Below are 56,104 nucleotides of genomic sequence, written 5' to 3' on the forward strand. Positions count from 1 at the left end.
ACACCGTCGTGGCGCGCGGCACGCCGTGGCACGACAAGCCCCCGGCGGCGGCCGCAGCCGCGATCCCATCTCTTGCCTGACCCAGTTTCTTTGTTCGACCGGAGCACCGTTTCTTCGTCCCGACCTGCCGTCTCCACGACGGCGCGCGCAGTGGCCGTCAAGGATGGCCGTTGCCTCAATCTCTCCCCTCGCCACGCTGCCGCCAGGCCACGCCTTGACGGCCGCGAGCACGGCGTCATGCTCAACGGCCGTCGGACAATCCAATTGCCCACAACCTATCGATCTAATGGTTGCTACGGCCTGCGAGCGTGGCGCTACGCCGCCCGTGGATCGTAGACGTACATGAAGTCCATGCATCGCGAGGTCACCGGCAGCAGCAGACTCAGCACTCGGTCACGAACCCAGGCGCCCGCTGCGCTGAACTCGCGCTTGCTGTTGCCGTTGCGGCGGGCGATCGCGACGATCTTTTCCGCGCGCGGACGGCGCTCGTGCTCGAAATTCTGGAAGGTGAGGCCGAGTTCCTGCCCGTCCAGCATCAGCTTGCCGAGCCGCATCGCGTCTTCCAGTGCCAGCGAAGCGCCTTGGCCGGCATGCGGGCTGGTGGCATGCGCGGCGTCGCCGATCAGGAGCGCGCGCTTGCGCGACCAGGTCGGCAGGCTCGCGACGTCGAGCGTGTCGGTCACCACGATATTCTCGGCGGCCTCGATGATGCGCGGAATCGGATCGTGCCAGCCATGGTGGAAGTCGCGTAGCTGCTGCTTCAGCGCCGCATGATCCATGGCGCGGAACGTCGCCGCGTCGATACCATGCGACGGCTGCGTGCTCCACCACATCGCGCCGTCCGCGGGGTCGGAGCTGCAGAAGCCGTAACCGAAGAAGCCGCTTTGGCCGAACGTGGTCTCGACGCGCCCGCCGATCGACCGGCCTTCGAGGACGGAGTGGGGCACGAAGCCGCTGAAACCAATCAGCCCGGTGTCGAAGGGTTCTGGCCCGTCGGGCACCACGTGGCGCCGCACCTTCGAATGCACACCGTCGGCGCCGATCAGAAAATCGCCTTCGGCGGTCGTGCCGTCTGCGAAATAAGCGACGATCGGGTGATCGGGCCGGTCGATGATCTTGACGAGGCGTTTCTCGAAATAAAGCTCGGCATTCGAGCACCACGCCTTGTTGAGAAGGATCTCCTGCAGCGTGGCGCGACGAATGTTCACCGCCGGCTGGCCAAAGCGCTTCTCCATGTCGCGGTTGATCGAGCCGAGCTTTCGGCCCGACTGCGAATAGAAATCGAAGGATTCTGCGATCGAGCCCTGACGGATCAGTTCGTCGGCGAGGCCGAGCTCGGCCATCACATGCATGCCGTTCGGCGCGATCTGCAGGCCGCCGCCGATGCCGCTCGAATGCGGCCGGCCCTCGTAGACTTCGACATCGTAGCCGGCACGCTTGAGGAAGATCGCAGCGACAGGACCGGCGATGCCGCCGCCAACGATCAGGGCCTTGCGGGGACGGCGGGGCATGGCTTGCTCCGTTCGGTTCCGTGGGTTACGAAAGGTCGGAAGCTAATTATCTTAATATCTAAGATATATAGCTGATAAGGTATGGTCGGAGCGTTGTCAAGGTTGAAACCGCGCGTGGCGTTGATGCAGGAATTGGAAGAGGCGATGCGGCGATCGTCCGCACAGGGCGTGCTGTACGGGCAAGCCGTTGCCAATGTGGCGGGAATCTCCGGGTCCGACCTCGAATGCCTCGACTTCCTCATCCTCGAAGGCCGCGTGACGGCCGGCCGGCTTGCTGAGGTCACCGGGCTCACCACCGGCGCCATCACTGGCGTGGTCGACCGCCTGGAGACGGCCGGCTTCGTGCGTCGCGAGCGCGACGAAACCGACCGGCGCAAGGTCTTCATCGTCACCGTGCCGGAGAATGTTGCCCGGATCGGCCGCTATTACGTGCCGATGCAGGAGGCGATGCATCGGCTCTGGAGCACCTATTCGGAGGCGGAGTTGCAATTGCTGGCGCGCTTCACCAACGAAGGCTACAAGGCCGTGCTGGAGGCGACCGAGAAGCTCAAGGGGCTGATCGATACGCCCGAGGAGAAGCCGGCTAAGAAGCGCGGACGGCCGCCTCGGCGGTGAGCGCCGGGTCGAAAGCCGCCCGGTAGTGCGCCGCGGCGGCATACATGCCCCACATCGCCCCTAGCATCATCCAGAAGTGGCGCCAATGGTCGGTGTCGATGATGAAGCTTTCCCCGACGGTGCCGAGGAAGGCTGCGAAGATCGCAAGGTAAGTCCGCTGCCAGGGCACGGGCAGGAAGATGTAGCGGAATCCGGTGATCACGGTGACGAAGACCAGCGCCGGGTAGGTGACGCCGGAGATCCAGCCCCCTGACATGAACGCGTTCAGATAGGAGTTGTGGGTGTCCTCGGGGAAGTAGTTGCGGAACTGCAGCGGACCGATACCAAAGGGCAGGTCGAGCGCCATCTGGGCGCCGAGGATGTGGCGGCCGAATCGGCCGAAGCGGCCTTCATCATAACTCTGGTCGAAACTCGCGCGCTGCTTGAACATCTCCGCGATCGTATCGAACGACAACAGGATCGCGACCAGCGCGACGGCGAGGATGGCGGCAACGAGCGCCATCACGATGATGCGCGAGCGTTCCGCCTGCGAGCGGCTGGTCAGCACCATCAGCGCCAGCATGAATGCCGCGGTGATGATCAGGCCGCCCCAGGCCGCCCGCGAGAACGCGAGCAGGATTGCCAGCGACATGATGCCGAAGGCGATGGTGTTGCGGAACGACTTGCCGAATGGATCGGACACGACGCTTTGCAGCGAGAACAGTGCCGGCAGGATCAGGAAGGCGCCGAGCACGTTCGGGTCCTTGAATGTGCCGCGGGCACGGCCATAGAGGGTCAGGAGATCATAGCCGCCGGGCACGAGATGGAAATAGCCGCCGATCGCCGCGAGCGATGCGATCATTCCGCCGACGATGAGGCCGCGCCGGAGCATGTCGAGCCGCGCCTCGGTATCTTCGGAGACGACCATGGCGAAGAACAGCACGGTGACCGCCATGTACCAGGACGTCGCGATCCAGGTTGCGATCTCCGGCCTGTCGAGTAGCTGGATGGCGCCGATGCTGTAGCCGATATTGAGCACGACAAGGGCAAGCAGTAGCGGCATCAAGGCCAGCCGCATCCGCACGCCCGTGGCGAAGAAGATGACGGCGGCCGTCAGGGTGACCAATTCGTAAGGGCTCGGCTCGATGAAGACGATGGCGCTGGAAGCGCCCGCCAGCCACACCATCGCGCGCTGCAGCGCCAGCACGCCGGGCGCGGCTTGCGGAAGGGAGGAGTTGGCTGTTGCGGCATAGGCCATCACGAACACACTCAACTCAACGAATCGTCATTGCGAGGAGCGAAGCGACGAAGCAATCCATCTATCCCTGGGCTGCGACATGGATTGCTTCGCGTCGCTCGCAATGACGGCTCTCAATACGCGTTCTCGCTCTTGGTCAGCAGCGAGAACGGCGTCTTCAGGAGAATGTAGAGGTCGAACAGCACCGACCAGTTCTCGATGTAGTAGAGATCGAATTCGACGCGCTTCTGGATCTTCTCGTCGGTGTCGACCTCGCCGCGCCAGCCGTTGATCTGCGCCCAGCCGGTGATGCCGGGCTTGACGCGGTGGCGGGCGAAATAGCCGTCGACGGCCTCGTCGAACAGGCGGTTCTGCAATTTGCCCTGCAGCGCATGCGGGCGCGGGCCGACGAGGGAGAGGTTGCCCTTCAGCACGACATTGAAGAGCTGCGGCAATTCATCGAGGCTGCTCTTGCGGATGAAGCGGCCGACGCGGGTGACGCGGGGATCGTCCTTGGTGACGACCTTGGAGGCGGTCGGATCGGCCTGATGATGGTAGAGCGAGCGGAACTTGTAGACATCGATCCGCTCATTGTTGAAGCCGAACCGCTTCTGGCGGAAGAGCACCGGGCCCGGACTGTCGAGCTTCACCGCGAGCGCCACCAGCCCCATCAGCGGCAGTGCGGCGATGAGGATCAGACCGCCGACGATGCGGTCGAACAGCCATTTCATCACCAGGTCCCAGTCGGTGATCGGCGCCTCGAACACGTCGAGCGTGGGCACCTTGCCGAGATAGGAATAGGAGCGGGGGCGGAAGCGCAGCCTGTTGGTGTGCGCGGATAAGCGGATATCGACAGGCAGCACCCAGAGCTTTTTCAGCATTTGCAGGATGCGGGTCTCCGCAGAGATCGGCAGCGCGAACAGCACGAGGTCGACGCGGGTGCGGCGGGCAAACTCGACGATGTCGTCGGCCTTGCCAAGCTTCGGGCTGCCGGCGCAAGTGTCCATCGCGCGATCATCGTTGCGGTCATCGAACACGCCGAGCACGCGGATATCGGTGTCGGGCTGTGTCTTGAGGGCTTCGACGAGCTGCTCGCCGTTTTCATCGGCGCCGACGATCACGGTGCGGCGGTCGAGCCGGCCGTCGCGCGCCCAGCGCCGCACCAGGCCGCGCAGGATCAGCCGCTCGACGATCAGGGCCGCGAGACCCAGGAAGAAGAATGCCGTCAGCCATACCCGCGAGATCTCGCTGCCGAGCTTGACCAGGAACGACACGCCGATGAACAGCAGGAACACGATCGCCCAGGACGAGATCATCCGCGTCGTCTGGCGCAACTGCCCGCGGAACATCTGGATTTCGTAGATATCGGCGGCCTGGAAGCAGACCACCGCCGATATCGTCATGGCGAGGATCGCGGCGACATATTCCCAGCGGAAGCTGGAGAGCGGCATCACGTACCAGAGATAAAGCGCGATGCCGACCAGGCTCAGCAGGATGAAATCGACGAGGCGAACGATGCCGGTGATGACGACCGGTGAATAGGCGCCGCGGACCTTTTCATTGGCAACGGCGAGGGCGGCCGGCGATAGCCTGTGGCGCCGTTCGACGGGCGGACGGTCGCCATCGGTCGTCGCCGCCGCATCCAGCATCGAGCGTGCGTTCATCGGTTCCACGTCGTCACGTCCGTTCTTGTGGCCCACATAGGGATGCGGATGCCGCTGCGGAATTGCCCCGCGTCACGGATTAGGGGAGAAATCGGAAGAAACGGTTACGTTGGTAAATGAGGTTAACGATTGGCAAACGCGTCGCGATAGCCGGCGAGGACGCCTTCGACCATCGCCTTTTGCGAAAAATGCGCGGAGATGCGCTCACGCAGCGCCGCTGCACGCGCCAGCGTCGCCGCGGGATCATCGAGCGCGCGGCTGATCGCCTCCGCCATGGCCTCAGCGTTGCTCGGCGCGAACAGCGCATCCGTATGCTCGCCGAAGATCTCGGGGATGCCGCCGACATTGGCTGCCACCAAAGGGATGCCTGCGGCCGCAGCCTCGATCACGACATAGGGCATGGAGTCGCCGCGGGAGGGAACGACCAGCAGCCTGCCTTTCGAGAAGCCATAGCGCGCCTTGACATGGCCGATGAAGCGTGCGGCCTCGCCGAGCGCGAGCTGCTTGACCTGCGTCTTCAGCTTCTCCGATTCCTCGCCGTCGCCGGCAAGCGTCAGCGTCACCGGCTTGCCGTCGGCGCGCAATTTCGCGACTGCCTCGATCAAGAGGTCGGCTCCCTTGATGTGCCTGAACTCGCCGACATAGACGATGTCGGTGACATCCTCGGCGCGCTCCACCGGATCGAACTCTTCCGCGGTCACGCCATTGAATACGCAGCGCACCACGCCGCTGGTCGGCGTGCCCACCGTGCGCTGATAGGTGTCGCGCGCGAAGGCGCTTTCGAACAGGAACAGCTCGGTGCTGTTCATCAGTGCGCGCTCGAGCCGGCTGTAGAAATTGCCCTTCAGCGTGTCGAGCGGGTAGTGCAGCGAGCCGCCATGCGGCGTATAGACGCGAATGGTGTGCTTCGAGTGCGGCCGGAGGCGGACATAGGCGCCGGCCTTGGCGCCATGGCCGTGCAGCACATCCGGCTTCAGCTTCCAGATCAGACCGGCGATCTGCGCCCAGACCATCGCATCGGCAAACCGCGGCTCGCGGCGAATGGCCACACGGCGAACGCCGAGCTTCAGGCGGGGTTCGATTTCCGCCAGCGCCGTGGCCGCGCGCTCGCCGCCGGTGATGCTGTCGGCGACGATGCCGACGTGATGGCCGCGCTCGATCTGTCCATTGGCGACGTCGAGGATATGGCGAAAAATGCCGCCGACAGGGGCCCGCACGACGTGCAGGATGCGGAGCGGCCGATCGGAATCCATGGTCACGTCAGACGCCCGTTGATGTGCGTACGATCGACGGCGCCGGCTGACGTGCCGCGCGCAAGGATCGAAAGCAGGCAAAAAGCGACGGCGCGCTGGCGACGCATCGTTGGGAATCCCGGCAAAATATCGCGGCTGATTAAGGACGTTCATAGTTAACAAAACATGACGCGCGGTGTGGGGCGCGCAGAGCTGCCCGCCAATCGGGTCGATTAACCCGGCGGCAACCTTAATGGAGTGTAATCGCCCCTGTTGAGGTAGATTGCGTGGCGTCCCCGCGGGAGTAAGCAATGCGTTTAGCGTTCTGGCGTGCAGGCAAGGACAGGGCCATGGTCCAGCGCGCGCTCGCAAAGCCTGCGCCCGCTGCGGCCGATCCTGCGCCGCTTGCTGCTTCGCCCGTCGGCGATCTCGACCTGCCTGCGCTCGGCCAGGCGCTGATGCGCAAGCGGAGCTGGATCATCGTGCCGACGGTGCTGGCGTTCACGCTGTCGCTCGCCGCGGTCAATATGGTGACGCCGCGCTACAAGTCGGAAGCGCGAATTCTGATCGACGGCCGCGAGAACGTATTCATGCGGCCGAGCGGCGAGCGCAACGAGGAACGCAACGTCGTCGATCCGGAAGCCGTCACCAGCCAGGTGCAGCTCCTGCTGTCGCGCGATCTTGCACGCGAGATCATCAAGAAGAACAAGCTTGCCGAGCGGCCGGAATTCGATCCGGTGCTGCAGGGTTTTTCGCCGCTGAAATCGCTGCTGGCGCTGTTCGGCATCGGGCGCGACCCGTTCTCGCTTACGCCGGAAGAGCGCGTGCTGGAAGCGTACTATGAGCGCCTGCAGGCCTACGCGGTCGACAAGTCGCGCGTCATCGTCGTCGAATTCCAGTCGCGCGATCCCGAACTTGCTGCGCGCGTCGCCAACTCGATCGCCGAAGGCTACCTGGTGCTGCAGCAGAATGCGCGGCAGGAGCAGGCGAAGACAGCGAGCCAGTGGCTTGCCGGCGAGATCGAGAATCTGCGGAAGAAGGTTGCCGACGCCGAATCCCGCGTCGAGGATTTTCGTTCCAAGTCGAGCCTGTTCATCGGCACCAACAACACCTCACTCTCGAACCAGCAGATGGGCGAGCTCAATACGCAGCTCAACAATGCGCGTGCGCTGAAAGCGGACGCCGAGACCAAGGCGCGGCTGATCCGTGAGATGCTACAGAGCGGCAAGCCGATCGAAGCCTCGGAAGTGCTGAATTCCGAACTGATCCGCCGCCTCAGCGAACAGCGGGTGACGCTGCGCGCGCAACTCGCCGAGCAGTCATCGACGCTGCTCGGCAATCACCCGCGCATCAAGGAATTAAAGGCGCAGCTTGCCGACCTCGATCGGCAGTTGCGCGAGGAGGCAAGCAAGGTCTCCCGGGCGCTCGACAACGACGCCCGCGTCGCCGGCGGCCGGGTGGAGGCGCTGAACGCAAGCCTCGATCAACTGAAGAAGCAGGCGACGTCCTATAACGGCCAGGACGTCCAGCTCCGTGCGCTCGAGCGCGAAGCCAAGGCGCAGCGCGACCTGCTCGAATCCTATCTGGCGAAATATCGGGAAGCCAATACGCGCGAGAACCTCGATACTGGACCGGCTGATGGCCGCATCATCTCGCGCGCCTCGGTCTCCAACACACCGGCCTATCCGAAGAAGCTGCCGATCGTGCTGATCGCGACGCTGGCGACGCTGCTGCTCTCTTCGGGCCTGATCGTCACCGGCGAGCTCCTGCGCATGACTGCGCCGCGCGCCGCTGCAGCACCTGCGGTCGCGCCGCAGATGGCGGCGCGAGCCCCGGTCCGCGCTCCCGCCGTCGCGACCGACGATGAGCCGGAACCAGAGCACGAGGTGGAGGCAGAGCCCGAGGTCGAAGCTGCATCCATCGCGCCGCAGCCGGAAGCCCCGACGGCCATTGGAGAGATCGAGCAGCTTGCCGCGGAACTGTGCCGGGCCGGCGCTGATGCACGCAAAGTCACGGTGTTGGGGACGGCCTCGAGCGAGAGCATCGCGCTGACCACGCTGACGCTGGCACGGCTGATGGCGCGTGAGGCCAAGGTCGCCGTCATCGATCTTGCGGCGGCGTCGCCGACGCTGACGGCGACCTCGACCGATCCCGGCGCGCCCGGGCTTGCCGAAGTGATGCAGGGCGAGGCGACATTCTCGGAGATCATCACGCGCGACCGGCTGTCGCGGGTCAATCTGGTCAGCGCCGGTCGCCCCGGTTTCGATCGCACCCAACTGCAGTCGCCGCGGCTGACGCTTGCGATCGACGCGTTGCTCCGCGTCTACGACCACGTGCTACTCGATGCCGGCATGGCTTCCGACCTGCCGGCCGATCTGTTGACGGTGCACGCCCGTGCCGTCGTGGTGCCGAATCCCTCGATGGCCGACGATGCCCGCCGCCTGATGTGCGAGCAGCTTGCCGCGGTCGGCTTTTCGGAAGTGACGATGCTGACGAAGCCGTGCGAGCCATCGGACGCAGTCGAGCCGGGCCCGCGCGTGGTCGCGGCGTAGACGCCGCTAGAGCTTTGGTTCTGATTGAATCAGAACCAAAGCTCTAGACTCATATTTTGACGCGTTTTCTTCACGCGAACCGGTGTCCACTTCGCTCGAAAACGCTCTAGCTAGCGGAACATGCTGCGCAGGTTTTGTGCGAGATCGAACAGCGCGGGATTGTGCTTGACCAGCCGTTTGGCGCGGTTGATGCCGGACATCGCGGTCGCCGCAGGCCTGCCGCGCCAGGTGAGCGGAATGAAGCTGTCGAAGATCGGCTCGTCGCTCTTGCAGAACAGCCGCTTGTATTCGTCTGAGCCGATGCCGAGATCGAGGGCGCGGTAGTTCAGCGCAGCGTAGTGATCGATGATGTTGCGCATCAGGATCAGGCCGGGGCTGAACTTGGCATTGCCTGACATCGTGTAGGTGTTGAACATCATCGAGAAGCGGTGGCCGTCGGCGACGCCAGCGAAGATCGCGATCACCTCGTCGTCGCATTCGAGCGCGTGGACATCGATGACGCGGCCGCCGTCCGGAAGCTCGGTCAGGCAGGCGGCGCGGACGAAATCCTCCACGCCCGGCTCGGCAAAGACATTCGGCAGCTTCTGTTCGGCCATGCGCTGCGGTTTGACGCGGAAAAACCAGTTCAAGATCCGCGTCACGTCGGCGTCGGTGGCGGCCACGTGATAGCGATAGCCGGGGAGCTGCTGCAGCTTGCGCTCCTTGCCCTTCAGCCGCCGCCGAAACGAATTGCTGATGAGGGTGGTGCGGTCAGCGCCGGGCTCGATGGCGAGCAGGGGACAGTCGTTGACCGAGGATTGGTGCGGAAGCCGGGCCAGCGGGTTCGGCAGATCGCGCCAGTTGAGCGGCTGCTGGTGCAACGCGAACACGTCGGCCTCGCCATGTGCCGCGATGGCCGAGACCATGGTCCTGAGATCGGCGGCCGATGCGCCGACGGCGAAGTCGCGGTCCCACAGCGCCATGTTGAAGGTGGCGTGCTTGCCGCCCATGAATCTAGCACAGCGGACGCCAAGAGCGGTCTCGAGCGTCAGCGGCAGCACGAACAGCGGCCGGCGCTCGCTATCATGACCGATCACGATGAATGGCGTGAGACCCTCGCGCGCGCCGACCTGCCGCTGCCAGGCGGCGAGGAAATCAAAGCGCTGGTAGGGCGTGCAGAACTGCTTTTCGAGACCGCGCCAGATCGGTTCGGCGGCTTCGAGATCGCGGATGATGTCGACGCCGGCAACGCGGCTTGTCTTCGACCACGCTTCCAACTCCGCTGTTCGTGCTTCGATCGCGGCAGCCATGGTCATTGCCGAACCCGTTATTAATCGATTATTTACAATTCGCCTTGGGCGACCTTCGCAGGGAAATGTCAACAAAGAGTAATAACAATCGTTAGACGGCGGTGCTCGAGGCTGGCACCCGCCGCGCGGTCAGGAATTTTGCATCCATTCGGGACCGTTCAGAGCTTTCGCGGTCCGCTATGCGCGGTCGGGGCGCGACATCCAGGCCACGATCGGCATTGCCGGCAACACCCAGCCGAGCCCGGCCACGACATAGAAAATCGCCTGCAGCACGCCTGAATCGGCAAGCCACGGCGTCTGCGCGACCGTCATGCCGAGCAGCGACCACACCACCACCAGCATCAGCAGGAAGATGGTTCCAAGCAGTTTGCGGGTGCGTATATTCATGGCCAACTGATCGACAGCTCGTGAGGCAAAGCGCGCCTTGCGCCTGCGAGTAGGCGGACTATAAGGGGCGCGCCAATCCGATCAAGCAGGACCATGACCGCACGTTCCGCCTCCGAGCCGTCCCAAAATGCCGCCGTCCGCTGGTGGCTGCTCTCGGTCGCAGCCCTGATCGCGATCATGGTGCTGGTCGGCGGGGCCACCCGGCTCACCGAATCCGGGCTTTCGATCGTGGAATGGAAGCCGGTCACCGGCACGTTGCCGCCGCTCACCGAGGCGCAATGGACGGAAGCCTTCGAAGGCTACAAGAAGATCCCGCAATATCGCGAGCTCAACGCCGGGATGACGCTCCATGAATTCAAGACGATTTTCTGGTGGGAATGGAGCCATCGCCTGCTGGGGCGTGTGATCGGCATCGCCTACCTGCTGCCGTTCCTCTATTTTCTGTGGCGCGGCGCCGTTGGCGGTGAGTTGAAAAAGCGGCTGTGGCTGATCTTCGGGCTTGGCGCGCTGCAGGGGGCGGTGGGCTGGTGGATGGTTGCGTCGGGCCTGTCCGAGAAGGTCGAGGTCTCGCAATATCGCCTCGCCGTCCACCTCATACTGGCGCTCCTGATCTACTCGGTGATCGTGTGGACGCTGCGACGGCTTACGGATCGGCCGCCCAATCCGGCGCCGCTGCGGCTGAAGATCACGGCCCTGCTGCTGCTGGCGCTGACTTTCCTGCAGCTCTATTTCGGCGCGCTGGTCGCGGGCCTGCGCGCGGGCAAGGTCTACAACACCTGGCCAGAGATTGATGGCGCATTCATTCCAGCCGCGGGGCGTCTGTTCTTCGAGCAGCCCTGGTGGCGCAACCTGTTCGACAATACGCTCACGGTGCAGTTCGAGCATCGCATGACCGCCTACGCGCTGTTGGCGCTGGCGATCGTGCATGCGATCGACGCCGTCCGTTCGCGCGCCAGCGGCGAGGCTATCGCCGGCGGCGCCTGGTGGCTGGTGGCGGCGATCATGCTGCAGGCGACGCTCGGCATCCTGACACTCTTGAACCAGGTGCCGATCGATCTCGCGCTCAGCCATCAGGCGATGGCGATCGTGGTGCTCACGCTGGTGGTCCTGCAGGTCGAGCGGCTACTGCCACGACGCCGTGAAGTGGGGCAGCCAAAGCTTGCCATGCCGATCGGCCAACCCAGCTGAATTGAACTATTCTAATCTATCGTTGCTGCAAGAAGTGCCTGTTTTATGCGGGTTTCTCGCCCGGTGCGACACTTGACGAAATTGTGCAGACCGACATCGCTTTACTTGAAAACCCCTGGCGATAGAACGAACCCAAAATGGTTTGGCTCATGTCGTCTGCATTCATTCAGGCCGCTGTTATCCTGCTGCGCGAAGGGCTAGAGGCGATGCTGGTAATCGCCGCGCTCGCCGGCTACCTGTCCAAGGTCGGCGCCAGCCATCGCATCCAGGCGCTTTATGGTGGCGCTCTCGTCGCCGTCGGCGCCAGCATCATCGCCGCCTGGCTGTTCGCGGTGTTCAATTCAGGCGAACACAGCGACATCCTTGAAGGCATCATCATCCTGGTTGCGGCGGCGCTCATGCTTTACGTCAGCGGCTGGCTCATGACGAAGCAGGATCCGAAAGGCTGGCAGGATTTTCTCGCCCACAAGGCCGATGCCGCGCTGGCGCACGACACGGAGTGGGCGGTCGGCGCGCTTGCCTTCCTCGCCGTGTTCCGCGAGGGCGCCGAGACCGTGCTGTTCATCAATGCGCTCGCGACCACCGAAGGCGGCTGGAGCGCAGGCCTGTTTGCCGGCCTCGGCGCCGCCACTGTCGGGCTTGCGGTGCTGTTCTATTTCATCAACCTGATCGCCCGGAAGATTCCGCTGCGGCCGTTGTTCATCCTGACCTCGGCCTTCCTGTTTGTGATGGCGATCAAGTTCATCGGGGAGGCCGTGCAGGAATTCCAGGAGCAGGCCCTTCTGCCGTTCACGGAACTGACGAGCCTGTCCTGGCTCGCCGATCTCGGCCTCAACCCGACCCTGGAAGCGCTGTCGCTGCAGTTCCTCGTGATCTTGTTCGCGCTCGCGAGCTATTCGGTGGTCCAGCGCAACAGCCGCCTCACGCGCCTGAGCAAGGCGTCGACCGGGGCTGCGGCCGAGTAAGGCCGCCCCGCTCAGAGATAATCAAGCCCGATATCGAGAGCGGCCGAGGAGTGCGTGACCCAGCCGACGGAAATGAGGTCGACGCCAGTTGCCGCGATGGCCGGTGCGGTGGCGGCGGTGATGCGGCCCGACGCTTCCGTGATCACCTTACTGCGGGCCATCGACACCGCCTGCCTGAGGTCGTCGACCGTCATGTTGTCGAGCAGGACCGCGTCAATCCCGAGCGCCAGCGCCTCTTCGAGCTGCGCCAGCGTGTCGACTTCGACCTCGATCTTGACGAGGTGGCCGACATGCGCCTTGGCGCGCTCGATCGCGGTGCGGATGTTGCCGGCAAGCGCGATGTGGTTGTCCTTGATCAGCACGGCATCGTCGAGACCGAAACGGTGGTTGCTGCCGCCGCCGGCGCGCACCGCGTATTTTTCCAATGCGCGCAGGCCCGGCGTGGTCTTGCGGGTGCACACGATCTGCGCTCGCGTGCCCTTCACGGCCGTAACCAACGACGCCGTTGCCGTCGCGACGCCGCTGAGGTGACAGAGGAAATTGAGCGCGGTGCGCTCGCCCGTCAGCAAGGCCCGCGCCGGGCCGTTGATGGTTGCGATCGTATCGCCGGGGGCGACGACGCTGCCATCGGGCCGTCCGATCTCGATGCGGATCGCCGGCGAAATGGTTTGAAAGGCGCAGCGTGCCACGTCGAGGCCGGCGACGACACCCGGCTGGCGCGCCCGCAACGCGAGCGAGGCACGCTGGTCGGCAGGAACGATCGCATCTGCCGTGATGTCGCCGGCGCGGCCGAGATCCTCGAGCAGCGCGGTTCGCACCAAGGGTTCGTACATCAGGGGTAGGAGAGGGTTGAGTGTCACGATCGGACGCTCCTGATCGGTAGCTCGGATTCAATGATCTCGCCGGCGACGCTGAGCGCTTCCGCGAGAGTGAAAGTGGAGGGTACGGCCGTGGGCAATGTGCCCGGAAAATCGGTGCGGTAATGGCCGCCGCGGCTTTCCCCGCGCCTCGAGGCCGCAACCGCGATCATCAATCCGACCAGCGCCGGATCAGCCGCGGCGCTGTTGCCCGTGGCGATCGGATAGAGATTGCCAATGACGCGCTCGATCGAGATCCGATCGCGCACCACGCCGAGGCCTTGCGAAACGAGGGGCCGCACCGTCGATGGATCGGATGCGGGCGGCAGCGCGGAAGGCGTGCGCAGCGCAGTGGCGCCACCAGTCGCGCCATTGACGCTCTCGGCGACCCATTGCGCGCAGACGATGGCCTCCATCAGCGAGTTGCTGGCAAGCCGGTTGGCGCCGTGCAGGCCGGTGCGGCCGACCTCACCGCAGGCCCACAAGCCCGTCACCGTGCTGCGGCCTTCGCCGTCAACGGCGATGCCGCCCATGTGATAATGCGCCGCCGGACGCACCGGGATCGGATCATCAGCCGGATCGATGCCGGCCATCCTGCAGAATGCGCTGATCACGGGATAGCGCTGCGCGAAATCGTTGCCCGGATGCTGGCGTGCATCGAGGAAGACGCGATGTCCTTCCACACGACGGCGCCAGACTGCGCGCGCCACGATGTCGCGCGGTGCGAGCTCGGCGCCCGGCTCGTTCGCCATAAAGCGCTGCCCGGTCTCGTCGATCAGGATCGCACCATCGCCGCGGATCGCTTCGGTCAAGAGCGGCATCGGCCGCGACGGTCCGTCGAAGGCAGTGGGGTGAAACTGGATGAATTCGAGGTCGGAAAGGACGGCGCCGGCGCGGGCCGCGAGCGCCAGCCCCTGGCCGAAACAGCCCATCGGATTGGTGCTGTCCTGGAACAGGCCGCCGATGCCGCCGGTTGCAAGGACGATGCGGTTGGTGGCGATCACCAGCGGACTTCGGTCGCTCGCAGCGAGCACGCCCCTGATCGCATTGTCTTCGACGATGAGTTGGCGCGCCTCAAAACCCTCGAGCAGTGTGATCGACGGACAGCGGCGCACGGCGGCGATCAATGCGCGCATGATCTCGCGCCCGGTGCCGTCGCCGGTGGCGTGAACGATCCGCTTGCGGCTGTGCGCGGCTTCGAGCCCGAGCTGCCAACTTCCGTCCGGCCTCCGGTCAAAGCCGACGCCGAGCCGCGCGAGACGCTCGATGGCAGCCGGTGCGGCAGCCACAATACGGCCCGCAGCTTCTTCGTCGCAAAGGCCTGCGCCGGCGGCGATGGTGTCCTGCAGATGCAGGGCAGGGGTATCGTCGTCGCCCACTGCCGCTGCGAGTCCGCCCTGTGCCCACATGCTGGAGGCCTCCGCCCCGAGCGGCGATTTCGACAGCAGCACGACCGGTGCGGGCGCGAGCTGCAGCGCCGTCATCAATCCGGCGGCGCCGCCGCCGATGATCACCGGTTGCGCGGCCGGTTCTGATACGTCCGTACTCATAGCGCCAGCATCCTTTCGACGGAACGCCGCGCGCGGTCGGCGATATCAGGATCGATCGTGACCTCGTGCTCGTTGGTCTCGAGCGCGTGTCGGATATTCTTCAGCGTGATCCGCTTCATGTGCGGGCAGAGATTGCAGGGGCGGATGAACTCGACGTCGGGATGGAGCACCGCGACGTTGTCGCTCATCGAGCATTCCGTCAGCAGCACCACGCGTGCCGGATGCTCCTTGCCGACAAAGCCGGACATGGCTGCGGTGGAGCCCGAGAAATCCGCTTCGGCCACCACCTCAGGCGGGCATTCCGGATGCGCCAGGATGGTAACGCCGGGATGATTCTCGCGAAGCTGGCGCACATCCTCGGCATTGAACAGCTCGTGCACTTCGCAATGGCCCTTCCAGGCCGTTATTTTCACCTTGGTCTGCGCGGCGATGTTCTGCGCCAGATATTCGTCCGGCAGCATGATGACATGCTCGGCGCCGAGCGATTGCACGACCGCGAGCGCATTGCCCGAGGTGCAGCAGATATCGGATTCCGCCTTCACGGCGGCCGAGGTGTTGACATAGGTGACGATGGGGACGCCTGGATAGCGCTCGCGCATCAGCCGCACGTCGTCTGCGGTGATGGATTCGGCGAGCGAACAGCCCGCCCCGAGGTCAGGGATCAGCACAGTCTTCTCGGGATTGAGCAGCTTTGCCGTCTCGGCCATGAAGTGCACGCCGGCGAGCACGATGACATCGGCATCGACCTTGGTCGCCTCGCGCGCGAGCATGAGGCTGTCGCCGACGATGTCCGCGACGCCATGGAAGATTTCCGGCGTCTGATAGTTGTGCGCGAGCACCACGGCGTTGCGCTTGCGCTTGAGGTCGAGGATGGCGTCGACGTCGTCGGCGAAGGTCGTCCATTCGAACGGCGGGATCACCCGTTTGACGCGGTCGTACAGCGGCGCAGTGCGCGCCAGCGCACTGGATTGGGTTCCGGCCATTTATGCTCTCCTTGAGTATATTTAACCTTATACTTATCCTGAGCATAATGGAAGTCAAGAGCGTGAGAGCGGGAGCTTGGTGCCGACGACGGCCCGCTCGGCGACAACGCCGTGGCGGAAGCGGAACAGCTTGGCCGGGCGGCCGACCGTGTCGGCGGCCATTGCGCCTGTCTCTTCAACGAGTTCCTGCTGCTCGATCAAGCGCCGAAAATTCTGTTTGTGCACAGTGCGGCCTGCAAGCGCCTCAACACTGCGTTGCAGTTGCAGCAGGGTGAATTCGGCCGGCATCAGCTCGAAGACGACCGGCCGGTATTTGATCTTGGCGCGCAGCCGCGCAATGCCGGTGGCCAGAATGCGACGATGATCCGATATCATGGCGCGGCCGGGTACGACGGCGTCTCCTGTGCGCTCGTCGCGAACCGCTTCGGGGATCAGCGAGGCCTCGTAGAGCAGCTCGTAGCGCTGCAGCACCAGCTCTTCATTCCATGTGCGATCGTCGAGGCCGAAGGTGATGGCGGCGCGCTGCCAGCGCGCCTTCTGCATGGAGGTGCTCTCCGCCGATTTCGCCCAGGCGCGGAGCCTGGGCGTCACGATCTTTGCGATCAGGGGCGGAGTACCGGCGCGATGATCTTCCCACGGGAAATACTCATACCAACCGGACCAGTGGCCCTCCGAGCCTTCTCGAACCTGATCCTCGCGGGTGAGGCCGAGATAGCTGATCGAAATGCGATGGGGTGCCCTGGCATCACCAGTGCGCCCGTGATCGGCGAAGGTATAGAGCTGCTCGACATAGCCGAGCGGGTGTCCGGTCTGTGCCTCGACCCAGGCCCGCAAGCCGGTCTGTAGCGAACGGTGCCCGAACTGGAACGGGCCGCTCGGCAGCGCGGTCGCATTCGCGATCGTCATGATCTTGGGCTCGCCTTCGGTCACCGCGACCAGTACGGCGACGAGGTCAGCGGTGATCGCGTCGATCGATGTCTCGGCCTTTCGCGGTACCTTTGCCACGCGGATGTCCTGTAGTCGCGGCTAGCAATAGCCGTAAACGCCGCAGGCGTACGGCAAGCGATTCCAGTAGGGACCACCGTAGTAGGGGCCCCCATAATACGGTCCGTCGTAGCTGTAGGAGAAGTGATTGCCGTAATAGCCGGGCAGGCTCGACGAGCCCGGCAGGATCGGCTCGCCATTGACGAACGGCACGTAAGGCACCACGGCGGCGGGCGTGAACAGCACGTCCGGATCCTGTTCGGCTACAACAATCTGGCGACCGCGGCGGACGTAGGGGGCGGATGTCACCGTTGTCCGATACTTGTAGTGCGGGTGCGGCAGGCCAGGCGGCAGTTGGCGGGCGGCTCGGTAGGCCGCGCGCTTGGTTGCAAGCGGGCCGTCGGCGGTAACGGCGGTTTCTGTTGCAAACACCGCAGCGAGAAGCGGCAACATCAGGCGCAGCATCATTCCTCTCCCGAATCGACCGGAGCCTTTCGACGCCAGTTTATGCCGGAACGATCGTTAATGAGAGACCCGTGATGCCAAATGCGGCGTCATTCCGGGATGGTCCGAAGGACCAGACCCGGAATCTCGAGATTCCGGGTTCGATGCTTTCGCATCGCCCCCGGAATGACAGGCAGACATCAAGCCCGCAGCGCCTGATCGAGGTCGGTGATCAGATCGTCCTTATCCTCGATGCCGATCGAGAGCCGGACCACGTCTGGCGCGGCGCCGGACTTGATCTTGGCGGCGTCGTCGAGCTGGCTGTGGGTGGTGGAGGCCGGGTGAATCACCAGCGAGCGGGTATCGCCGACATTGGCGAGATGCGAGAACAACTGCAGGTTCGACACCAGGCTGACGCCGGCGTCGTAGCCGCCCTTGAGACTGAAGGTGAACACCGCGCCTGCGCCCTTCGGCGCATATTTGCGCGCGAGATTGTTGTACTTGTCGCCAGGCAGCCCCGCATAGTTCACCGAGGCTACCGCAGGATGGCCTGCCAGGAATTCCGCGACCGCTTTCGCGTTGTCGCAATGCTTCTGCATGCGCAGCGGCAGCGTCTCGATGCCGGTCAGGATCATGAAGGCGTTGAACGGTGACAGCGCCGGGCCAAGATCGCGCAAGCCCAGCACGCGGCAGGCGATCGCGAAGGCGAAATTGCCAAAGGTCTCCTGGATCTTGATGCCGTGATATTCCGGGCGCGGCTCGCTCAGCATCGGATACTTGTTGTCCTTCGACCAGTCGAAGGTGCCGGCATCGACGATGATGCCGCCGAGCGAGTTGCCGTGGCCGCCCAGGAACTTGGTCAGCGAGTGCACGACGATGTCGGCGCCGTGGTCGATCGGCTTAATGAGGTAGGGCGTCGCGAGCGTGTTGTCGACGATCAGCGGCACGCCGGCCTTGCGCGCCACCGCAGCGATCGCCTCGATATCGGTGACGCTGCCGGCGGGATTGGCGATCGATTCGATGAAGATCGCCTTGGTGTGCGGCGTCACTGCGCGCTCGAAGCTTTCGATCTCGTCCGGATCGGCCCAGGCGACGTTCCAGCCAAAGCTCTTGAAGGCGTGGGTGAACTGATTGATCGAGCCGCCATAGAGTTTGCGCGCCGCGATGATCTCGTCGCCGGGCTTCATCAACTGCTGCAGCACGACCACCTGCGCGGCGTGCCCCGAGGCGACCGCGAGCGCCGCGGTGCCGCCTTCGAGGGCGGCGACGCGCTCCTCCAGCACAGCATTGGTCGGGTTGCCGATGCGGGTATAGATGTTACCGAACGACTGCAGGCCGAACAGCGAGGCCGCATGGTCGGCGTCGTTGAACACGAATGACGTCGTCTGATAGATCGGCGTCGCCCGCGCGCCGGTGGTGGGATCAGGCTGCGCACCCGCGTGCACTGCGAGGGTCGAAAATCCCGGAAGGCGATCGGTCATTCTAAGTGTCCTGTCTGCTTGGGTCGGAATGAAATGCGCGGCATGCTGATGGCAGCAATGTCCGCCGTCAAGGCGCATCGCGGGCTGCGTGCGCGTTCGAAACAGCGTGCTTCGTTATGCCGCGATATCGAAAGAATTGTTTCGTTGTTGCGTCACGTCGTCTCGGTCTTGTTCTTTGCGACGCGATCGGAAGCCGCGGTCTGGCCACCGCCGACGCTCATCCGGTTCAGCGACAGCCGCATGCCCTGTGTCGGCATCGGTGCGCGCTTGGCACTCAGCGTGCGCGAATTGACACCCATCCAGGAAATCTCCGACGACAGCCGGCCATATTCGATTTTCGGGCAGCGGTTCATCACGACCTTGATGCCAACAGCTTCGGCCTTTGCCGCGGCTGCGTCGTCGCGCGCGCCGAGCTGCATCCAGATCACCTTCGGCAATGGCGACAGCCTGAGCGCCTCCTCGACAACCGGCATGATGTGACTGGAGTTGCGGAAGATGTCGATCATGTCAATCGGCCGGCCGACGTCGGCGAGCGACGCGACGAAGGGCTTGCCGAGCAGGCTCTTGCCGACATAGCCAGGATTGACCGGGATCATGTCGTAGCCGCGCTCCGCCAGATATTTGAAGGCGAAATAGCTCGGCCGCACATTGACCGGCGAAGCGCCGACCATCGCGATCGACTTCACGCTGTTGAGGATGCCGCGGATGTAATTATCGGGGTAGGTGTCGTGGTTCATCTTCGATTCCTTCGACCCTCATGGTGAGGAGTGCGGCTACGCGCGTCTCGAACCATGAGGCCACAGACGGGCCTACATCCTTCGAGACGCCTGCTTCGCAGGCTCCTCAGGATGAGGATCACTTATCCTGCCATTTCGGTTCGCGCTTCTCGATGAAGGCGCCGATGCCTTCCTCGGCGTCGCGGGCCATCATGTTTTCGGTCATCACCTCGGCGGCGTAGCGGTAGGCATCAGTGAGGCTCATTTCGGCCTGGCGGTAGAACGCCTCCTTGCCGAGCTTAACGGTGCAGGCGGATTTCAGCGAAACCTTCTGGGCGAGCGCGACCGCCGCATCCCGTTCGGTTCCGGCTGCTACGACGTGGTTGATGAGCCCGATGTCGCGCGCGGTCGCGGACGAAATCGGCTCGCCCGTGAGCAGCATCTCCATCGCCTGCTTGCGCGGAACATTGCGCGACAGCGCCACCATCGGTGTCGAGCAGAACAGGCCGATATCGACGCCGGGCGTCGCGAAGGTCGCACTTTCCGAGGCGACCGCGAGATCGCAACTCGCAACCAGTTGGCAGCCCGCTGCGGTCGCAACGCCCTGGACGGCCGCGACCACCGGCTTCGGCAGACGCACGATCGCCTGCATCATGGCGCTGCAGGCGTTCATGATGCCAGCGAAATAGACGCGGCCGCGATCGGCATCGCTGCGGCGCGCGGTGAGTTCCTTCATGTCATGGCCTGCCGAGAAGGCAGTGCCGTTGGCGGCGATGACCACAGCGCGCACGGCGCCATCGTCATGAATCTCCCTGAGCGCGCCATGCAACTCGGCGATCAGTCCTTCGGAGAGGCTGTTGCGCGCGGCGGGGCGGTTGAGCGTCAGCACGGCGATGCTGCCGACCTGCTCGCGCAGGAGGATTGGCGGTTGCGGCGCTGTGGCGCGGGCGGCTTGGGGCATCTCCAAATTTCCACTAAGGCTTTTTTCAATTACGGCTTGGCCGCAACTTAATGTAACACGCGGACTGAATCGAGGGGCGGGGACGGCATGGCATTGGCGAAAATGAGTGTGGCTGAATTGGAAAGGTTCCTGCGCGAGGAATTCCCCCAGGCGTTCAGCGCGGACGACATCGTCATCGAGAACGCCGACGGCGAGACCTGTCTTTTGCGCCAGCGCTACAGCGACAGGATGCTGCGGCCGGGCGGCACGGTGTCGGGCCCGACGCTGATGGGGCTGGCTGATTTCGCGATGTATGTGGTGCTGCTGTCGGCGATCGGCCCGGTGGGCCTGGCGGTCACCACCAACCTCAACATCAATTTCCTCCGCAAGGGCCAGCCGGGGCAGGACGTGCTGGCGGCGGCGAGGCTGCTGAAGCTCGGCAAGCGGCTGGCGGTCGGGGAGGTCAACCTGCTTTCGGGCGATTCCCCGGATCCGATTGCGCATGTGACGGCGACCTATTCCATTCCAAACAAATAGGGTTTCCAGAGGTATTATCGCACCTTATTTATAAGCTATTGTTTCCATTGTACTAAATTGCATCAATCGGCATTGACGAATTTCATTCGATTCTCTAGAAAGCCGCCAATCCGGCGCCGCGGTTTTGCGCCGAAAACTCCTTTCCACGGACAGTTCACATGAAAACCTTTTCGGCCAAGCCCGCCGAGGTGCAGAAGAAGTGGGTCGTGATCGACGCCAAGGGCGTGGTGGTCGGGCGCCTCGCTACCATGGTCGCGATGCGCCTGCGCGGCAAGCATCTGCCCACCTACACGCCGCATGTCGATTGCGGCGACAACGTCATCATCGTCAACGCCGCCCACGTCGTGCTGACCGGTCGCAAGCGCGACCAGAAGGTCTACCACAAGCATACCGGCTATATCGGCGGCATCAAGGAGCGCAGCGCAAAGCAGATCCTGGAAGGGCGCTTCCCCGAGCGTGTGGTTGAGAAGGCCATCGAGCGCATGATCCCGCGCGGCCCGCTCGGCCGCATCCAGATGGGCAATCTGCGCGTCTATCCCGGCGCCGAACATCCGCATGAAGCGCAAAACCCCGAGAAGATCGATTTCGCTTCCGCGAACCGCAAGAACATGAGGGCCGCCTGATGTCCGATACCATGCAGTCCCTCGACCAGCTGGCGCAGCTCAAGCCGGCGGCTCCCGAGGCGCCGAAATATGTGAAGAAGGTCGACAAGTACGGCCGCGCTTACGCCACCGGCAAGCGCAAGGACGCGGTCGCCCGCGTCTGGGTCAAGCCGGGCTCCGGCAAGATCTCCGTCAACACCCGCGACGTCGAAGTCTATTTCGCCCGTCCGGTGCTGCGGATGATGATCCAGCAACCGCTGGTCGCCGCCGCACGCGCCGGTCAGTATGACGTGATCTGCACGGTTACCGGCGGCGGCCTGTCCGGCCAGGCCGGTGCGGTGCGCCACGGTATCTCCAAGGCGCTGACCAATTTCGAGCCGGAGCTGCGCAGCGTCCTGAAAAAGGGCGGCTTCCTCACCCGCGACTCCCGTACGGTCGAGCGCAAGAAGTACGGCCGCGCCAAGGCGCGCAAGTCGTTCCAGTTCTCGAAGCGCTAACCGCTTCATTGCAATTTGCAGCAACTGCGAAGGGCGCCGCGAGGCGCCCTTTTTGCTGGGCCTTTGCGGATCAATTGTCGCAGTTTTTCTCGAAAACTTTTGTATGCACGCAAACGGATTGCCAACGCGCAAGGCATAGCTTGAGCGATATTTATGGGCGCTCTCCTTCTTGGATCGCACCTTTGAGAACGTGGCATCACACGCTCTAGGCAGGGCTTATGTCGTTCGATATTTCGACGCTTTATCTGTTTGCCACGATGGTGGCTGGAATGCTCGGCGCCATGTTGCTGTTCTTCGGCAATCAGGAGAAGATTCCGGCGCTGACGTGGTGGGGCAGCGCGTATCTCCTCGGCGCGGCCGCGGTCGCGGCATCGACGATCGCGGGCTCCAGGCTCGGCGAAATTGCCTCGCTGGCGCTGAATGCAATGGGCTTCATTGCCTGCGGCATGGTGTGGAACGCCGCACGCGTGTTCCATCGCCGCAAGCCGAATGTCCCCGGTCTCGTGCTCGGCGCGATCGTGTGGGTCGGCGCCGCGCTGACCTTGCCTCCCGAGCAGCCCATGCTGAAGCTGACCATCGGTGCTGCGATCATTGCGATCTACGCGTGCCTCACCGCGGCCGAATTGTGGCGCGAGCGGCGGCGCGCAATGCAGCGGCGCTGGCCTGCACTCGCGGTGCCCGTGCTGCATGGCTGCGTGTTGCTGCTGCCGATTCTGCTCGGCAATTTCCTGCGTCCGCACGATGCGGCGTTCGGCGACAGCATCTGGCTGACGGTGTTCTCGGTCGAGCTCATTCTCTATGCGATCGGCACCGTCTTCGTGATCTTCATGCTGGTGTCGGACCGCGAGGTGACCGCGCACAAGACGGCGGCCTCGATGGATCCCCTGACCGGCATGTTCAACCGCCGCGGCTTTGCCGAGGCCTGCGCGCGGGTGATCGAACGCGAGGCCGAGGCCGGCCGTCCGGTGACGGTGATGATCTTCGATATCGACCACTTCAAGTCGATCAACGACCGCTTCGGCCATCCTGCCGGCGACGAGATCCTGAAATTGTTCGCAGCCGTCGTTGTCAACAACCTCCGCCTTACCGATCTCTCCGGCCGCATTGGCGGTGAGGAATTCGCGGCGCTGCTGCCGTGCTCGCTGGAGGAGGGCGTGCTCGCCGCCGAACGCGTGCGCGAGACTTTCCAGGCCTCCGGCATCGTCTGCGACGAAGGCCCGGTCGATACTACCGTCAGCGTCGGCGTTGCCGGCGGGCCGGCCGGCACCGAGCTCGAGGTGCTGCTGGCTGCCGCCGATACCGCGCTCTATCAGGCCAAGCGCGGCGGCCGTAACCGCGTCGAGGCCGCAGAGGAGTTGCCGCTGTCGCTGGAGAACTGGCGACGCAAGACCGCCGGCCTTGCAGCACAGGCGCGCGAGCGGCCGATCGCGGCGTGAGAGCGATTTGAGGGATGCGGGTAAGATTCCATTTACCATTCGATTCCTTATCATCCCGGGTATGGAATCGACCCGCCTTCACAACGCCCAATCCGCCTTTTTGTCGCTCGAAGCTGCTGCCGCCACGGCTCGCGGTGGATTCGGCTGCCTGTTCTCGACTTCGGATGAATACGAGACCGCGCTGATCGCCGAGCGCCGCGCCCAAGGCCGCTACGGCCGCCCGCGCAGCCCTTGGCCGATGCTGATGTTTGTGGGCATTGCGCTGATGGTCCTCGGCACGGTGCTCGTGTTCAACTAGGCTGACGGTACATCCCGCATAGGTGAGGGCGCCGGAAGGCGCCTTTTTCTTTTCCCTAAGCTGAGCTAGAGACGGGCTCTTTCCAGGGAGAAGCCCAAAATGGTCACCGAAATTGCACTCATCGACGTCAAGCCAGGCAGCGAAAAAGATTTCGAAGCCGCGGTGGAGAAAGCGCGGCCGCTGTTTCTGCGCGCCAAGGGCGGCAAGGGCTTCGAGCTGCACAGGTCGATCGAGAAGCCGTCGCGCTACCGGCTGGTCGCGAAGTGGGAGACGCTGGAGAACCACACCGTCGATTTCCGCAGCTCGGAAGATTTCGCCGCCTGGCGCGCGCTGGTCGGGCCGTTCTTTGCCGCGCCGCCGGAGGTCGAGCATACCGAGATCGTGGTGACGGCCTGAGGTCGCTCACGCGGCCACAGCCGGCTCCTTGGCCTTGAAGTGGTCGATCATGACCTTGGCGATCGCCATCAGGGGGAGCGCAAGCGCGAGCCCCCAGACCCCGAACACCACCCCAAGCAGGATCTGGAACGCAAACAGCGTGGCAGGCGGAATATCCAGCGCTTGCCTCTGGATGATCGGGGTGAGTATGTAGCTCTCCATCGCGTGCACGCCGAGGAACAGCAGGAAGGCGGAGAGCGCCGCGATCCAGCCCGAGGCAAGGCTTGCCAGCACCACGATCAATCCGCCCAGGATCGCGCCCACCGTCGGAATGAAGGCGAGCAGGCCGGCCTGGATCCCCAGGATGAACGAGCTCTGGATGCCGATGATCGAAAGCCCGATCCAGGTGACGAAGAACACCGCGCCCATGGTGATGATCTGGGCGATCAGCCAGCGCTCCAGCGTGTCACCGATACGGTCGACGATGATGGTGGCCTGCTCGCGATGCCTGGCCGGCATCACGAATAACAGCCCGGCGCGGTAGACGCTGGGCTGGGCGGCGAAGGCAAGGCCGAGAAACAGCACGATGAAGAAGTTGCCGACCGCGCTCACGGTGCCGAGCAGCACCTTGAGGGTCTGGCTGATGATCGCGCCACCGCTGGAGGCGAGCGCGCCGGCGCTTGGGAGACTGTGGGTTGCCGCTGCGCCCGGCGTCGTTGGCGTCGACGAGTCCGTCGGTACGGAAGACTGGTTGCTGAAATCGAGATAGCTGGTGTCGACACCGTGCTGCTCGAGGAGGGATTTCACGTACACCAGTTGCGACTTGATGGTGTCGCTGAGCGCGGAGGCCTGCTGGGCGATGGTGGCCCCGCCGAGGAAGACGACGCCTGACAACAGCGCCGCCAGCGCGAGGCAGACGATGGTCAGCCGCAGCGCATGCGGCAGCTTGACCATGTGGCCGAGCAGATTGGTGAGGGCGTTGAGCGCCACGCCGAGCAGGACCCCGGCGAAGATCAGGAACAGTGTCGCCGCGTAATGCCAGGCAAGGGCGAGCAGCGCCGCGAACAGCACGATGGCGATGCCGCCGACGCTGATCGCCCACGCCAAGTCGCTGCGGGCCCGAAGATGGTCGCCGCCCGGTAGTCTCACATTGATTCCTTCGCGCATCGATTGTTCTCACTTTGGCGTCAACATTCCACCAGGATCAAGCCGCGGCACATGTGCCGGTTTGCCGCTGTCCTGCGCGGGCGATGGCCGGCCGGACAGCGCCCGGTTCGGGGTCACGAAGGCGCTATCTGCTCCCGGCCTGCGCACCACGCCGATGTGATCCGCGGGCACAGTATGTTGATTACCGGCGAAATCGGGAGCATTATCGCCTCGGAACCGTGACAAACATAGAAAATCATTCCTACGCGAGATACTGAACAATGAGACGGCCCGTGGTCGGCGTGATCGGAAACGCCCATCGCATCGAAGATCGTTTCACGGTTCAGATGGTGGGGGAGCGCAACCTGCGCGCGATCACCGACGTCGCGGGCGCCGTTCCGCTGATGTTCGCAGGTTCGCCTGAAATCACTGATGTCGGCGCTTTGCTCGACGTGGTCGACGGCGTGGTCCTGACCGGGGCACGTGCCAATGTCCACCCGACCCGGTTCAATTGCGAGCCGCATATCAGTCACGAGCCTTACGACATCCACCGTGACGAGGTCGCGTTGGCGCTCGCGGAGGCTTGTGTCGCGCGCGGCATCCCGCTGTTCGGCATCTGCCGTGGACTGCAGGAGATGAACGTCGCTTTCGGCGGCTCGCTGCATCCCGAGATCCGTGAACTGCCCGGACGCATAAACCATCGCATGCCGCGGCTCGAGAACGGCGAAATCCATCCGGACCCGCTGGTGGTGTTCGCCGACCGTCACGACGTCAAGCTCACGCCCGGCGGGGTGTTCGCAACGCTCCTGGGTTGCGAGATCATCCGCGTCAATTCGCTGCATGGGCAGGGCGTCCTGGAGCCCGGCGAACGCGTCATGATCGAAGGCCTCGCCGAGGACGGCACCATCGAGGCGATCCGCATCGCCGACGCGCCGAGCTTTGCGCTCGGGGTGCAGTGGCACGCGGAGTATGACCCGCAACGCAACCCGATCAACAGGAAGCTGTTCGAAGCTTTCGGTGCCGCGCTGCGCGAGCGGCAGCGGGCGGCGGCGTAGTGGCGCCGGGATGAATCTGATTCAATTGTCAAACAGCTTCTCGGCTGTCATCGTCCGCAACCAGGTCGGCGCAACGCGGCGCCCGATGACAGGCTCCGGCGGACGATCCAGTACGCCGCCCCGGTAGGATGGGTAGAGCGAAGCGAAACCCATCGGCTTCGGAGCAAGCCGCGCGAATAATGGGTTTCGCTTCGCTCTACCCCATCCTACGTTTGGTTCAAACAGCGTGTGGATGTGAGTCCGCATTCTCGCGGCGCGTTTCGCCCGAGCTTTGCGTCTCGTTCCGCCCTCTCATCGGATAGAGGGCGCAGGGAAAGCCGGGTGCCGGCTGCACCCGTGGGCCCCGTGCAACAAAAAGCACGGGGGTAGGACCACAGGTCAACCGGAGCAACACCGGCTTTCCCTGCGCAGTGGTTTACGGCTTACTTCGTGCTCTTCCCGGTGACCGGGCTTTCTTGCCACCGTCGCCTCTCGCGCGAATTTCTTCGCGCAAAAAACTTAGCGCCAGCGTCGGGGCGCCAGAACCACACGACTTCGCCGTCCACGGATAGTCACGCTCGTCAGTCGCAACACCCGCGTCCACCGCATCTCACCGCAACGTTCGTGACGATCGCGAGCCGCCCCTCATCCGCCGTGAGACGCGCGGAGTTAAATCACTGATTTGCCCGACGACGGAAGTAGAATATTTTTCGCTGATAGTCTGGACAGACTTTTGGTGATTTGCCCGTCGGGTTGTTTTGTCGCACTCAAATCATCGCGATCAATGAAGGCGGCTTGCGATCGATCGCACCAGATTCGAGCAGTTCTGCAGCTAGCTGGCGCGATCGTTGACTGCCGCGCTACTTCTGCGCTGTCACCATCGGGCAAGCACTGCTCGATAGCGGCGGAAATGCGTCTTTGCCTTCGACGGTCGCGAGTATCCTGAAAACATCCGAAGGGTCGGACACCTCGCTCGGCTTCTTGACCTCGGCGAGATACATGTCATGCACCATCAGGTTGTCAGCGCGAAGCTTGCCGTTTCGTGCGAACGCATCATTGAAGGTGCGGCCCTGCAAATCCTTGACGACTGCGGCAGGATCCTTGGTGTTCGCGGCCTGAACCGATTTGATGTAGTTCAACGCGGACGAATACACGCCCGCCTGCATCATGCTCGGCGGTTTTCCCATCTTGGCGGCATAGCGCTTGGCAAATTCGCGCGTCCGGTCATCCATGTTCCAATAGAATCCGATTGTCGCGAGCAGGCCCTGCGCGCTCTTCAGACCAATGCTTTGGATGTCATTGACGTCAATCAAGAGAGCGATCATCTGTTGACCGCCGCCGGTGAGGGCAAATTCTTCGGCCTGTTTGATGCCGTTCTGAGTATCCGCGCCAGCGTTCGCCAGTGCGATGACTTTCGCGCCCGACGACTTGGCCGTCAAAAGAACCGAGCTGAAATCTGCTGTGTTGATTGGATGCGGCGCATGCCCCAGTGATTTCCCTCCGCCCCTGGTCACGACTTCCGTAACATCGCGTTCGAGCGCATGGCCGAACGCATAGTCGGCAACGACAAAGAACCACGTATCGCTGCCACGTTTGAGCAACGCTTTGCCGGCCACGTTCGCGAGCGCGTAGGTTGTATAGGTCCATTGGATAAAGTTGGGAGAACATAGCTTTCCGCTCAGATCCGCCGACCCTCCGGCGGACGTGATGAACATCTTGTTTCGATCCCTGGCGAAGTTCTGGACCGCCATACATACGGACGACACCGGCACGTCGAGGATGACGTCGACGCCATCCTGATCATACCAATGGCGCGCAATGTTGCCGCCGAGGTCGGGCTTGTTCTGGTGATCGGCTGAAATCAGTTCGATGGGTTTGCCCAGGGCGCTGCCGCCACACTCCTCGATCGCCAATTGCGCGGCCGCCACCGATCCCTTGCCGCTATTGTCCGCGAACAGGCCATTCATGTCGGTCAGGACACCGAATTTTAACGCCGTGTCCCCGGCGGCGCGGACAATCGCCGGCGAGAAGACTGTGGCACCAAGCCCACCAAGAAATGTGCGCCGTTTCATCTTTTCACTCCCTTTTTTGTTTTGTTGCAGTTTGCGTTGTCACCGACGGTTCTGCAAGTCATCCGTCAGAGGGCAGTGGAAACAATCCACATAGGCGCTATGAGCCCTGCTGCTTCAGTGCGCGCGATGGAGCTGAGAACGAGACATGGCAATATCAAGTTCAGTGAGACACCGGAGACAGCGTCACCAAGTCAGCGGCTCAAGAGGTTAGTCCGATCCTGTCTTGATCGTCGAAAGCCGTAGCTCAACCGTCCGCAGCAAATCCAGCAACTGCTCCACCGTGTCTTGCCCGATCACCTGCTTCAGAATGATGCTCTTCTGTGCGAGCGCGGCGGTGACGACCGCGACGTAGGCGGCGCCGCGCGGCGTCAGGATCACGCCCGTCAATCGCCGATTGGTCTGAGAACGAACCAGCCGGATCAGTCCCGCTTGCTTGAGGTCCTTCAGAATGCGCAGCAGGCTCGGCATCAGCAAGGCGGCGTGATTTGTCAGCGTCGTCTTGTCCATCGGTTGCACATCGTTGAGCGCGCGCAGCACACGCCATTGCTGTTCCGTGGTGCCGTGCGCCCGCAGGATTGGGCGCATATGAACCATCACCGCCTCCCGGGCGCGCAGCAGTCCGACGGGCAGGGCGCGTTCGAACGGGATCGTTGTGGCTTCGGCCACCCCGGCGAGCTCGTCCTCGTGTTTTCGCGTGGTTCGTGTGCGGAGGGGCACTCGGGGTCCTTTGCCTTTGGAGAATCGAATTATGCCAAGCTCGCCTTGACGCCTCAAGTTAACATATTAAGTTGAGGAAAATTGCGGATCGGGCCGCCAGGTACCGACACCGGGGAGGAGAGCACGAGTTGCAAGGGTTCAACGATCAGGTGATCGAGGCCGCGCATCGGCGCACCGTACCGGGTAGCCGGTTTGCTGCGCGCGCCGCGAATCTGCTGGCACGATCGACCGTACGCGAGACTGCGGCGACAACTATCGTGGTGCTGCTGCTGATCGCGGCGATGGAGGTCGCGAGCTGGTACGTCCCCGACTACATCATGCCGTCGCCTGAAGCCGTATCTGCGGCGATCTGGCGGCTAGCCAATACGGACTACATCCACGTGTTCGCAACGCTCGGCCGGCTCGCGGCGGCGCTGTCGTTCTCGCTGGTGGCCGGTGTGCTGCTCGGCCTGCTGATGGCGTTGTCGCCGCTGCTGCGGCCGTTCATCCGCTCGCTTGTGGTGATCGACACCGGAATCCCGGCATTATCCTGGATCCTGCTCGCGGTGTTCTGGTTCAAGAATCCGGAGACGCGAATCTTTTTCATCCTGATTATGATCCTGATGCCGTTTTATGCGCTCAGCATCTATGACGGCTTCCGCGCGCTGCCGAAGGATCTCGTCGATATGATCGAGAGCTTTCGCCCCTCGCAACTGCAGACGTTGCGCTATTTGATCGTGCCGCACCTCGTGCCCTACGTGATCCTGACCACCAAATCGGTGATCGGCTATGCCACCCGCATGGTGATCTTCGCGGAGCTGGTGGCGTCCGCGCTCGGCGTCGGCTCGCGCATGGGGCTCGCACAATCGACGTTCCACATCGACGAAGTGCTGGCCTGGACGTTCTTCCTGGTCGTCCTGAACATTGTGCTGCAGCTCTTGGTGACCGCGATCGAGAAGGCGGTGCTCGGCTGGCGCCAGGAGACGGCGGTCCGATGAACATGCGTCCGACAGACCTGGGCTCCGTAGTCGGAGCCCCCGTGATCTCGCTGCGCGGAGTGCGCAAGGACTTCAGCGGCCATCGGGTCGTCGACGATCTGAGCTTCGATGTCGCTCGCGGCGAGATCGTCACTTTGCTTGGGCGCACCGGAGCCGGCAAAACGACTGTGCTCAACATCATCATGGGTACGACCGGCATCGACGCCGGTGCGGTCAGAGTCGCGGGCGCCGATCCGTTCAAGGAATTCAAATCGCTGAAGGGTAGACTGTCGGTCGCGTTTCAGAATGATCGGCTGCTGCCGTGGCGGACCACGGTGGAGAATGCCGAACTCGGCCTGTTGATTCTCGGCGAGGACCGTAAGCGCGCACGCGCGAAAGCGATCGAATGGCTCGCCAACGTCAATCTTGCCGGGGCGGAGGACAAGTATCCACACCAATTGTCCGGCGGCATGCGCCAGCGCGTCTCGCTGGCGCGGGCGCTGGCGGTCGACCCCGAACTGATCCTGCTCGACGAGTCGTTCAGCCAGCTCGACCACGTCACCTCGAGGACGCTGCGCCGGGACTTCTGCAAGGTCGCGCGCGAGTTCGGCAAGACCTGTCTGATCGTCACGCATCGGATCGATGACGCGCTCGAAATGGCCGATCGTGTCATCGTGCTCGGCCCTGGCGCACGCATCATGCTGGAAATGCCGCTCGCGGAGGCGCGCATCGACCAACAGACCCGCGATCAATGTCGGGCGCAGATTGAAACAGCGTTAGGAGGAAAAGATGAAGCCGACGAGAGCTGACGGATACGTGCGACCGTCCCGGCGCGTCGTGCTCAGCGGAATCGCTGCCGGCGCCGGCCTTCTGGCCGCCGCGCCCACGCTGTTGCGAGCGCGAGGCCCGATGGAAATCCGTTGTGGCACCGCGACGCCCGGATTTACCACTGTGTTCTACGACGTGATCCGCGAACGCAAGCTCGACGAGAAGCACGGATTCCGTCTTGGCGAGCCAGTGTTGAATGCGTCGATTGGCACGCTTTTCAACGATTTCGTCGCCAACAGTTCCGATCTGATCATCGCGAGCTGGGATCCGATCCTGACGCGCTATCACGGCGGTGTACCGTGCCGGCTGCTGTGCACGCTGATGACCGCAGATATGATCGGCATCGTCGCCGCCAAAGGCGGTCCGAAGTCGATCGCGGAATTGAAAGGCAAGACTATCGCGGCGCCGCAGCAGTCAGGCGTGTACCGGATGACACGCGCGATGATCAAGGAGACTGCCGGGGCGGACATCGAAGAGATCGCGCAGGTGCAGAACGCCGACAATCCGGCGCAGGGCGTCACTTTGGTGATTGCCGAGCGGGCCGACGCCGCGGTCGCCTGGGAACCGATGATCAGCAACGGCATGCAGAAGCGTCCTGATCTCGGCGTGATCTTCAGCGCCGGCAAGGCCTTTCATGACAAGACGGGTTCGGATCTGCCGTATTTCTGCGTCAACGTCCGACAGGAAATCCTCGACACGAATCCGGGCCTCGGCGTCAAGCTTAATGCGGCGTTCGGCGAATGCGCGGGGCTGATCGAATCTGAATTCGATGCGATCGCTGCCAAATACGCGCCGCGGACCAAGATCGATGTCGAGACGCTGAAGATCGCCCGCGCATCTGGCCGGTTCAAGCTTGCCTACGGCGCTGCGAGCGATCCGAAGGTGCAGGCCACCATCATTACGGCTTCCGAAATCCTGACCCGGCAGAGCGTGCTGTCGCGTAAGGCCGAGCCGGGTTTCTTCGCCGCCTGACAACAGCCGAAACCATCCACCGCAGAAGAAGAGATTCAGATGGCTGTCTCGAGACGGCATTTCATGCAAACGCTGGCGGGGACCGCTGCGACCTCCGTGCTGCCGGGCGCCGCGCGCTCGGACGATCTGCCGAAGTTGACTGATGTGCCGAAGTTGACTTGGGCGACGTTCACCCCGGGCTTTGTGCCGGCGTTCATGGAGTGCACGCTGGCCAAGGGCTTCGACCGCAAGAACGGTGTGGCGCTGGCACCGCCAATTCCGTATTCGTCGCTGACGACCTATTACGGCGACTTCGTCGCCGGCGGGTTCGATATGTGCTTCGGAAGCTGGGACACCTTTGCCGTGCGTGCCTTCGCCGGTGTGCCCGTAAAGTACCTGTGCGGCATCAATCCCGGCAATCTGCTCAACATCGTCACCACCTCGGACAGCATCCGTTCGGTCGAGGATCTGCGCGGCAAGACCCTGGCCGCGCCGACCTCGTCGGGCACCTTCCGCCTCATGAAGTCGCTGGTGCGCAGTTTCTACGGCATCGATCTCGAAAAGGAGACCTCGATCCAGACCGTCGACCATCCGCTCGGCGGCGTCACTCTGGTACTGGCCGACCGTGCCGACGCGGCGATGACCTGGGAGCCGAGCGTCGCTATCGGCATGAGCAAGAACCCGAAGCTGCGCGTCCTGCTCAACATGGGCGAGGCGTATGAAAAGCACGAAGGCACGGTGATGCCATTCCTCGGCCTCGCGATCCGTCAGGACGCGCTCGACAAGCATCCCGGCATCGCAGAGCGGCTGTACAGAACCTTCGCCGATGCTGCTGCCGCAATGGAAGCCGACCCGCAGGGCGCCTATGCGGCCGCCGAGAAGGAGACGCGGCTGCCAGCGAGCACGCTGGTCAAGGCGACGCAATCGGGACGGCTGAGATATCGCTTCGAGTCGATGGCCGATCCGAAGTCGCGCCAAGCGATCATCCGCAGCAGCGAAATCCTGGTGGCGGAGAAGGATCTGCCGAAGCCCGTGGATGCGAGCTTCTTCGTCGGCTGAGTTAATCGCCGCCTCCTCGCGTCGCGCCGCGGCGCCGCAACAAAAGTACCTACATGACCGATCGGAGCCAGATTGCCGTGCCCGCCATCAGCCGCCATTATCGCGTTCCAATCGCCTTTGAGGCCGACGTCGTTGTCGTTGGCGGCGGTCCCGGCGGATTCGCTGCCGCGCTGCAGGCGGCACGGATGGGCGCACGCACGATCATGGTCGAGCGCTTCGACATGCCAGGCGGCGTGCATACCTCGGGTCTGCAGGGCGCCGCCGACGCCGGCATCGGCGGCATCCACACCGAGCTGATGGAGCGGTTCGCCGCAGAAGGCCACATCTACACCGCGACAGAGAGCACTCATTCCGGTTGGGCCGGCAATCCGCTTTCGCACTACGAGCGCAAGAAGCCACCCGGCAGCCCCTTCCGGCGGATGTCGTTCAATCCGGAAGGCGCCGGCTGCGTGATGGCAACAATGCTCAAGCAGGCTGGGGTCAACGCGCTGTACGGCACCACCTTCGTCGATGCGATCGTGGAGCACGATGGCCCCGGCGACGGCACGATCAAGGCCATTCTGGTCGAGAACGCCAGCGGCCTCCAAGCCATCGCTGGCAAGATCTTCATCGAGGGTAGCGGCACCGGCGAACTGGTCGCGCGCTCCGGCGCGCCGTTCGTCCGCGGCGGCGGCCCGCAACCACATGGCAACGGCTGGGACGGCGTCGAACGGCCGATCCCCGGCGGGCTGTTGTGGATCATGAACGGCATCGACCTGAAGCGCCTGACCGCGCATCAGGAGACGGCCAAGGATCCTGTGCTGCAAAAGGTGATGGCGGAAGCCGCTGCCGCCGGCGACCTGCCGGAGGGCGTGTATCGACCGCGGATGGCGGGCGGGGATGTCTATGGCGAAGCCTATATCGGGCATCCAACGCTCGACATGAGCCCCATGACGGCCGACGGCACCTATGTGCTGTGGCAGAACGTGCCCTATGAATGGGCGCTACACATGGACGACAACGTGGTCGATCACGCCAGGGCGAAACGCGAGCTCCGCGGATTCATCAATGCCGAAGCGCAGTTTCTGCGCAAATACGTGCCCGGATTCGAAAATGCGACGATCGCCAATATCGGACGCTTCGTCGGCGTGCGCGACGGCCGCCATCCGATCGGCGAATACGTGGTCAATATCGAGGACGTGCGAGCCGGCCGTCGCTTCCGCGACGCGATCAGCGCACCGATGACCAAGACATTCTTCTGGGAAGGTTTCCAAAAGCACGAATTCGAGGTGCCGTTCCGCAGTTTCCTTCCGAAGAAGATCAACAACATGATCCTGACCGGCGCTTCGTTGTCGTTCGAATACCGCACCTTGTTCATGGTGATGCGCAACTTTCCCTGGTGCACGCAGACCGGGGAGATCTCCGGCTACGCCGCCGCGCGCTGCATCGAGAAAAAGATCAAGCCGAAGGAGCTTGAGTGGACCACGCCGTATTTCTAAGACGGAAGTGGTCGACGACGTGGCGTAAGAAGGCGGTGCGATGCTTTGGCGTCTTGGCAACTACCGCTGCAAGGTCTAAGCATTTGCCGAGCGCACAGAGGTTTCGATGACCTCAGAATTCAACGTCCAGAACGCCGCCGGCTATGAGCAGCTCATGGGCCGTTGGAGCCAGAAACTCGCGCCCATGTTCATTGACTTTGCGGGGGTTGCCGACGGCGAAAAGATTCTCGACGTTGGCTGCGGGACCGGTAGCCTGACCTTCGCGCTCACCAGGTCCGCCGACCTTCGCGAGATTGCCGCGATCGACTATTCGCCAGTCTTTGTCGAGGAAGCCATCCGGCGCAACATCGATCCGCGGATAAAGATCCGGCAGGCGGATGCGTGCGCGTTACCCTTCGAGGATGGCGCATTCGATCGCGCCTTGGCGCTGCTCGTGCTGCACTTCGTTCCAGAAGCCGGCAAAGCCGTCGCCGAGATGCGCCGCGTCGTTCGGTCGGGCGGCGTGGTCGCGGCGACCGTGTGGGATCATCTCGGTGGCATGCCCGGCATGCGTATGATGGTCGACACGGTGGCGGCACTCAGCGAAGCCGGCCGTGAGCTGCGCAATCGCTATTGCTTCCAGCCAATGATGCAGCCGGGCGAAATGAAGAGGACGTTCGTTGAGCAGGGGCTCGCGGACGTAACGGACGTGGAGCTGATGGTCCGCATGGATTACCTCAGCTTCGACGACTACTGGGCGCCGATCGCCGCAGGCGAGGGGCCACTCGGCAAGTATATGGCAACGCTCGACGCCGCCGAGCGAGCGCGCACCACCGCCGCTGTGCGCGATGCCTACGAGGCCGGCCGGCCCGATGGCCCGAGGTCCTTCGCGAACGTCGCGTGGGCTTGCCGAGGTGTCGTTCCCTAGCCGGCCACCGAGATGAGGGGTAACCCGAATAACAAAAGGCGCCCCATGTGGAGCGCCTTTCGCATTGTTGCGGCAGTGAAAGCTTACTGCGAATAATACATGTCGAACTCGACCGGATGCGGGGTCATTTCGAATCGTTCGACTTCGGTCATCTTGAGTTCGATGTAGGCATCGATGAAGTCGTCGTCGAACACGCCGCCGGCCTTCAGGAAGGCGCGGTCCTTGTCGAGGTTTTCGAGGGCCTCGCGCAGGCTGCCGCACACGGTCGGGATCTGCTTCAGCTCTTCCTTCGGCAGGTCGTAGAGGTCCTTGTCCATCGCCGGGCCCGGATCGAGCTTGTTCTTGACGCCGTCGAGGCCCGCCATCAGCATCGCGGCGAAGCCGAGATAGGGGTTGGCCATCGGATCAGGGAAGCGGACTTCGACGCGCTTGGCCTTTGGCGAAGCCGTGTACGGGATGCGGCAGGAGGCCGAGCGGTTGCGCGCGGAGTAAGCGAGCAGCACGGGGGCCTCATAGCCCGGCACCAGGCGCTTGTAGGAGTTGGTGGAAGGATTCGTGAAGGCGTTGATCGCCTTGGCGTGCTTGATGATGCCGGCGATGTAGGAGAGGCAGATCTCCGAGAGGTCGGAATACTTGTTGCCGGCGAACACCGGCTTGCCTTCCTTCCAGATCGACTGGTGGCAGTGCATGCCCGAGCCGTTGTCGCCATAGACCGGCTTCGGCATGAAGGTGGCGGTCTTGCCGTAAATGTGCGCGACCTGGTGGATGCAGTATTTGTAGATCTGCATCTGGTCGGCCATCAGCGTCATCGTGTCGAACTTCATCCCGAGCTCGTGCTGGGCGGAAGCGACCTCGTGGTGATGCTTCTCGACCTTGACGCCCATCTTGGCCATGGCGCCGAGCATTTCCGAGCGCATGTCCTGTACCGAGTCCTGCGGCGGGACCGGGAAATAGCCGCCCTTGGTGCGGATGCGGTGGCCGAGATTGCCGCCTTCATATTCGGTGTCGGAGTTGGTCGGCAATTCCGAGGAGTCGAGCCTGAAGCCGGTGTTGTAGGGGGTGGATGAGAAGCGGACGTCGTCGAACACGAAGAACTCGGCCTCCGGGCCGAAATAGACGGTGTCGCCGATGCCCATCGACTTCACCATGGCTTCCGCCTTCTTCGCCATGCCACGTGGATCGCGGTTATAGGGCTCGCCGGTGGTCGGCTCGAGCACGTCGCAAATGATGACCATCGTGGTCTCGGCGAAGAACGGGTCGATCGTCGCGGTGACGGGATCGGGCATCAGACACATGTCGGACTCGTTGATCGCTTTCCAGCCCGCGATCGAGGAGCCGTCGAACATCTGGCCCTCGGCGAAGGTGTCCTCTTCGATCATGCCGACGTCGAAGGTCACGTGCTGCCACTTGCCGCGCGGATCGGTGAAGCGAAGATCGACGTATTTGACGTCGTTGTCCTTGATCGATTTCAGGACGTCTTTGGCGGTCTTCATGAGTATCCCTTTTGACTTTGCGGGTCGGTTTCCGGGTGAGCGACGTTATTCTCGCGTTTGGCGAATTGGTGCGATGACGCAAACGAAATCAGGCCGCCAAAGGCAGCCTTATTCTATTCTTGGGTCGCAAGATTCCGGATAGCACCCGGCCTAAATAGCGTCCAGCCCGGATTCGCCGGTCCGGATGCGGATCGCTTCCTCGATATTGGAAACGAAGATCTTGCCGTCGCCGATGCGGCCGGTCTGGGCCGCGCGGCGGATCGCATCGATCGCCTTCTCGACCAGGTCATCACCGATCACGATCTCGATCTTCACCTTGGGCAGGAAGTCGACGATGTATTCCGCGCCGCGATAAAGCTCGGCGTGACCCTTCTGTCGTCCAAACCCCTTGGCTTCCGTGACCGTGATGCCCTGAAGTCCGACTTCCTGGAGCGCCTCTTTCACCTCGTCGAGCTTGAACGGCTTGATGATGGCTTCGATTTTCTTCACTGAGGGCCTCCCGGGCAGTTCCAGAATACAAAGTGCAGGTGTGTTCGATGCGCGCGGCGCAGTCGGTTCGATCCTTCAACTTCCAGCGGAGCCGGAAACGCCCGTCGGGCCGCGCGGTGCGGCCGTCCTGAGCGGCTTCCTCAAAAGCAGGGTCTATGCCAACTTGTAAACGTCCCTGATTTCGGAATGTTATCAGCCTTTTAACGCGCAGACAGACAAGGTTGGACTGAGCGCCCATGATACCGAAGCCTGAGAAATAGGCAAACGGATGAATTGGTGTGCAACCGCTAGGGGGAAGATGGACGCGAGCCGCCCGAGTTGCCTGTCGAAAAGGCTGTTAGATTGAGGATTCAGCATGGAAGTCCTGACCACGGCTGAAATGGAACGCGCCGATCGGCTGACCATTGCCGAGGGCACGCCCGGCTTTGCGCTGATGATGAGTGCCGGCCAGGCCGTCGCCGAAGCCGCCATGGACCTGGCCGAGGAGGGACCGATCCTGGTGGTGGCAGGCCGCGGCAACAACGGCGGCGACGGCTTCGTTGCCGCCGCTGAACTCGCGGCACGCGGGCGGGAGGTCTCAGTCATCCTGTTGTGCGAGCGCGACAGCCTCAAGGGCGACGCGGCGCTCGCCGCACGCGGCTGGAAGTATCCGGTGCTGCCGTTCAACCCGCAGGCGATCGGAAAGCCCGCGCTGATCATCGATGCGCTGTTCGGCGCCGGGCTCGACCGTCCCGTGAAGGGCGAGCCCTATGAGATGATCGAGTCCGTCAACGCCCATGGCGCGCCCGTGCTTGCCGTCGACCTGCCGAGCGGTATCAACGGCACCACCGGCGCCCCGATGGGGATTGCGATCCGCGCCACCGAGACCGTGACTTTCTTCCGCCGCAAGCCGGCGCATCTCTTGCTGCCGGGGAGGGTGCATTGCGGCCGCGTGCGCGTCGCCGACATCGGCATCGATCCGAAGGTGCTCGAGGAAATCCGCCCCGCAACCTTCGAGAATGTTCCGTCGACTTGGCAGCACGCGTTCCCGGTGCCGAAGATCGACGGTCACAAATATTCCCGCGGACACGTGCTTGCCGTCTCCGGCGATATCGCCGCTACCGGCGCCTCGCGGCTTGCCGCGCGCGGCGCGCTGCGGGCAGGAGCGGGCCTGGTGACGCTGGCCTCGCCCAGCGATGCGCTCACTGTGAACGCCGCGGCGCTGACGGCGGTGATGGTGCGCGCGGTCGACAATGTGATCCAGTTCGCTGACCTCTTGAACGACAGGCGGCTCAACACGAGCATGATCGGGCCCGGCGCCGGCATTGGTCCGCGCACGCGCGATTTCGTCCACACCGCGCTCGCGGCCAAGCGTAACCTGGTGCTGGACGCTGACGCGCTGACCAGCTTTGCCGATGCGCCGGAGCGGTTGTTCGAGGCGATCAAGGCATCCGATGGCGCGGGTGTCGTGCTGACGCCGCATGAGGGCGAGTTCCCGCGGCTCTTCAGCGACATCAGCAACAAACATCCCGGTCGCTCCAAGCTCGAGCGCGTGCGCGCCGCCGCCGAGCGCTCCGGCGCGGTGGTATTGCTGAAGGGACCGGACACGGTGGTGGCCGCGCCCGATGGCCGCGCCACCATCGCCGCCAACGCGCCGCCATGGCTCGCCACCGCCGGCGCCGGCGACGTCTTGTCCGGCATCATCGCAGGGCTATTGGCGCAAAGCGTGCCCGCCTTCGAGGGCGCCAGCATCGGCGCCTGGATGCACGGTGAAGCCGCGGCGGAAGCGGGGCCGGGTCTGATCGCGGAAGACCTTCCCGAGACGCTGCCGCCGGTATTCCGCCGCGTGTATGATGGACTCGGGATTGAGTATTGAGGGTGCTGTAGGATGGGTAGAGCGAAGCGAAACCCATCGATCTGCATCCGCGGCGGAGGTGATGGGTTTCGCTTCGCTCTACCCATCCTACAGACTACGTCACCTGATATTTCGCCACCGCCGGCTCGTTCCATTCGATCCCAAGACCCGGGCCGCGGGCGGTGACTGCGCCGTCGATGACCTCGGCCGGCTTGGCCAGGATGGCGCCGCCGAGATCGAGGAATTCGAGCCAATGCGCGGTCGGTGTCACCGCGAGCACATGTGCGCTTGCTTCCGCAAACAGATGGCTCGACATCGGGATCGAGGCGGCGTCGGCCTGGCCCGCAACCTGCAGCCAGCCGGTGATGCCGCCGACCTTCATCAGGTCGGGCATGATGAAATCGCTGGCGCCGACCGAAATCGCCTCGGCAAAGCCGCGCGGGAACCACCAGTTCTCGCCGGCCTGGATCGGGATGGCTGAGTCCATCCGGACACTGGCGTGGCCGGAGAGATTTTCCTGCGGCACCGGCTCCTCGACCCAATGCAGGTCATAGGGCGCAAGCCGGACGATGCGGCGCCTTGCTTCCGCCGGATCGAGCGACTGGTTGAAGTCGATCATCAAGGGCGATGTCGGGGCCGATGACGGCCCGCACGCCCTTGACCACACGTTCGTCATTGGCGGCATCGCCGTCGCCGCCCTTGACCTTGATGCCGCGAAAACCCTGGTCGAGCGAGCGGCGGAGTGCCCGCTCATCGGCTGTGGGATCGACCACGCCATAGCTGTCATAGGCGGCGAGCGGGCGTGCCGAGCCGCCGAGCAACTCGACAACGGGCTTGTTCGCGACCTGCCCCAGCGCGTCCCAACAGGCCATGTCGAGGCCGGAGACGGCCATGCCGACCAGGCCCTGCCAGCCGAGCAAGCGGAATTTGGCGTCCATCGCTTTCATCAGGTCGAACGGGGCGACGGATTTCCCTGCGAGCTCGCGCCCGGTCTCCTCGATCAGGTGAACCAGCGGTTTAAGTGTGGGCTTGCTGTAGGCGAAGATGTAGGAATGGCCGGTAACACCCTGATCGGTTTCGACATCGATCAGGACCAGCGGCCCCGAATCGATCACGCCAAAGGCGTTCTTCACAGGACGCTTGATCGGCACGACCACGCCGCGCGCCTTGACGCTACGGATGGCTGGAATGGTTTGGCTCATGGTCGTTTCCCCTTGTTCTTATTCGACACTGTACCATCGGATCAGTCTTGGCGCCGCCCAGTCGGTCGCGACCTGTTCGACCAGGAAGCGGCCGGCATGCTCGGCCAGGAACGCGATCCGCTGGGTTTGTCCGGGTTCGATCGCGAGCGTGTCCAGCCAGAACGGCTTCCAGCCGTCGTCGAGCCGGTCGAGCAGGCGGAAGTGATGGCCGTGAAGGTGGAAGACGGTCGCGATCGGCGCGCGGTTGGTTAGCGCCAGCACGACCGCGCGGCGGGTCTTGGCGCGGAAAGCGGGCGGCGTGGAGGAGGTGAAGCTGGCCGGGCTTGTCCAGCCGGCCGGCGTGCCGAGGACCAGTTCAAACCGCTGGGCATTCTTGAGGTCGAGCTGCGCTGGCAGGCCATTGGAGAGAAGCGGCGGTTCCGGTGACAGCGGGGTGGGGCGCAGTGGGGGCCCGCTGGAAAGCATGAGCCGCCCGATCGGGCGCGCCTCCTTGCCGTCGTGGAGCAGGATCGATGCGGTCGAGGCGGCATCGACAAAAGCATCGGCGCGTCCGCCAGGCGGTAACACGAGCGCGCCGTTGCGTGCGGGGAACGGCTCGGCCGGCTGGCCGTCGATGGCCATGACGCGGACTTCGTGGCTCTCCAATTTCACCGCGAGCACAGTGCGTTGGGAGGCATTGATGAAGCGGAGCCGCAAGCGTTCATTGGCGCGTGCTGAGAGTTCAAATGAGGTCCGGCCGTTAAGAGTATAGACCGGCGTCGTATCCTTGGCGTCCGCGCCAGGCGCTGCCGCCGTGCCATCCGGTCGCAGCCGCCATTCCTCGATCAGGAGCACCTCGTCGCGATCGACCGCGACCCGCTCGCTTTCCAGGATGACCAGTGGTTTTGCGCGCAATGGCCGCGCCTGGCTGTCGTTCAGAAGGCCAGGATCAAACAGGAATGTGCCGGCGTGGCGCAGCGGAAGCTGGAAGCTCTCCTTTGCCCCGGCGGCAAGCGGGGCCCGGGCGAGCAGGGGCTCTGCGGCGGCAGCACCGTCGATGCCCCGGCAGTGCAGGGCAAGCGGCGCAGGAAGATCGCTGCTGAGCGTCACGTCGAGCATCTCGCCGCGGCTCGTCCTGATGTCGTCGCTCCCGACCGACCAGATCGGTGTGCCCGCACCGTCCGGGCGCAGCGCCAGGCTGTCGGGCTTGACGGAGATGGCGAGCGAACGGCGGCCGTGCGCCGGGGACACGGAGGGAAGACCCACCTCCAATGCGGCGGCGCCCAGTCCGGCCAGCAGGGTGCGTCGATCGAGCATCGCAAAAAGGCTTGCCATCGTCCCGATCCGGACCATTTTTGCACCTGTGAGTCCAGCGGCCATTCGGCCGAGGGGACATGCAAAAAAGGCCATTTTTTTGCTGCGCGGGGGCGGGCTCATGCTATAAGCCGCCGCCCGCGGCATCGCGGCCGGACATGATGCGCCAAGCGGGTGTGGCGGAACTGGTAGACGCGCTGGATTTAGGTTCCAGTGACGAAAGTTGTGGGGGTTCGAGTCCCTCCACCCGCACCAAGCGCTCATCCAGCGTTTGCATGATCCCTTTCTGGAGGGCTCGTCTCTTTTTTCGGGAGGCGGGTCAGCCGAACCACCGGCGCAGGCGTCGAGCCACGCGTCGAACCATTGACACAGTCGCGCCCGCAAGAGGCGCGACAGGAGCGGAAGAAGAAGATGCAGGTCACCGAGACCCTGAATGAGGGACTGAAGCACGAGTTCAAGATCAGCGTTCCCGCCACCGACCTCGACGCCAAGGCGGACGCGAAACTTGTCGACCTGAAGGACAAGGTGCGCCTCAACGGTTTCCGTCCCGGCAAAGTGCCCGTCAGCCATCTCAAGAAGATCTACGGCCGTTCGGTGATGGCGGAGACCATCGACCAGACCATCCGCGACACCAACACACAGATCTTCACCGACCGCGGCTTCCGCCTTGCGACCGAGCCGAAGATCACGATGCCGACGGAGCAGAAGGAGGTCGAGGAGCTGCTCGCCGGCAAGAGCGACCTGACCTACACGGTGTCGATCGAGGTCGTGCCGCCGATCACGCTCGCCGATTTCAAGACTTTCTCGGTCGAGAAGCCGGTCGCCGATGTGACTGACACCGACGTCGATGAAGCGATCAAGCGCATCGCCGATCAGGGCCGTCCCTATTCGGCCAAGAGCGAGGGGGCGAAGGCGGAGAACGGCGACCGCGTCACCATCAACTTCAAGGGCACCATCAACGGCGAAGCCTTCGAGGGCGGGACCGGCGAGGGCATCCAGGTCATGCTCGGCGCCGGCCAGTTCATCCCCGGCTTCGAGGAGCAGTTGATTGGCATCGGCGCAGGCGAGACCCGCACGCTGAAGGTCACTTTCCCGAAGAACTATGCCAGCGAAAAGCTCGCCGGCCAGCCGGCCGAATTCGAGACCACGGCGACCGCCGTGGAAGCGCCTGGCGAGACTGTGATCGACGACGAGTTCGCCAAGGCGCTCGGGCTGGAATCGCTCGACAAGTTGAAGGAAGCTGCGCGGGCGCGGCTGACGGCGGAATTCGCCGGCGCGACGCGTCAGCGCATCAAGCGTGCGCTGCTCGACCGGCTCGACGAGAACCACAAGTTCGAGGCGCCGCCGTCGCTGATCGACGAGGAGTTCAACCTGATGTGGAACTCGATCAAGGCGGAGATGGATTCCGCCGGCAAGACGTTTGCCGACGAGAACACCACCGAGGATGCCGCCAAGGAAGAGTACCGCAAGATTGCTGACCGCCGCGTGCGGCTCGGCCTTGTGCTGTCGGAGATCGGCGAGAAGAACAAAATCACGGTGTCCGACGATGAGGTCGGCCGCGCCGTGATCGAGCGCGCCCGCCAGTTGCCGGGCCGCGAGAAGGAGGTCTGGGACTTCTACCGCAACAACGCCCAGGCGCTCGCCCAGCTGCGTGCCCCGATCTACGAGGACAAGGTCGTCGACTTCATTCTCGAACTCGCCAACGTGACCGAGAAAAAGGTCTCGAAGGAAGACCTGTTCAAGGATGAAGACGCCGAGAAAACTGCGGCGTAGTCCCGGCACTTCGTGTTAATGATGAACGGCGAAACCGGCCTGGCGACGGCATTCCGTCGCTAGGCGGGACCTGCCGAATCGGTTTGACTTGCCGCGTTCGGACCTAGCCATCTGTGCGGTCTTGCCGCCGCGAAAATGGCGCATATCTGAGCGCAACTTAACGCAGTCCTGCATCACGGGACGATTGTCCGTACGGGCCAGCCGACGGGCGTTCGGCCCCGCCAACTCCAGGGGTAATCCCATGCGCGATCCCGTCGAAACCTACATGAACCTCGTGCCGATGGTCGTCGAACAGACCAACCGCGGTGAGCGCGCCTACGACATCTTCTCGCGCCTGTTGAAGGAGCGCATCATCTTCGTGACTGGCCCGGTCGAGGATGGCATGTCGACGCTGACCGTCGCGCAGCTCCTGTTCCTCGAGGCCGAGAATCCGAAGAAGGAAATCTCGATGTACATCAACTCGCCTGGCGGCGTGGTGACATCGGGCCTTGCGATCTACGACACCATGCAGTTCATCCGCCCGCCGGTGTCGACGCTGTGCACCGGGCAAGCGGCCTCGATGGGATCGCTATTGCTCGCTGCCGGCGAGAAGGACATGCGCTTCACGCTGCCGAATTCACGCATCATGGTGCATCAGCCCTCCGGCGGCTTCCAGGGCCAGGCCACCGACATCATGCTGCACGCGCAGGAGATCCTGAATCTCAAGAAGCGGCTGAACGAAATCTACGTCAAGCACACCGGCCAGACCTACAAGGCCATCGAGGAAGCGCTCGAGCGCGACAAGTTCCTCACGGCGGACGACGCGAAAGCGTTTGGTCTTGTCGACAAGGTGATCGACAAGCGCCCTGACGATCCGGCTACGGCAAAAGCTGCGTAGTGTTACGGGATCGCTTGCGCGATTTTAACGTTGACGACGAACTCCCTGTCGGCACACTCAGGCGACTGCGGTGCAGTATGCCCCGACTTGGGCAGAAAGTTCCGCTTTCGCATAGCGCTGTCGCGTGGCAATGTCGCAACGGCCGTGCGTTTTCGACAGGTATCCACGTGCGGAGTTTATAAATCACGGTATTGTCACGGTGCCAGGTAGGCCCCCGGTTAGCGAATTCTTGATAGTCGGGTGACAGCATGATTGGCTCTGGCGTATCGGATGTAGTTGCGGGGAAGATTCGACTGAACCGCGATTCGCCAGATCAGTATTAAGTAGGGTCTTTTTTGGTACGGTTTTTGCTCTATCTACACCTAAAGTCCGGGCGGTACCGGAATGGGTCGATCGAGCGATGGGTTCGAACGGCGGACGGAGATAAGAATGAGTAAGGTCGGCACGAGCGATTCCAAGAACACGCTATATTGCTCGTTCTGCGGCAAGAGCCAGCACGAAGTCCGCAAGCTGATCGCGGGTCCCACCGTTTTCATCTGCGACGAATGCGTCGAGCTCTGCATGGACATCATCCGTGAGGAGAACAAGTCCTCGCTGGTGAAGTCGCGCGACGGCATCCCGACTCCGAAGGAAATCTGCAAGGTGCTGGACGATTACGTGATCGGCCAGAGCCATGCCAAGAAGGTGCTGTCGGTTGCCGTGCACAATCACTACAAGCGGCTCAATCATCAGACCAAGCACAACGACGTCGAGCTCGCGAAGTCGAACATCCTGCTGATCGGTCCGACCGGCTCGGGCAAGACGCTGCTGGCGCAGACGCTGGCGCGCATTCTCGATGTGCCCTTCACGATGGCGGACGCGACGACGCTGACCGAAGCCGGCTATGTCGGTGAGGACGTCGAGAACATCATCCTGAAGCTGCTGCAGGCCGCCGACTACAACGTCGAGCGCGCGCAGCGCGGCATCGTCTATATCGACGAGATCGACAAGATCAGCCGCAAGTCGGACAATCCCTCGATCACGCGCGACGTGTCGGGCGAGGGCGTCCAGCAGGCACTGCTGAAGATCATGGAAGGCACGGTGGCTTCGGTTCCGCCGCAGGGCGGCCGCAAGCACCCGCAGCAGGAGTTCCTCCAGGTCGACACCACCAACATCCTCTTCATCTGCGGCGGCGCCTTCTCAGGCTTGGAGAAGATCATCTCTGCACGTGGCCGTTCGACCTCGATCGGCTTTGCGGCGCAGGTGCTCGCGCCGGAAGATCGCCGCACCGGCGAGATTTTCCGCCACGTCGAACCGGAGGATCTCTTGAAGTACGGCCTGATCCCGGAGTTCGTCGGCCGCCTGCCGGTGGTCGCGACGCTGGAGGATCTCGACGAGACCTCGCTGAAGAAGATCCTGACCGATCCGAAGAACGCGCTGGTCAAGCAGTATCAGCGGTTGTTCGAGATGGAGAATATCGAGCTGACCTTCGCCGACGAGGCGCTTGGTGCGGTCGCCCGCAAGGCGATCGAGCGCAAGACCGGCGCCCGTGGGTTGCGCTCGATCCTGGAGAGTATCCTGCTCGAGACCATGTTCGATCTTCCGGGCCTGGAAGGCGTGGAAGAGGTCGTGATTTCGCGCGAAGTGGTCGAGGGAACGGCCCGTCCACTTTACATCTACGCGGATCGTTCCGACCGCGCCGTCGAGAGCAGCGCGAGCGCGTGATGCGCCCGCCGGCCGTCGCGGCCGGATGAGCGAAGATGCGATGGCTGCCGGGATTTCCGGCGGCCATTTTGGCGTAGTTAATGACGCGCGTTTTATCCCGGATTTTCCGGTATTTCTAAGTTACTTGACACCCCCATTGCCGATAGCCACCTAATGCTATCGGTGACGAAAATTCATATCTTTAGATTCGTCGTCAGAAGATCCGAAACGAGAAGCGGCCGACGGCCGGGAGACGTCCGGATCATACCGGCACCTTGTGGTGGCCGCGCAAGCGAGCGGGCCGCGTGCAAGGGGGCACAACGAAAGGAATAGGCCATGACAACCACAAAACCCCGGCCATCGATCGTCTACGGCGAAAGCCATTCTTATCCGGTGCTGCCGCTCCGCGACATTGTCGTCTTCCCGCACATGATCGTGCCGCTCTTCGTCGGCCGCGAGAAGTCGATCCGCGCTCTTGAAGAAGTGATGAAGAACGACGCACTGATCCTGCTCGCGACGCAGAAGAATGCGTCCGACGACGATCCGGCGCCCGAGTCGATCTATGAGACGGGGACGCTCGCGAGCGTGCTGCAGCTCCTGAAGCTGCCCGACGGCACCGTGAAGGTGCTGGTCGAAGGGCTCGAGCGTGCGCGTGTCGAGAAATACTCCGACCGCAGCGAGTTCTACGAGGCGACCGCGGTCGCGCTCGCCGACACCGACGCCAATTCGGTCGAAGCCGAAGCCTTATCGCGCTCGGTCGTGTCCGATTTCGAGAGCTACGTGAAGCTGAACAAGAAGATCTCCGCCGAAGTCGTCGGCGTTGTTCAGGGGATCACTGATTTCGCCAAGCTCAGCGACAACGTCGCTTCGCATCTGGCGGTCAAGATCGCCGATCGCCAGTCCATCCTGGAGACGCTGTCGGTCACCCAGCGCCTGGAGAAGGTGCTTGGCCTGATGGAGAGCGAGATCTCGGTCTTGCAGGTGGAGAAGCGCATCCGCTCGCGCGTCAAGCGTCAGATGGAGAAGACCCAGCGCGAATATTATCTGAACGAGCAGATGAAGGCGATCCAGAAGGAGCTCGGCGACGATGAAGGTCGCGATGAGCTGGCCGATCTGGAAGAGCGCATCAACAAGACCAAGCTGTCCAAGGAAGCGCGAGAGAAGGCGCAGCATGAGTTGAAGAAGCTGCGTCAGATGTCGCCGATGTCTGCGGAAGCGACCGTGGTGCGCAACTATCTGGACTGGCTGCTGTCGATCCCGTGGAACAAGAAGTCCAAGGTCAAGAAGGACCTGGAAGCCGCGCAGGCGGTGCTGGACTCCGACCACTACGGGCTCGAGAAGGTCAAGGACCGCATCGTCGAGTATCTCGCGGTGCAGTCGCGCGCCAACAAGCTGACCGGACCGATCCTGTGCCTGGTCGGGCCTCCCGGCGTCGGCAAGACCTCGCTCGGCAAGTCGATCGCGAGGGCGACGGGGCGTGAATTCGTGCGCGTCTCGCTTGGTGGCGTGCGCGACGAGGCCGAGATCCGCGGTCACCGCCGCACCTATATCGGCTCGATGCCCGGCAAGATCATCCAGTCGATGCGGAAGGCGAAGACCTCGAATCCGCTGTTCCTGTTGGACGAGATCGACAAGATGGGCGCCGACTTCCGCGGCGATCCGTCCTCGGCATTGCTCGAGGTCCTGGACCCCGAGCAGAACTCGACCTTCAACGACCACTATCTGGAGGTCGACTACGACCTGTCGAACGTGATGTTCATCACGACCGCGAATACGCTCAATATTCCGGGCCCGCTGATGGACCGCATGGAGATCATCCGGATCGCAGGCTACACGGAGAACGAGAAAGTCGAGATCGCGCGCAAGCACCTGATCCCGAACGCGATCTCCAAGCACGGCCTGGACTCAAAGGAATGGTCGATCGACGACGATGCCTTGCTGCTGATGATCCGCCGCTACACCCGCGAAGCGGGCGTGCGCAACCTGGAACGTGAGCTGTCGACACTGGCCCGCAAGGCGGTGAAGGAGCTGATGATCTCCAAGAAGAAGTCGGTAAAGGTCACCGAGAAGAACATTGAAGAGTTCCTCGGCGTGCCCAAGTACCGCTTCGGCGAGATCGAGAGCGAGGACCAGGTCGGCATCGTCACGGGTCTGGCCTGGACCGATGTCGGCGGCGAGCTGCTCACCATCGAGGGCGTCATGATGCCTGGCAAGGGCAAGATGACGGTCACGGGCAACCTGCGCGACGTGATGAAGGAGTCGATTTCGGCGGCGGCGTCCTACGTTCGCTCGCGGGCGATCAACTACGGCATCGAGCCGCCGATGTTCGACCGACGCGACATCCACGTGCACGTGCCGGAGGGCGCAACCCCGAAGGATGGTCCGTCCGCCGGTGTCGCGATGGCCACCGCGATCATCTCGGTCATGACCGGTATCCCGGTTCGCCATGAGGTCGCAATGACCGGGGAGATCACGCTGCGCGGCCGTGTGTTGCCGATCGGCGGTCTGAAGGAGAAGCTCCTGGCTGCTGCCCGCGGCGGCATCAAGACGGTGCTGATCCCCGAGGACAATGCCAAGGATCTCACGGAGATTTCCGATGCGATCAAGGGTGGCATGGATATCATCCCGGTCTCCCGTCTCGACGAGGTCGTCGCCAAGGCGTTGGTGCGGGTGCCCACACCGATCGTCTGGGATGAGGAGACCAAGGTCGACGTCAAGCCCGACACTGCCGAAGAAGCGGCGGGCGGCCTGACGGCGCACTGACCAGGACCGGATCGCTTGAACAACGAACGGCGCCTTCGGGCGCCGTTTTTGTTTATGGGAGGTTCGATCGCAGAAAGCGCGACAGAAATAAGGAGCAGGCGGAGACGAGGGTGCCATGAAGATCGACGGGCAATGCCACTGCGGCCTCGTGACCTATGAGGCCGATATCGATCCGGAGCGGGTGTCGATCTGCCACTGTACGGATTGCCAGATGCTGAGCGGCTCGCCTTACCGCGTCACCGTGATCTGCGCCGGCGAAGCAATACGCCTCACGGGCAAGTCGCCGAAAATCTATGGCAAGCCCGGCGACAACGGACGTATCCGCTTCCAGCATTTCTGCCCCGAATGCGGTTCCCCACTGTTTACGAGCGGGGAAGATGGCAGTCCCGAGGATTGGGGCATTCGCTGGGGCAGCATCCGCCAGCGCGACCAATTGCAGCCGCGACGGCAACTCTGGCGCCGCTCAGCCGCGCCCTGGATCAACGATCTCAATGCATTGCCGGGGCTTCCGACTGAATGATGGACCCCATCTTGCGTCTCGGGCCAGGGCAAGGGTAAAGAGGCGGCCGAGGGCGGTTAGCTCAGCTGGTTAGAGCATCTCGTTTACACCGAGAGGGTCGGGAGTTCGAATCTCTCACCGCCTACCAGCCTTCGCCCTGCGGGCTTCGGCTGGGCAAGCCAGGCGATGCGCACAGGGCGAAGGCTGTCGCGCCGAAGCTCGAAGAGCGAAGGCGGACTGGTGCGGCAGGTTCGTGCCGCACCGATGCAAATGCCTGTCGATGAATATCCCGATCTCATGCCGTCTTGGTGAACATCGTCAGGACGCCATCAGCGATGTTGATGGCAACGACTTGCGAGGAAGTCACGCCCTTCGACTTGAGCGCGGATACTGCCTGCGGGGTCGCGTCAATGGACTTCCGAAGTGACTGCATGTCCTCATCGCTGGTCTGCGAGATGATTTCATCCACTTTCGACCGCACGGCCGGCTGCAGTTCCTTGACGTCGACAACCTGTATGCTCCGTATCACGGTGCCGGGCTGAGACTGAGCAGGCGGTGACTCCGCTCCGCGTTGTTGCGAGGGGGCTCCCTGTGCCAGCACCAAAGCCGGAGTTCCCAGGCAGAGAGCTGCAATGATGGCGGACGCCGTAAAGATGCGCATGGTCATGCCTTTCCAGGTTGAGGAATAAACAAGTCCTAACCGTGAAATCTGGTTGGTATCTGCTTCTCATGTGGCCATTCGGTGAAAGCAATGCGGCTTCAATGCGCACGGCTGACGCTCACTGACGGATTGGCGATGCGCGCAACTGGGTGATATCATTGCGTGAAAACCCGGGAGCAGCCCATGAGAGCCCTTGTTGCCGCCCTGATGATCGCGTTGATGGCCGGATCGGCGTTGGCGCAGAACGCCGTGCCGCGATACGGCGACGTCGACAAGGACAAGAGTCCGTCGCAGAAGGAGGAGGAGCGCAAGGCCGAGCGCGCCTACCAGAGATCGCTGCGTAACATTCCCGACAAGGCGGGGCCCAGCGATCCCTGGGGCGCCGTACGCAGCGACAACGCGCCCCCATCGGCCGCCAATGCAACGCAGAGGAAATCCAAAACCGGCAGTGCTGCGAAATAGGCGCTGCAATGAAATACTTCCTCTGCAAGCTTGTTCCGCCACGTCCGACCTTCCCTCAGGATATGACGCCGCGCGAGGCCGAGATCATGCAGGCCCACACGGCCTATTGCGGGGAACTGCTACGGACCGGCAAGGCGATCGTGTTCGGCCCCGTGGCCGATCCGGCCGGTGTCTGGGGGTTAGGCGTGCTGCAATTGCCTGACGATGCCGATCCGCAGACCATCATCGCCAACGATCCCGTCATGAAGGCCGATGCCGGCTTCACCTATCAGGTGGTGCCGATGCCGCGGGCTGCAACGAAAGAGACCTGCTGATGGACGCCGCCCTTGGTCACGAACAAAACGCCGACCAGATCGCTTACTGGAACGGACCGGGCGGCCAGCGCTGGGCCGACCGGCAGGCGGCGCAGGACATCCTCCTCACTCCGATCCTCGACATCCTGATCGATCGCGCCAAGCCGAAGACAGGCGAGCGCGTGATCGACATCGGTTGCGGCAGCGGCGCGACCACGGTCGCATTTGCTGAGCAGGTCGGACCATCCGGCCACGTGCTCGGTATCGACGTCTCCGGCCCAATGCTTGAACGGGCGCGGCAACGGGTGACGCCCGGATTGTCGCTGGAGTACGCGCTCGCGGACGCAACCGTGTACCCGTTCGCTCCCGCAAGCTTCGATCTGTTGGCGTCGCGGTTTGGCGTGATGTTCTTCGCCGATCCCGCGGTGTCGTTTGCGAATATGAGGAAGGCGCTGCGATCGTCAGGGCGGCTTGCGTTCATCTGCTGGCGCGAGCCGCGCGAGAATCCATTCTTCATGACGTCGTTGCAGGCCGCTTACAAGCACGTGCCGAAATTGCCGCAGCAGGGGCCCGAGGATCCGGGGCCGTTCGCGTTCGCCTCGGAGGAGCGCGTGCGACGCATCTTAGGCGCGGCCGGCTTCAAGAATGTGGAGATGGAGCCATGCCCGCTCTCGCTCGATGCCGCGATCGGCCGCGGCCTCGATGGCGCGGTGCAAGGCGCGCTCGAGATTGGGCCGGCCAGCCGGGCGCTGCAGGATCAGCCGCCCGAACTCCGCGCCGCTGCCGCAGGTGCGATCCGCGAGGCGCTCGCGCCATTCGTCAAAGGCGATTCAGTGCTGCTGCCCGCCTCGATCTGGATCGTGACGGCGAAGGCATCGTAGCTCTTCTCGTCATTGCTTCGCTTCGCTCGCAATGACGGGGGGGAGAGCTAGCGTACGTGGCGGCTACGCCCGCTCTTCCCAGATCATCGCGAGATGCACGATGGTCTGCACCGCCTTTTCCATATCCTGCCGGCTTACCCATTCCAGGCGCGAGTGGAAGGCGTGCTCGCCGGCGAAGATGTTGGGGCAGGGCAGGCCCATGAACGAGAGGCGCGAGCCATCCGTGCCGCCGCGGATCGAGGTCTTCAGCGGCGTCAGGCCGGCGCGGCGAATCGCCTCAACGGCGTAGCCTATGATCTCCGGATGACGGTCGATGACTTGCTTCATGTTGCGGTACTGCTGCTTGACCTCCATGCGGTAGGTCGAGCGCGGATAGGCTTTCATCACGTCCTTGACGATCGCCTCCAGCAGCGCCTCCTTCTCCTTCAATCCTCCTTCCGTGAAATCGCGGACGATGAAGTCGAGCCTGGCCTGCTCCAGCGCGCCCGAGATCGCGATCGGATGCAGAAAGCCTTCCTTGCCTTCGGTGGTCTCCGGCGAGCAGGTGCTCTTTGGCAACCGCTCGACGATCGCGGCCGCGATCTTGATCGCGTGCTCCATCTTGCCCTTGGCAAAGCCGGGGTGCGTGGCGACGCCTTCGATCGTGATGCTGGCGCCGTCGGCGGAGAAGGTCTCGTCCTCGATATGGCCGGCGGTTTCACCGTCGATCGTATAGGCGAAATCGGCGCCGAGCTTCTTCAGGTCGACCTTGTCGACGCCGCGGCCGATCTCCTCATCGGGCGTGAACAGGATCTTGATGATGCCGTGCTTCACTTGGGGATTGTGGACCAGGAAATGCGCGGCATCCATGATCTCGGCGACGCCGGCCTTGTTGTCGGCCCCCAGCAGCGTGGTGCCGTCGGTCGTGATGATGTCGTTGCCGATCTGGTCGGAAAGCGCCGGATGCTCGGCGGCGCGGATCACCTGGGCGGGGTCAGCGGGCAGCACGATGTCGCCGCCGCGATAGTTCTTCACGATCTGCGGCCGCACATTCTTGCCGCTGCAGTCGGGCGAGGTGTCCATGTGCGAGCAGAAGCAGATCACCGGCACCTTCTTGTCCGACGTGGCCGGGATGGTCGCGTAGACATAGCCGTGCTGGTCTAGATGCGCGTCTTTGATCCCCATCGCCTGCAATTCCGAAACGAGGAGGCGGCCGAGATCCTTCTGCTTCTCGGTGGAGGGGCAGGTCGGCGATTCCGGATCGGACTGGGTATCGATCACGACATAGCGCAGGAAGCGCTCGGTGACGGTGTGTTTGAAATCAAGCGTAGGAGCCAGCATGTGACCGCAAGTCCAGAAGGTGGATTGGGCTGGCTCTATAACAGAAAAGCGCCATTCCAGGTGCCGCGTCGAAGAGGCGAAATGGCGCTGATTTGAACGAAAGGCGTGGCGATCAAATCGCTTCCTTGAGTTCCTTTGCGGGGCGGAAGGCGACCTTCTTGCTGGCCTTGATGTGGATCTGCTCGCCGGTGGCGGGGTTGCGGCCCATCCGGGCGGCGCGCTTACGCACCTGCAGGATACCGAGGCCGACAATGCGGATGCGCTCGCCCTTCTTCAGGTGCTTGGTGATTCGCGTCACAACATCGGTCAGGATGCTTTCGGCCTGCTTTTTGGAAAGTTCCTGTTCCTCGGCGATCGCCGCCGCCAAGTGCTTCAGAGTGATGGTCGCCGGGGTGGCTGCTTTCTTCGCCATACGTGGCCCTCCTCGTGGTGAATGGCTTAACTCGTGGTGAATGGCTTAAAGAGAAGCGTTTTCGAGGGAAGCGGATACCGGTTCGTTGGCGAAAACGCGTCGACGGGAGATCTGGAGCCCTTGGGGGTCTCGACGGCGAGGGTCCAGGAAACCGTGACATTTCAGGCCTTAGTCGATTCGGGCCCTGACTGACTACGCCGTTTCGCCCAAGAATCGGCCACCTATCTGCATCGCAGCCGCAAAGCCGCCGCTGAACAAAGGAGGATCTCAACATCCTTGACTTCAAAAGATCGCCCCTTTAAGTCCCCCACGTCTCGCGGATTTGCACATCACGCGGGAGTAGCTCAGTTGGTTAGAGCGCCGGCCTGTCACGCCGGAGGTCGCGGGTTCGAGCCCCGTCTCTCGCGCCATTTTGGCGATATTTCTCAGATAGTTGGCTCCGCGTCCGACCCTTCAATCCGCCCCTGGTTCGCGAACCTTGCCGGCGGTGGCGAACGGGCCGGTCCGCATCCCGAGATCGATGCGAGGGCGCCAGGTTCCGCCAGGTGGCGAGCCGGAAAATGTTCCCATCAGAAGCGCTTCGAGATGTGATCTTGTTGCCACAAGTACACAGCGAAGTTGCCTCGATCGGCCACCGGGGCGTGCCGTCAGCTTTGGATTGCGAGATTTGTCATGAAACCGATATAGAAATGTTCTGAAACCATTCTGATTGAGCTTCGACGCTATGCTATCAGTTTTCGGGGGGCCGGGCTTTGCAATCAGTGTTGTTCGCCGTCCTGCTGTCCGTGGGGCCGATTGCGGTGCTCGCGCACGGTCTGGCCGGGACCGGCTCGATGATCACCGGTCTGCTGATGGCCCTGCCTACTGCAGCGCTCCTTGTCCTGGCGAGATGGCGCGAATTCACGCCTGATCTTTGCGACATGCTCTTCGTGCTTTTCTGTTGCGGCATCGCGCTTTCCTTTGCCGCCAACGGCGTCATCGCGCAGAAAGAGGCCGTTCTTCTCGCCTTATCCCTTGCGGCCTATCCGGCGGCCAGGCTGAGCCCGCGGCACGGCGCAATCTCCACCGGTTTCGTTGTCGTCACGGCTGCAGTGGTCACTGTCGGTGCAATTGTCACCGTGGTCGCGCTCGCGGGCCAATGGAACGACAATCATGGCAAGCCGCTCGTTTTCGGCGAGTATGACGCTGCGCCGGCGCAATTCACGATATCGCTCGGTTTTCTCGTTCTGGCGCTGGCCTGCACAGACCTCAATTGGCGGCGGACGGCATGGATTTCGATCCTTTCGGCCGTGCCCACAGCCATCTTCGCGGCATCAATCGTACGCTACTCCTTTGTCGTGATCGTCGTGGCGCTGCTCGCAGCGATGGTGGCTGCCAGGCCCACGCAACGCAAGTTCATTGCCGTGATCATGTGCGCCACGATCGCTTCGATTGCGGTTGGCGCGGTCGCCAGGTCATCAACAACGCTCAAATTCGCCAGGCACGCCGAAGTGGCGCTGACCAACAATGAGGCGGCGGCACCGGCGATGCCGGCTCCGCCGGCTCCGCAGGCCTCCTGTCCTGCCATCGACCGGGATAATTCGATCATCATCCGGCAGCAGCTCTACAAGGACGCGTTCGCATTGCTGCCGGAAGTAGGGCTGACGGGACTGGGACTGGACGGCTTCACCCAGCGGTCGTGCCTGAAAGGCTTCCAGGTTCACAACTCCGTCCTGCAAGTCATCATCGAATTCGGCTGGCTTGGGGGCGTCTTCCTCATCCTGATGCTCTGTCACACGATGGGAAAGCGGATGTTCTCATTGGCGAGGATCAATCGCGAAGCCCGCTTCGTGCTGTGCAGCCTCGTGTTCACGCTCATGCTGGGCATGGCGCATGGCAGGATCAGCAGGGACATCGCATTGTTCCTGTTTCTGGGATACGCGGCCAAGCTGCGTAGCAGTGCGCTCGCTATTGAGGAGCAAGCCTGGATATTCGGAGACGGTCCGATCAGAGCGATTCCGGCGGGGGCTGTCGGCGCCTGTTTGAACACGAAAGCCGCCGCCTGACGGCGGACTAGAACTCGTAGAGGTCCCGGCCGCGGCGCGCCATCTCCTTGAGATCGGCCAATGTGCCGCGGATCGCGCTGCAGCAGCGGCATTCGATGATCGCGTCGTCGGACGCGGCGGCTGGTCTCTCCAGCCTGATCGAGAGACTGCCGCAATCGGTGCAGACGATCTTGAAGCCGGAGGCGTATGTTTCCTGGTGCAGATTCATTGGCGGCGAGGGTCCTGTCGACCTTCTCTATACGTGCCGAAATTTAAGCTTGGGATCGCGCCGTCGATTGCAATCGAGCGATTGCGTTAGGGCTTGTTAACGCAGCCTGTCTGGCCGGGTGGATAAGTCGATCGTTGGCCGTCCCAGTCTATCTCACCCACGTCACCTCCGTGGTCGCGGCCTGCCTGCTGCTTGCGGCTAACGGCATCGCCCGCGCGCTCCGAACGCTGGAGCGCGCCAGACATTCGCATCCGACGGCGCGCAAAAACTCCGGCCGAGCTGGTCGGCGACGACGAGGCCGAACCGGGCGGGCCGCCAGCTTCCCAGCCCACCAGACAACAAAGCCGCCCCGAGGGGCGGCTTTCTGTGCCGTCTAGAAATGCGTTGGTCAGCGGACCGTGGAGGTCCCCGAACTGGTGATGGCGACCGGCTTGCCTGCCTTCACGACC

General features: G+C 63.2%; 54 protein-coding genes and 3 tRNA genes (1 of these 57 cut by a window edge). 30 read left to right on the top strand and 27 right to left on the bottom strand.

Annotated features, from left to right (window positions below):
• Positions 1-314: 314 nt before the first annotated feature.
• A complete protein-coding gene (locus J6497_RS25600; protein ID WP_225707055.1) occupies positions 315-1,511 on the bottom strand; it encodes an FAD-dependent oxidoreductase in 1,197 nt (398 codons plus the stop codon).
• Between the two features lie 123 nt (positions 1,512-1,634).
• Between J6497_RS25600 and J6497_RS25605 the strand changes: the two genes are divergently transcribed.
• The gene (locus J6497_RS25605; protein ID WP_225707132.1) at positions 1,635-2,126 is read left to right on the top strand and encodes a MarR family winged helix-turn-helix transcriptional regulator; all 492 of its coding nucleotides are present in this window, start codon (positions 1,635-1,637) and stop codon (positions 2,124-2,126) included.
• Here the strand turns inward: J6497_RS25605 and J6497_RS25610 are convergent.
• The 3 genes from J6497_RS25610 to J6497_RS25620 form a co-directional block, all read right to left on the bottom strand.
• Positions 2,095-3,363 (bottom strand): O-antigen ligase family protein, encoded by a 1,269-nt coding sequence (locus J6497_RS25610; RefSeq protein ID WP_225707133.1) that lies wholly within the window; start codon positions 3,361-3,363, stop codon positions 2,095-2,097. The genes J6497_RS25605 and J6497_RS25610 overlap by 32 nt on opposite strands.
• 113 nt (positions 3,364-3,476) lie before the next feature.
• Positions 3,477-5,015: an undecaprenyl-phosphate glucose phosphotransferase gene (locus tag J6497_RS25615; protein ID WP_225707056.1), complete on the bottom strand. Its 1,539-nt coding sequence runs from the start codon at positions 5,013-5,015 to the stop codon at positions 3,477-3,479.
• Between the two features lie 113 nt (positions 5,016-5,128).
• Complete coding sequence (locus J6497_RS25620; protein WP_225707134.1) at positions 5,129-6,259, bottom strand: glycosyltransferase family 4 protein; 1,131 nt, start codon at positions 6,257-6,259, stop codon at positions 5,129-5,131.
• A 290-nt stretch (positions 6,260-6,549) separates the two neighbouring features.
• On the opposite strand from J6497_RS25620, the gene J6497_RS25625 reads away from it, so the two are divergent.
• Positions 6,550-8,790: a GumC family protein gene (locus J6497_RS25625; protein ID WP_225707057.1), complete on the top strand. Its 2,241-nt coding sequence runs from the start codon at positions 6,550-6,552 to the stop codon at positions 8,788-8,790.
• Between the two features lie 110 nt (positions 8,791-8,900).
• Here J6497_RS25625 and J6497_RS25630 read toward each other — a convergent pair whose 3' ends face one another.
• A complete protein-coding gene (locus tag J6497_RS25630) occupies positions 8,901-10,085 on the bottom strand; it encodes a GNAT family N-acetyltransferase (RefSeq protein WP_225707058.1) in 1,185 nt (394 codons plus the stop codon).
• Positions 10,086-10,256: 171 nt separating this feature from the next.
• Entirely contained in the window at positions 10,257-10,466 is a 210-nt protein-coding gene (locus J6497_RS25635; protein ID WP_225707059.1) for a DUF2842 domain-containing protein, read from the bottom strand.
• A 93-nt stretch (positions 10,467-10,559) separates the two neighbouring features.
• Between J6497_RS25635 and J6497_RS25640 the strand changes: the two genes are divergently transcribed.
• Together J6497_RS25640 and J6497_RS25645 are read left to right on the top strand one after the other, a co-directional pair.
• Positions 10,560-11,654, top strand: coding sequence for a COX15/CtaA family protein (locus J6497_RS25640; protein WP_225707060.1), 1,095 nt, complete (start codon positions 10,560-10,562; stop codon positions 11,652-11,654).
• 149 nt (positions 11,655-11,803) lie between these two features.
• The gene (locus J6497_RS25645) at positions 11,804-12,619 is read left to right on the top strand and encodes an FTR1 family iron permease (protein WP_225707061.1); all 816 of its coding nucleotides are present in this window, start codon (positions 11,804-11,806) and stop codon (positions 12,617-12,619) included.
• 11 nt (positions 12,620-12,630) lie between these two features.
• Here the strand turns inward: J6497_RS25645 and nadC are convergent, their stop codons facing one another.
• The 8 genes from nadC to J6497_RS25685 all read right to left on the bottom strand — a co-directional run bounded on the left by nadC (position 12,631) and on the right by J6497_RS25685 (position 20,595).
• Entirely contained in the window at positions 12,631-13,479 is an 849-nt protein-coding gene (gene nadC / locus J6497_RS25650; protein ID WP_225707062.1) for a carboxylating nicotinate-nucleotide diphosphorylase, read from the bottom strand.
• Positions 13,476-15,026, bottom strand: a complete 1,551-nt coding sequence (locus tag J6497_RS25655) for an L-aspartate oxidase (RefSeq protein WP_225707063.1) — start codon at positions 15,024-15,026, stop codon at positions 13,476-13,478. The genes nadC and J6497_RS25655 overlap by 4 nt, the downstream gene beginning before the upstream one ends.
• On the bottom strand, positions 15,023-16,009 hold the full coding sequence (gene nadA, locus J6497_RS25660; protein WP_225707064.1) for a quinolinate synthase NadA: 987 nt from the start codon (positions 16,007-16,009) through the stop codon (positions 15,023-15,025). Before nadA ends, J6497_RS25655 begins: the two co-directional genes overlap by 4 nt.
• A gap of 54 nt (positions 16,010-16,063) precedes the next feature.
• Positions 16,064-17,014 (bottom strand): NUDIX hydrolase, encoded by a 951-nt coding sequence (locus tag J6497_RS25665; RefSeq protein ID WP_225707065.1) that lies wholly within the window; start codon positions 17,012-17,014, stop codon positions 16,064-16,066.
• A 21-nt stretch (positions 17,015-17,035) separates the two neighbouring features.
• Positions 17,036-17,446, bottom strand: a complete 411-nt coding sequence (locus tag J6497_RS25670; RefSeq protein WP_225707066.1) for a hypothetical protein — start codon at positions 17,444-17,446, stop codon at positions 17,036-17,038.
• A 191-nt stretch (positions 17,447-17,637) separates the two neighbouring features.
• Positions 17,638-18,918: an O-acetylhomoserine aminocarboxypropyltransferase gene (locus J6497_RS25675; RefSeq protein ID WP_225707067.1), complete on the bottom strand. Its 1,281-nt coding sequence runs from the start codon at positions 18,916-18,918 to the stop codon at positions 17,638-17,640.
• A 152-nt stretch (positions 18,919-19,070) separates the two neighbouring features.
• Entirely contained in the window at positions 19,071-19,655 is a 585-nt protein-coding gene (locus tag J6497_RS25680; RefSeq protein WP_225707068.1) for a CoA-binding protein, read from the bottom strand.
• A 118-nt stretch (positions 19,656-19,773) separates the two neighbouring features.
• Positions 19,774-20,595, bottom strand: coding sequence for an enoyl-CoA hydratase (locus J6497_RS25685; protein WP_225707069.1), 822 nt, complete (start codon positions 20,593-20,595; stop codon positions 19,774-19,776).
• Between the two features lie 87 nt (positions 20,596-20,682).
• Between J6497_RS25685 and J6497_RS25690 the strand changes: the two genes are divergently transcribed.
• The 6 genes from J6497_RS25690 (at position 20,683) to J6497_RS25715 (ending at position 24,340) form a co-directional block, all read left to right on the top strand.
• On the top strand, positions 20,683-21,111 hold the full coding sequence (locus J6497_RS25690; RefSeq protein ID WP_225707070.1) for a PaaI family thioesterase: 429 nt from the start codon (positions 20,683-20,685) through the stop codon (positions 21,109-21,111).
• A 158-nt stretch (positions 21,112-21,269) separates the two neighbouring features.
• Positions 21,270-21,734, top strand: a complete 465-nt coding sequence (gene rplM / locus J6497_RS25695) for a 50S ribosomal protein L13 (protein ID WP_225707071.1) — start codon at positions 21,270-21,272, stop codon at positions 21,732-21,734.
• Positions 21,734-22,210: a 30S ribosomal protein S9 gene (gene rpsI, locus J6497_RS25700; RefSeq protein ID WP_225707072.1), complete on the top strand. Its 477-nt coding sequence runs from the start codon at positions 21,734-21,736 to the stop codon at positions 22,208-22,210. The genes rplM and rpsI overlap by 1 nt, the downstream gene beginning before the upstream one ends.
• 218 nt (positions 22,211-22,428) lie before the next feature.
• On the top strand, positions 22,429-23,646 hold the full coding sequence (locus J6497_RS25705; protein ID WP_225707073.1) for a GGDEF domain-containing protein: 1,218 nt from the start codon (positions 22,429-22,431) through the stop codon (positions 23,644-23,646).
• Positions 23,647-23,707: 61 nt separating this feature from the next.
• Complete coding sequence (locus J6497_RS25710; protein WP_225707074.1) at positions 23,708-23,944, top strand: hypothetical protein; 237 nt, start codon at positions 23,708-23,710, stop codon at positions 23,942-23,944.
• 99 nt (positions 23,945-24,043) lie between these two features.
• Positions 24,044-24,340: an antibiotic biosynthesis monooxygenase family protein gene (locus J6497_RS25715; protein ID WP_225707075.1), complete on the top strand. Its 297-nt coding sequence runs from the start codon at positions 24,044-24,046 to the stop codon at positions 24,338-24,340.
• A 6-nt stretch (positions 24,341-24,346) separates the two neighbouring features.
• Here J6497_RS25715 and J6497_RS25720 read toward each other — a convergent pair whose 3' ends face one another.
• Positions 24,347-25,486, bottom strand: a complete 1,140-nt coding sequence (locus tag J6497_RS25720; protein ID WP_225707076.1) for an AI-2E family transporter — start codon at positions 25,484-25,486, stop codon at positions 24,347-24,349.
• 260 nt (positions 25,487-25,746) lie between these two features.
• Between J6497_RS25720 and J6497_RS25725 the strand changes: the two genes are divergently transcribed.
• A complete protein-coding gene (locus J6497_RS25725) occupies positions 25,747-26,520 on the top strand; it encodes a gamma-glutamyl-gamma-aminobutyrate hydrolase family protein (protein WP_225707077.1) in 774 nt (257 codons plus the stop codon).
• An 839-nt stretch (positions 26,521-27,359) separates the two neighbouring features.
• Here J6497_RS25725 and J6497_RS25730 read toward each other — a convergent pair.
• Both J6497_RS25730 and J6497_RS25735 read right to left on the bottom strand, forming a co-directional pair.
• The gene (locus J6497_RS25730) at positions 27,360-28,571 is read right to left on the bottom strand and encodes an ABC transporter substrate-binding protein (RefSeq protein ID WP_225707078.1); all 1,212 of its coding nucleotides are present in this window, start codon (positions 28,569-28,571) and stop codon (positions 27,360-27,362) included.
• 207 nt (positions 28,572-28,778) lie between these two features.
• Positions 28,779-29,237: a MarR family transcriptional regulator gene (locus tag J6497_RS25735; protein WP_225707079.1), complete on the bottom strand. Its 459-nt coding sequence runs from the start codon at positions 29,235-29,237 to the stop codon at positions 28,779-28,781.
• A 179-nt stretch (positions 29,238-29,416) separates the two neighbouring features.
• On the opposite strand from J6497_RS25735, the gene J6497_RS25740 reads away from it, so the two are divergent.
• The 6 genes from J6497_RS25740 to J6497_RS25765 all read left to right on the top strand — a co-directional run bounded on the left by J6497_RS25740 (position 29,417) and on the right by J6497_RS25765 (position 35,467).
• A complete protein-coding gene (locus J6497_RS25740; protein WP_225707080.1) occupies positions 29,417-30,265 on the top strand; it encodes an ABC transporter permease in 849 nt (282 codons plus the stop codon).
• Positions 30,262-31,053, top strand: coding sequence for an ABC transporter ATP-binding protein (locus J6497_RS25745; RefSeq protein ID WP_225707081.1), 792 nt, complete (start codon positions 30,262-30,264; stop codon positions 31,051-31,053). The genes J6497_RS25740 and J6497_RS25745 overlap by 4 nt, the downstream gene beginning before the upstream one ends.
• Positions 31,034-32,044 carry an ABC transporter substrate-binding protein gene (locus J6497_RS25750; RefSeq protein ID WP_225707082.1) on the top strand — a complete coding sequence of 337 codons (1,011 nt, stop codon included), beginning with the start codon at positions 31,034-31,036 and terminating at the stop codon, positions 32,042-32,044. The genes J6497_RS25745 and J6497_RS25750 overlap by 20 nt, the downstream gene beginning before the upstream one ends.
• A 39-nt stretch (positions 32,045-32,083) precedes the next feature.
• Positions 32,084-33,082, top strand: a complete 999-nt coding sequence (locus J6497_RS25755; protein ID WP_225707083.1) for an ABC transporter substrate-binding protein — start codon at positions 32,084-32,086, stop codon at positions 33,080-33,082.
• A gap of 53 nt (positions 33,083-33,135) precedes the next feature.
• The gene (locus J6497_RS25760) at positions 33,136-34,560 is read left to right on the top strand and encodes an FAD-dependent oxidoreductase (protein ID WP_225707084.1); all 1,425 of its coding nucleotides are present in this window, start codon (positions 33,136-33,138) and stop codon (positions 34,558-34,560) included.
• 106 nt (positions 34,561-34,666) lie between these two features.
• The gene (locus tag J6497_RS25765; RefSeq protein ID WP_225707085.1) at positions 34,667-35,467 is read left to right on the top strand and encodes a class I SAM-dependent methyltransferase; all 801 of its coding nucleotides are present in this window, start codon (positions 34,667-34,669) and stop codon (positions 35,465-35,467) included.
• Positions 35,468-35,550: 83 nt separating this feature from the next.
• Here J6497_RS25765 and glnA read toward each other — a convergent pair whose 3' ends face one another.
• Both glnA and J6497_RS25775 read right to left on the bottom strand, forming a co-directional pair.
• On the bottom strand, positions 35,551-36,960 hold the full coding sequence (glnA, locus tag J6497_RS25770; protein ID WP_225707086.1) for a type I glutamate--ammonia ligase: 1,410 nt from the start codon (positions 36,958-36,960) through the stop codon (positions 35,551-35,553).
• 150 nt (positions 36,961-37,110) lie between these two features.
• Entirely contained in the window at positions 37,111-37,449 is a 339-nt protein-coding gene (locus J6497_RS25775; protein ID WP_011441447.1) for a P-II family nitrogen regulator, read from the bottom strand.
• A gap of 355 nt (positions 37,450-37,804) precedes the next feature.
• Between J6497_RS25775 and J6497_RS25780 the strand changes: the two genes are divergently transcribed.
• Positions 37,805-39,304 carry an NAD(P)H-hydrate dehydratase gene (locus J6497_RS25780; protein WP_225707087.1) on the top strand — a complete coding sequence of 500 codons (1,500 nt, stop codon included), beginning with the start codon at positions 37,805-37,807 and terminating at the stop codon, positions 39,302-39,304.
• Between the two features lie 94 nt (positions 39,305-39,398).
• Here J6497_RS25780 and J6497_RS25785 read toward each other — a convergent pair whose 3' ends face one another.
• Genes J6497_RS25785 through J6497_RS25795 form a run of 3 tightly spaced genes read right to left on the bottom strand, consistent with a single transcriptional unit; the run spans position 39,399 to position 41,799 of the window.
• Complete coding sequence (locus tag J6497_RS25785; protein WP_225707088.1) at positions 39,399-39,902, bottom strand: enolase C-terminal domain-like protein; 504 nt, start codon at positions 39,900-39,902, stop codon at positions 39,399-39,401.
• On the bottom strand, positions 39,832-40,485 hold the full coding sequence (locus tag J6497_RS25790) for an enolase-like domain-containing protein (protein WP_225707089.1): 654 nt from the start codon (positions 40,483-40,485) through the stop codon (positions 39,832-39,834). The genes J6497_RS25785 and J6497_RS25790 overlap by 71 nt, the downstream gene beginning before the upstream one ends.
• A gap of 18 nt (positions 40,486-40,503) precedes the next feature.
• Entirely contained in the window at positions 40,504-41,799 is a 1,296-nt protein-coding gene (locus J6497_RS25795) for a multicopper oxidase family protein (protein WP_225707090.1), read from the bottom strand.
• 149 nt (positions 41,800-41,948) lie between these two features.
• Between J6497_RS25795 and J6497_RS25800 the strand changes: the two genes are divergently transcribed.
• From J6497_RS25800 to J6497_RS25830, 7 genes are all read left to right on the top strand, one after another.
• Positions 41,949-42,033, top strand: a tRNA-Leu gene (locus J6497_RS25800).
• Positions 42,034-42,189: 156 nt separating this feature from the next.
• The gene (gene tig, locus J6497_RS25805) at positions 42,190-43,551 is read left to right on the top strand and encodes a trigger factor (protein ID WP_225707091.1); all 1,362 of its coding nucleotides are present in this window, start codon (positions 42,190-42,192) and stop codon (positions 43,549-43,551) included.
• Positions 43,552-43,792: 241 nt separating this feature from the next.
• The gene (locus J6497_RS25810; RefSeq protein WP_225707092.1) at positions 43,793-44,428 is read left to right on the top strand and encodes an ATP-dependent Clp protease proteolytic subunit; all 636 of its coding nucleotides are present in this window, start codon (positions 43,793-43,795) and stop codon (positions 44,426-44,428) included.
• A 429-nt stretch (positions 44,429-44,857) separates the two neighbouring features.
• Entirely contained in the window at positions 44,858-46,132 is a 1,275-nt protein-coding gene (gene clpX, locus J6497_RS25815; RefSeq protein WP_024506813.1) for an ATP-dependent Clp protease ATP-binding subunit ClpX, read from the top strand.
• A gap of 315 nt (positions 46,133-46,447) precedes the next feature.
• Positions 46,448-48,874 (top strand): endopeptidase La, encoded by a 2,427-nt coding sequence (gene lon / locus J6497_RS25820; RefSeq protein ID WP_225707093.1) that lies wholly within the window; start codon positions 46,448-46,450, stop codon positions 48,872-48,874.
• A gap of 115 nt (positions 48,875-48,989) precedes the next feature.
• Complete coding sequence (locus J6497_RS25825; RefSeq protein WP_225707094.1) at positions 48,990-49,394, top strand: GFA family protein; 405 nt, start codon at positions 48,990-48,992, stop codon at positions 49,392-49,394.
• A gap of 50 nt (positions 49,395-49,444) precedes the next feature.
• A tRNA-Val gene (locus tag J6497_RS25830) sits at positions 49,445-49,521 on the top strand.
• A 147-nt stretch (positions 49,522-49,668) separates the two neighbouring features.
• On the opposite strand, the gene J6497_RS25835 is transcribed toward J6497_RS25830, so the two are convergent.
• Positions 49,669-50,040, bottom strand: coding sequence for a hypothetical protein (locus tag J6497_RS25835; protein WP_225707095.1), 372 nt, complete (start codon positions 50,038-50,040; stop codon positions 49,669-49,671).
• A gap of 177 nt (positions 50,041-50,217) precedes the next feature.
• Between J6497_RS25835 and J6497_RS25840 the strand changes: the two genes are divergently transcribed.
• Genes J6497_RS25840 through J6497_RS25850 form a run of 3 tightly spaced genes read left to right on the top strand, consistent with a single transcriptional unit; the run spans position 50,218 to position 51,670 of the window.
• Positions 50,218-50,496: a hypothetical protein gene (locus J6497_RS25840; RefSeq protein ID WP_225707096.1), complete on the top strand. Its 279-nt coding sequence runs from the start codon at positions 50,218-50,220 to the stop codon at positions 50,494-50,496.
• Positions 50,497-50,504: 8 nt separating this feature from the next.
• The gene (locus J6497_RS25845; RefSeq protein WP_225707097.1) at positions 50,505-50,810 is read left to right on the top strand and encodes a YciI family protein; all 306 of its coding nucleotides are present in this window, start codon (positions 50,505-50,507) and stop codon (positions 50,808-50,810) included.
• Entirely contained in the window at positions 50,810-51,670 is an 861-nt protein-coding gene (locus tag J6497_RS25850) for a class I SAM-dependent methyltransferase (protein ID WP_225707098.1), read from the top strand. The genes J6497_RS25845 and J6497_RS25850 overlap by 1 nt, the downstream gene beginning before the upstream one ends.
• Before the next feature lie 63 nt (positions 51,671-51,733).
• Here the strand turns inward: J6497_RS25850 and pepT are convergent, their stop codons facing one another.
• Both pepT and J6497_RS25860 read right to left on the bottom strand, forming a co-directional pair.
• Positions 51,734-52,990, bottom strand: coding sequence for a peptidase T (gene pepT / locus J6497_RS25855; protein WP_225707099.1), 1,257 nt, complete (start codon positions 52,988-52,990; stop codon positions 51,734-51,736).
• A gap of 112 nt (positions 52,991-53,102) precedes the next feature.
• Positions 53,103-53,402, bottom strand: a complete 300-nt coding sequence (locus tag J6497_RS25860) for an HU family DNA-binding protein (RefSeq protein WP_225707100.1) — start codon at positions 53,400-53,402, stop codon at positions 53,103-53,105.
• 333 nt (positions 53,403-53,735) lie between these two features.
• Between J6497_RS25860 and J6497_RS25865 the strand changes: the two genes are divergently transcribed.
• Positions 53,736-53,812 (top strand) — tRNA-Asp (locus J6497_RS25865).
• A 351-nt stretch (positions 53,813-54,163) separates the two neighbouring features.
• Positions 54,164-55,447 (top strand): O-antigen ligase family protein, encoded by a 1,284-nt coding sequence (locus J6497_RS25870; RefSeq protein WP_225707101.1) that lies wholly within the window; start codon positions 54,164-54,166, stop codon positions 55,445-55,447.
• Between the two features lie 7 nt (positions 55,448-55,454).
• On the opposite strand, the gene J6497_RS25875 is transcribed toward J6497_RS25870, so the two are convergent.
• Together J6497_RS25875 and J6497_RS25880 are read right to left on the bottom strand one after the other, a co-directional pair.
• Positions 55,455-55,655 (bottom strand): hypothetical protein, encoded by a 201-nt coding sequence (locus J6497_RS25875; RefSeq protein WP_225707102.1) that lies wholly within the window; start codon positions 55,653-55,655, stop codon positions 55,455-55,457.
• Positions 55,656-56,043: 388 nt separating this feature from the next.
• A protein-coding gene (locus J6497_RS25880) for a hypothetical protein (protein WP_225707103.1) crosses the window boundary here: on the bottom strand, positions 56,044-56,104 show its 3' portion. Its footprint extends 140 nt past the window's final position; only the last 61 of its 201 coding nucleotides appear in the window; its start codon lies beyond the right edge, outside the window; its stop codon occupies positions 56,044-56,046.

This window comes from Bradyrhizobium cenepequi (genome assembly GCF_020329485.1).
Lineage (GTDB): Bacteria > Pseudomonadota > Alphaproteobacteria > Rhizobiales > Xanthobacteraceae > Bradyrhizobium > Bradyrhizobium cenepequi.

What these genes read in the sequence shown, in the direction of transcription:
- J6497_RS25835 (WP_225707095.1), bottom strand. Translation starts at nt 50,040, where the DNA reads ATGACCATGCGCATCTTTACGGCGTCCGCCATCATTGCAGCTCTCTGC.
- J6497_RS25755 (WP_225707083.1), top strand. Translation starts at nt 32,084, where the DNA reads ATGGCTGTCTCGAGACGGCATTTCATGCAAACGCTGGCGGGGACCGCT.
- J6497_RS25780 (WP_225707087.1), top strand. Translation starts at nt 37,805, where the DNA reads ATGGAAGTCCTGACCACGGCTGAAATGGAACGCGCCGATCGGCTGACC.
- pepT (WP_225707099.1), bottom strand. Translation starts at nt 52,990, where the DNA reads ATGCTGGCTCCTACGCTTGATTTCAAACACACCGTCACCGAGCGCTTC.
- J6497_RS25640 (WP_225707060.1), top strand. Translation starts at nt 10,560, where the DNA reads ATGACCGCACGTTCCGCCTCCGAGCCGTCCCAAAATGCCGCCGTCCGC.
- J6497_RS25760 (WP_225707084.1), top strand. Translation starts at nt 33,136, where the DNA reads ATGACCGATCGGAGCCAGATTGCCGTGCCCGCCATCAGCCGCCATTAT.
- J6497_RS25675 (WP_225707067.1), bottom strand. Translation starts at nt 18,918, where the DNA reads ATGACCGATCGCCTTCCGGGATTTTCGACCCTCGCAGTGCACGCGGGT.
- J6497_RS25850 (WP_225707098.1), top strand. Translation starts at nt 50,810, where the DNA reads ATGGACGCCGCCCTTGGTCACGAACAAAACGCCGACCAGATCGCTTAC.
- J6497_RS25670 (WP_225707066.1), bottom strand. Translation starts at nt 17,446, where the DNA reads ATGTTGCCGCTTCTCGCTGCGGTGTTTGCAACAGAAACCGCCGTTACC.
- J6497_RS25845 (WP_225707097.1), top strand. Translation starts at nt 50,505, where the DNA reads ATGAAATACTTCCTCTGCAAGCTTGTTCCGCCACGTCCGACCTTCCCT.
- J6497_RS25630 (WP_225707058.1), bottom strand. Translation starts at nt 10,085, where the DNA reads ATGACCATGGCTGCCGCGATCGAAGCACGAACAGCGGAGTTGGAAGCG.
- J6497_RS25655 (WP_225707063.1), bottom strand. Translation starts at nt 15,026, where the DNA reads ATGAGTACGGACGTATCAGAACCGGCCGCGCAACCGGTGATCATCGGC.
- J6497_RS25730 (WP_225707078.1), bottom strand. Translation starts at nt 28,571, where the DNA reads ATGAAACGGCGCACATTTCTTGGTGGGCTTGGTGCCACAGTCTTCTCG.
- J6497_RS25680 (WP_225707068.1), bottom strand. Translation starts at nt 19,655, where the DNA reads ATGAACCACGACACCTACCCCGATAATTACATCCGCGGCATCCTCAAC.
- J6497_RS25745 (WP_225707081.1), top strand. Translation starts at nt 30,262, where the DNA reads ATGAACATGCGTCCGACAGACCTGGGCTCCGTAGTCGGAGCCCCCGTG.
- J6497_RS25785 (WP_225707088.1), bottom strand. Translation starts at nt 39,902, where the DNA reads ATGATCGACTTCAACCAGTCGCTCGATCCGGCGGAAGCAAGGCGCCGC.
- nadA (WP_225707064.1), bottom strand. Translation starts at nt 16,009, where the DNA reads ATGGCCGGAACCCAATCCAGTGCGCTGGCGCGCACTGCGCCGCTGTAC.
- J6497_RS25635 (WP_225707059.1), bottom strand. Translation starts at nt 10,466, where the DNA reads ATGAATATACGCACCCGCAAACTGCTTGGAACCATCTTCCTGCTGATG.
- J6497_RS25725 (WP_225707077.1), top strand. Translation starts at nt 25,747, where the DNA reads ATGAGACGGCCCGTGGTCGGCGTGATCGGAAACGCCCATCGCATCGAA.
- J6497_RS25790 (WP_225707089.1), bottom strand. Translation starts at nt 40,485, where the DNA reads ATGAGCCAAACCATTCCAGCCATCCGTAGCGTCAAGGCGCGCGGCGTG.
- J6497_RS25605 (WP_225707132.1), top strand. Translation starts at nt 1,635, where the DNA reads ATGCAGGAATTGGAAGAGGCGATGCGGCGATCGTCCGCACAGGGCGTG.
- J6497_RS25765 (WP_225707085.1), top strand. Translation starts at nt 34,667, where the DNA reads ATGACCTCAGAATTCAACGTCCAGAACGCCGCCGGCTATGAGCAGCTC.
- J6497_RS25795 (WP_225707090.1), bottom strand. Translation starts at nt 41,799, where the DNA reads ATGGCAAGCCTTTTTGCGATGCTCGATCGACGCACCCTGCTGGCCGGA.
- J6497_RS25840 (WP_225707096.1), top strand. Translation starts at nt 50,218, where the DNA reads ATGAGAGCCCTTGTTGCCGCCCTGATGATCGCGTTGATGGCCGGATCG.
- J6497_RS25625 (WP_225707057.1), top strand. Translation starts at nt 6,550, where the DNA reads ATGCGTTTAGCGTTCTGGCGTGCAGGCAAGGACAGGGCCATGGTCCAG.
- J6497_RS25710 (WP_225707074.1), top strand. Translation starts at nt 23,708, where the DNA reads ATGGAATCGACCCGCCTTCACAACGCCCAATCCGCCTTTTTGTCGCTC.
- J6497_RS25645 (WP_225707061.1), top strand. Translation starts at nt 11,804, where the DNA reads ATGTCGTCTGCATTCATTCAGGCCGCTGTTATCCTGCTGCGCGAAGGG.
- clpX (WP_024506813.1), top strand. Translation starts at nt 44,858, where the DNA reads ATGAGTAAGGTCGGCACGAGCGATTCCAAGAACACGCTATATTGCTCG.
- lon (WP_225707093.1), top strand. Translation starts at nt 46,448, where the DNA reads ATGACAACCACAAAACCCCGGCCATCGATCGTCTACGGCGAAAGCCAT.
- tig (WP_225707091.1), top strand. Translation starts at nt 42,190, where the DNA reads ATGCAGGTCACCGAGACCCTGAATGAGGGACTGAAGCACGAGTTCAAG.
- J6497_RS25810 (WP_225707092.1), top strand. Translation starts at nt 43,793, where the DNA reads ATGCGCGATCCCGTCGAAACCTACATGAACCTCGTGCCGATGGTCGTC.
- J6497_RS25720 (WP_225707076.1), bottom strand. Translation starts at nt 25,486, where the DNA reads ATGCGCGAAGGAATCAATGTGAGACTACCGGGCGGCGACCATCTTCGG.
- J6497_RS25825 (WP_225707094.1), top strand. Translation starts at nt 48,990, where the DNA reads ATGAAGATCGACGGGCAATGCCACTGCGGCCTCGTGACCTATGAGGCC.
- J6497_RS25610 (WP_225707133.1), bottom strand. Translation starts at nt 3,363, where the DNA reads ATGGCCTATGCCGCAACAGCCAACTCCTCCCTTCCGCAAGCCGCGCCC.
- J6497_RS25750 (WP_225707082.1), top strand. Translation starts at nt 31,034, where the DNA reads ATGAAGCCGACGAGAGCTGACGGATACGTGCGACCGTCCCGGCGCGTC.
- J6497_RS25600 (WP_225707055.1), bottom strand. Translation starts at nt 1,511, where the DNA reads ATGCCCCGCCGTCCCCGCAAGGCCCTGATCGTTGGCGGCGGCATCGCC.
- J6497_RS25685 (WP_225707069.1), bottom strand. Translation starts at nt 20,595, where the DNA reads ATGCCCCAAGCCGCCCGCGCCACAGCGCCGCAACCGCCAATCCTCCTG.
- rplM (WP_225707071.1), top strand. Translation starts at nt 21,270, where the DNA reads ATGAAAACCTTTTCGGCCAAGCCCGCCGAGGTGCAGAAGAAGTGGGTC.
- J6497_RS25715 (WP_225707075.1), top strand. Translation starts at nt 24,044, where the DNA reads ATGGTCACCGAAATTGCACTCATCGACGTCAAGCCAGGCAGCGAAAAA.
- rpsI (WP_225707072.1), top strand. Translation starts at nt 21,734, where the DNA reads ATGTCCGATACCATGCAGTCCCTCGACCAGCTGGCGCAGCTCAAGCCG.
- J6497_RS25620 (WP_225707134.1), bottom strand. Translation starts at nt 6,259, where the DNA reads ATGGATTCCGATCGGCCGCTCCGCATCCTGCACGTCGTGCGGGCCCCT.
- glnA (WP_225707086.1), bottom strand. Translation starts at nt 36,960, where the DNA reads ATGAAGACCGCCAAAGACGTCCTGAAATCGATCAAGGACAACGACGTC.
- J6497_RS25860 (WP_225707100.1), bottom strand. Translation starts at nt 53,402, where the DNA reads ATGGCGAAGAAAGCAGCCACCCCGGCGACCATCACTCTGAAGCACTTG.
- J6497_RS25705 (WP_225707073.1), top strand. Translation starts at nt 22,429, where the DNA reads ATGTCGTTCGATATTTCGACGCTTTATCTGTTTGCCACGATGGTGGCT.
- J6497_RS25690 (WP_225707070.1), top strand. Translation starts at nt 20,683, where the DNA reads ATGGCATTGGCGAAAATGAGTGTGGCTGAATTGGAAAGGTTCCTGCGC.
- J6497_RS25875 (WP_225707102.1), bottom strand. Translation starts at nt 55,655, where the DNA reads ATGAATCTGCACCAGGAAACATACGCCTCCGGCTTCAAGATCGTCTGC.